General features: G+C 67.7%; 54 protein-coding genes and 1 pseudogene (2 of these 55 running past the window's edge). 28 read left to right on the forward strand and 27 right to left on the reverse strand.

Annotated features, from left to right (window positions below; all coding sequences use genetic code 11):
* On the reverse strand, positions 1 to 1,002 hold the 5' portion of the coding sequence (locus BLU54_RS13785) for a flavin-containing monooxygenase (RefSeq protein WP_091909397.1). The gene continues 249 nt to the left of window position 1, outside the view; only the first 1,002 of its 1,251 coding nucleotides appear in the window; the start codon lies at positions 1,000 to 1,002; the stop codon falls past the left edge of the window.
* A gap of 439 nt (positions 1,003 to 1,441) precedes the next feature.
* Between BLU54_RS13785 and BLU54_RS13790 the strand changes: the two genes are divergently transcribed.
* The 5 genes from BLU54_RS13790 to BLU54_RS13810 are packed head-to-tail and all read left to right on the forward strand — an operon-like array spanning position 1,442 to position 5,775.
* On the forward strand, positions 1,442 to 2,620 hold the full coding sequence (locus BLU54_RS13790) for an ABC transporter ATP-binding protein (protein ID WP_091909897.1): 1,179 nt from the start codon (positions 1,442 to 1,444) through the stop codon (positions 2,618 to 2,620).
* Between the two features lie 38 nt (positions 2,621 to 2,658).
* Positions 2,659 to 3,654: an NAD(P)H-quinone oxidoreductase gene (locus BLU54_RS13795; protein WP_235837958.1), complete on the forward strand. Its 996-nt coding sequence runs from the start codon at positions 2,659 to 2,661 to the stop codon at positions 3,652 to 3,654.
* Between the two features lie 29 nt (positions 3,655 to 3,683).
* Positions 3,684 to 4,301, forward strand: a complete 618-nt coding sequence (locus BLU54_RS13800) for a glutathione S-transferase family protein (RefSeq protein ID WP_091909900.1) — start codon at positions 3,684 to 3,686, stop codon at positions 4,299 to 4,301.
* 9 nt (positions 4,302 to 4,310) lie between these two features.
* A complete protein-coding gene (locus tag BLU54_RS13805) occupies positions 4,311 to 4,778 on the forward strand; it encodes a type II 3-dehydroquinate dehydratase (protein WP_091909403.1) in 468 nt (155 codons plus the stop codon).
* A 37-nt stretch (positions 4,779 to 4,815) separates the two neighbouring features.
* A complete protein-coding gene (locus tag BLU54_RS13810) occupies positions 4,816 to 5,775 on the forward strand; it encodes a 2-hydroxyacid dehydrogenase (protein ID WP_091909406.1) in 960 nt (319 codons plus the stop codon).
* On the opposite strand, the gene BLU54_RS13815 is transcribed toward BLU54_RS13810, so the two are convergent.
* The 4 genes from BLU54_RS13815 to BLU54_RS13830 all read right to left on the reverse strand — a co-directional run bounded on the left by BLU54_RS13815 (position 5,769) and on the right by BLU54_RS13830 (position 9,908).
* The gene (locus BLU54_RS13815; RefSeq protein WP_091909903.1) at positions 5,769 to 6,974 is read right to left on the reverse strand and encodes an alpha-hydroxy acid oxidase; all 1,206 of its coding nucleotides are present in this window, start codon (positions 6,972 to 6,974) and stop codon (positions 5,769 to 5,771) included. The genes BLU54_RS13810 and BLU54_RS13815 overlap by 7 nt on opposite strands.
* Before the next feature lie 124 nt (positions 6,975 to 7,098).
* On the reverse strand, positions 7,099 to 7,920 hold the full coding sequence (locus BLU54_RS13820) for an ABC transporter permease (RefSeq protein WP_091909409.1): 822 nt from the start codon (positions 7,918 to 7,920) through the stop codon (positions 7,099 to 7,101).
* A gap of 1 nt (position 7,921) precedes the next feature.
* Positions 7,922 to 8,776 carry an ABC transporter permease gene (locus BLU54_RS13825; RefSeq protein WP_091909412.1) on the reverse strand — a complete coding sequence of 285 codons (855 nt, stop codon included), beginning with the start codon at positions 8,774 to 8,776 and terminating at the stop codon, positions 7,922 to 7,924.
* A gap of 106 nt (positions 8,777 to 8,882) precedes the next feature.
* The gene (locus tag BLU54_RS13830) at positions 8,883 to 9,908 is read right to left on the reverse strand and encodes an ABC transporter substrate-binding protein (RefSeq protein WP_091909415.1); all 1,026 of its coding nucleotides are present in this window, start codon (positions 9,906 to 9,908) and stop codon (positions 8,883 to 8,885) included.
* Positions 9,909 to 10,624: 716 nt separating this feature from the next.
* Between BLU54_RS13830 and BLU54_RS13840 the strand changes: the two genes are divergently transcribed.
* The 3 genes from BLU54_RS13840 (at position 10,625) to BLU54_RS13850 (ending at position 12,837) form a co-directional block, all read left to right on the forward strand.
* Complete coding sequence (locus BLU54_RS13840; protein WP_091909421.1) at positions 10,625 to 11,038, forward strand: RidA family protein; 414 nt, start codon at positions 10,625 to 10,627, stop codon at positions 11,036 to 11,038.
* A 24-nt stretch (positions 11,039 to 11,062) separates the two neighbouring features.
* Positions 11,063 to 11,734, forward strand: a complete 672-nt coding sequence (locus BLU54_RS13845) for a DUF1028 domain-containing protein (protein WP_091909424.1) — start codon at positions 11,063 to 11,065, stop codon at positions 11,732 to 11,734.
* A gap of 122 nt (positions 11,735 to 11,856) precedes the next feature.
* Complete coding sequence (locus BLU54_RS13850; RefSeq protein ID WP_091909428.1) at positions 11,857 to 12,837, forward strand: LysR substrate-binding domain-containing protein; 981 nt, start codon at positions 11,857 to 11,859, stop codon at positions 12,835 to 12,837.
* 181 nt (positions 12,838 to 13,018) lie between these two features.
* Here BLU54_RS13850 and BLU54_RS13855 read toward each other — a convergent pair whose 3' ends face one another.
* Positions 13,019 to 13,600 carry a superoxide dismutase gene (locus tag BLU54_RS13855; protein WP_091909431.1) on the reverse strand — a complete coding sequence of 194 codons (582 nt, stop codon included), beginning with the start codon at positions 13,598 to 13,600 and terminating at the stop codon, positions 13,019 to 13,021.
* A 74-nt stretch (positions 13,601 to 13,674) separates the two neighbouring features.
* Positions 13,675 to 15,045: an exodeoxyribonuclease VII large subunit gene (gene xseA, locus BLU54_RS13860; protein ID WP_091909434.1), complete on the reverse strand. Its 1,371-nt coding sequence runs from the start codon at positions 15,043 to 15,045 to the stop codon at positions 13,675 to 13,677.
* A gap of 550 nt (positions 15,046 to 15,595) precedes the next feature.
* Here xseA and lpxK point away from each other — a divergent pair.
* The 5 genes from lpxK to BLU54_RS13885 all read left to right on the forward strand — a co-directional run bounded on the left by lpxK (position 15,596) and on the right by BLU54_RS13885 (position 19,809).
* A complete protein-coding gene (gene lpxK / locus BLU54_RS13865) occupies positions 15,596 to 16,630 on the forward strand; it encodes a tetraacyldisaccharide 4'-kinase (protein WP_091909437.1) in 1,035 nt (344 codons plus the stop codon).
* The gene (locus BLU54_RS13870) at positions 16,611 to 16,799 is read left to right on the forward strand and encodes a Trm112 family protein (RefSeq protein ID WP_091909440.1); all 189 of its coding nucleotides are present in this window, start codon (positions 16,611 to 16,613) and stop codon (positions 16,797 to 16,799) included. Before lpxK ends, BLU54_RS13870 begins: the two co-directional genes overlap by 20 nt.
* 265 nt (positions 16,800 to 17,064) lie before the next feature.
* On the forward strand, positions 17,065 to 17,925 hold the full coding sequence (gene kdsB / locus BLU54_RS13875; protein ID WP_091909443.1) for a 3-deoxy-manno-octulosonate cytidylyltransferase: 861 nt from the start codon (positions 17,065 to 17,067) through the stop codon (positions 17,923 to 17,925).
* 267 nt (positions 17,926 to 18,192) lie between these two features.
* Entirely contained in the window at positions 18,193 to 18,858 is a 666-nt protein-coding gene (adk, locus tag BLU54_RS13880; RefSeq protein WP_091909446.1) for an adenylate kinase, read from the forward strand.
* Positions 18,859 to 19,050: 192 nt separating this feature from the next.
* Entirely contained in the window at positions 19,051 to 19,809 is a 759-nt protein-coding gene (locus BLU54_RS13885; RefSeq protein ID WP_091909449.1) for an SDR family NAD(P)-dependent oxidoreductase, read from the forward strand.
* 125 nt (positions 19,810 to 19,934) lie between these two features.
* Here the strand turns inward: BLU54_RS13885 and BLU54_RS13890 are convergent, their stop codons facing one another.
* Positions 19,935 to 20,780 carry a SirB1 family protein gene (locus BLU54_RS13890; protein ID WP_235837965.1) on the reverse strand — a complete coding sequence of 282 codons (846 nt, stop codon included), beginning with the start codon at positions 20,778 to 20,780 and terminating at the stop codon, positions 19,935 to 19,937.
* The gene (gene murJ / locus BLU54_RS13895) at positions 20,774 to 22,324 is read right to left on the reverse strand and encodes a murein biosynthesis integral membrane protein MurJ (protein WP_091909452.1); all 1,551 of its coding nucleotides are present in this window, start codon (positions 22,322 to 22,324) and stop codon (positions 20,774 to 20,776) included. The genes BLU54_RS13890 and murJ overlap by 7 nt, the downstream gene beginning before the upstream one ends.
* Before the next feature lie 498 nt (positions 22,325 to 22,822).
* On the opposite strand from murJ, the gene rpsT reads away from it, so the two are divergent.
* Positions 22,823 to 23,098, forward strand: a complete 276-nt coding sequence (gene rpsT / locus BLU54_RS13905) for a 30S ribosomal protein S20 (protein ID WP_091909458.1) — start codon at positions 22,823 to 22,825, stop codon at positions 23,096 to 23,098.
* A 505-nt stretch (positions 23,099 to 23,603) separates the two neighbouring features.
* Here the strand turns inward: rpsT and BLU54_RS13910 are convergent.
* Positions 23,604 to 23,939, reverse strand: coding sequence for a DUF3579 domain-containing protein (locus BLU54_RS13910; protein WP_091909461.1), 336 nt, complete (start codon positions 23,937 to 23,939; stop codon positions 23,604 to 23,606).
* A 249-nt stretch (positions 23,940 to 24,188) separates the two neighbouring features.
* Between BLU54_RS13910 and argF the strand changes: the two genes are divergently transcribed.
* Positions 24,189 to 25,118: an ornithine carbamoyltransferase gene (gene argF / locus BLU54_RS13915; RefSeq protein WP_091909909.1), complete on the forward strand. Its 930-nt coding sequence runs from the start codon at positions 24,189 to 24,191 to the stop codon at positions 25,116 to 25,118.
* Positions 25,119 to 25,160: 42 nt separating this feature from the next.
* Here argF and murB read toward each other — a convergent pair whose 3' ends face one another.
* Positions 25,161 to 26,177 (reverse strand): UDP-N-acetylmuramate dehydrogenase, encoded by a 1,017-nt coding sequence (gene murB / locus BLU54_RS13920; RefSeq protein WP_091909464.1) that lies wholly within the window; start codon positions 26,175 to 26,177, stop codon positions 25,161 to 25,163.
* A 137-nt stretch (positions 26,178 to 26,314) separates the two neighbouring features.
* Here murB and BLU54_RS13925 point away from each other — a divergent pair, with 137 nt between their 5' ends.
* Positions 26,315 to 26,800 (forward strand): YajQ family cyclic di-GMP-binding protein, encoded by a 486-nt coding sequence (locus BLU54_RS13925; protein WP_091909467.1) that lies wholly within the window; start codon positions 26,315 to 26,317, stop codon positions 26,798 to 26,800.
* Positions 26,801 to 26,861: 61 nt separating this feature from the next.
* Here the strand turns inward: BLU54_RS13925 and plsY are convergent, their stop codons facing one another.
* The 5 genes from plsY to queG all read right to left on the reverse strand — a co-directional run bounded on the left by plsY (position 26,862) and on the right by queG (position 31,284).
* Positions 26,862 to 27,470, reverse strand: coding sequence for a glycerol-3-phosphate 1-O-acyltransferase PlsY (gene plsY / locus BLU54_RS13930; protein ID WP_091909470.1), 609 nt, complete (start codon positions 27,468 to 27,470; stop codon positions 26,862 to 26,864).
* A gap of 100 nt (positions 27,471 to 27,570) precedes the next feature.
* The gene (locus tag BLU54_RS13935; RefSeq protein WP_091909473.1) at positions 27,571 to 28,059 is read right to left on the reverse strand and encodes an aminoacyl-tRNA deacylase; all 489 of its coding nucleotides are present in this window, start codon (positions 28,057 to 28,059) and stop codon (positions 27,571 to 27,573) included.
* A gap of 42 nt (positions 28,060 to 28,101) precedes the next feature.
* Entirely contained in the window at positions 28,102 to 29,232 is a 1,131-nt protein-coding gene (gene xerD / locus BLU54_RS13940; protein WP_091909475.1) for a site-specific tyrosine recombinase XerD, read from the reverse strand.
* Positions 29,233 to 29,299: 67 nt separating this feature from the next.
* Positions 29,300 to 29,767 carry a methylated-DNA--[protein]-cysteine S-methyltransferase gene (locus BLU54_RS13945; protein ID WP_091909912.1) on the reverse strand — a complete coding sequence of 156 codons (468 nt, stop codon included), beginning with the start codon at positions 29,765 to 29,767 and terminating at the stop codon, positions 29,300 to 29,302.
* An 83-nt stretch (positions 29,768 to 29,850) separates the two neighbouring features.
* On the reverse strand, positions 29,851 to 31,284 hold the full coding sequence (gene queG, locus BLU54_RS13950) for a tRNA epoxyqueuosine(34) reductase QueG (RefSeq protein ID WP_091909479.1): 1,434 nt from the start codon (positions 31,282 to 31,284) through the stop codon (positions 29,851 to 29,853).
* Between the two features lie 16 nt (positions 31,285 to 31,300).
* Between queG and tsaE the strand changes: the two genes are divergently transcribed.
* Both tsaE and BLU54_RS13960 read left to right on the forward strand, forming a co-directional pair.
* The gene (gene tsaE, locus BLU54_RS13955) at positions 31,301 to 31,891 is read left to right on the forward strand and encodes a tRNA (adenosine(37)-N6)-threonylcarbamoyltransferase complex ATPase subunit type 1 TsaE (protein ID WP_091909482.1); all 591 of its coding nucleotides are present in this window, start codon (positions 31,301 to 31,303) and stop codon (positions 31,889 to 31,891) included.
* Positions 31,873 to 33,405, forward strand: coding sequence for an N-acetylmuramoyl-L-alanine amidase (locus tag BLU54_RS13960; RefSeq protein ID WP_091909484.1), 1,533 nt, complete (start codon positions 31,873 to 31,875; stop codon positions 33,403 to 33,405). Before tsaE ends, BLU54_RS13960 begins: the two co-directional genes overlap by 19 nt.
* Positions 33,406 to 33,589: 184 nt before the next feature.
* On the opposite strand, the gene BLU54_RS13965 is transcribed toward BLU54_RS13960, so the two are convergent.
* Positions 33,590 to 34,234: a DedA family protein gene (locus BLU54_RS13965; protein ID WP_091909487.1), complete on the reverse strand. Its 645-nt coding sequence runs from the start codon at positions 34,232 to 34,234 to the stop codon at positions 33,590 to 33,592.
* A gap of 300 nt (positions 34,235 to 34,534) precedes the next feature.
* Between BLU54_RS13965 and mutL the strand changes: the two genes are divergently transcribed.
* Positions 34,535 to 36,718 (forward strand): DNA mismatch repair endonuclease MutL, encoded by a 2,184-nt coding sequence (gene mutL / locus BLU54_RS13970; RefSeq protein WP_091909915.1) that lies wholly within the window; start codon positions 34,535 to 34,537, stop codon positions 36,716 to 36,718.
* A gap of 4 nt (positions 36,719 to 36,722) precedes the next feature.
* Positions 36,723 to 37,736, forward strand: a complete 1,014-nt coding sequence (gene miaA / locus BLU54_RS13975; protein ID WP_407919421.1) for a tRNA (adenosine(37)-N6)-dimethylallyltransferase MiaA — start codon at positions 36,723 to 36,725, stop codon at positions 37,734 to 37,736.
* A gap of 177 nt (positions 37,737 to 37,913) precedes the next feature.
* Here the strand turns inward: miaA and purM are convergent, their stop codons facing one another.
* Positions 37,914 to 38,966, reverse strand: a complete 1,053-nt coding sequence (gene purM / locus BLU54_RS13980) for a phosphoribosylformylglycinamidine cyclo-ligase (protein WP_091909490.1) — start codon at positions 38,964 to 38,966, stop codon at positions 37,914 to 37,916.
* A 143-nt stretch (positions 38,967 to 39,109) separates the two neighbouring features.
* On the opposite strand from purM, the gene hda reads away from it, so the two are divergent.
* Together hda and BLU54_RS13990 are read left to right on the forward strand one after the other, a co-directional pair.
* Entirely contained in the window at positions 39,110 to 39,838 is a 729-nt protein-coding gene (gene hda / locus BLU54_RS13985; protein ID WP_091909920.1) for a DnaA regulatory inactivator Hda, read from the forward strand.
* 80 nt (positions 39,839 to 39,918) lie between these two features.
* Positions 39,919 to 40,605: a histidinol-phosphatase gene (locus tag BLU54_RS13990; RefSeq protein ID WP_091909493.1), complete on the forward strand. Its 687-nt coding sequence runs from the start codon at positions 39,919 to 39,921 to the stop codon at positions 40,603 to 40,605.
* On the opposite strand, the gene BLU54_RS13995 is transcribed toward BLU54_RS13990, so the two are convergent.
* Entirely contained in the window at positions 40,592 to 41,176 is a 585-nt protein-coding gene (locus BLU54_RS13995) for a hypothetical protein (RefSeq protein WP_139169695.1), read from the reverse strand. The two genes, BLU54_RS13990 and BLU54_RS13995, sit on opposite strands and share 14 nt — an antisense overlap.
* Between BLU54_RS13995 and pcnB the strand changes: the two are divergent.
* The 4 genes and pseudogenes from pcnB to panB all read left to right on the forward strand — a co-directional run.
* Positions 41,064 to 42,755: pseudogene (gene pcnB / locus BLU54_RS14005) on the forward strand (polynucleotide adenylyltransferase PcnB); the annotation flags it as partial. The gene BLU54_RS13995 and the pseudogene pcnB overlap by 113 nt on opposite strands.
* A 142-nt stretch (positions 42,756 to 42,897) precedes the next feature.
* On the forward strand, positions 42,898 to 43,428 hold the full coding sequence (folK, locus tag BLU54_RS14010) for a 2-amino-4-hydroxy-6-hydroxymethyldihydropteridine diphosphokinase (RefSeq protein ID WP_091909498.1): 531 nt from the start codon (positions 42,898 to 42,900) through the stop codon (positions 43,426 to 43,428).
* 13 nt (positions 43,429 to 43,441) lie between these two features.
* Complete coding sequence (locus BLU54_RS14015; RefSeq protein WP_091909501.1) at positions 43,442 to 44,299, forward strand: deoxynucleoside kinase; 858 nt, start codon at positions 43,442 to 43,444, stop codon at positions 44,297 to 44,299.
* 86 nt (positions 44,300 to 44,385) lie between these two features.
* Entirely contained in the window at positions 44,386 to 45,216 is an 831-nt protein-coding gene (gene panB, locus BLU54_RS14020; RefSeq protein WP_091909504.1) for a 3-methyl-2-oxobutanoate hydroxymethyltransferase, read from the forward strand.
* A 253-nt stretch (positions 45,217 to 45,469) separates the two neighbouring features.
* On the opposite strand, the gene BLU54_RS14025 is transcribed toward panB, so the two are convergent.
* From BLU54_RS14025 to grpE, 5 genes are all read right to left on the reverse strand, one after another.
* Positions 45,470 to 47,533, reverse strand: a complete 2,064-nt coding sequence (locus tag BLU54_RS14025; RefSeq protein WP_091909926.1) for a chorismate-binding protein — start codon at positions 47,531 to 47,533, stop codon at positions 45,470 to 45,472.
* 91 nt (positions 47,534 to 47,624) lie between these two features.
* On the reverse strand, positions 47,625 to 48,752 hold the full coding sequence (dnaJ, locus tag BLU54_RS14030; protein WP_091909507.1) for a molecular chaperone DnaJ: 1,128 nt from the start codon (positions 48,750 to 48,752) through the stop codon (positions 47,625 to 47,627).
* A 148-nt stretch (positions 48,753 to 48,900) separates the two neighbouring features.
* Entirely contained in the window at positions 48,901 to 50,856 is a 1,956-nt protein-coding gene (dnaK, locus tag BLU54_RS14035) for a molecular chaperone DnaK (protein ID WP_091909510.1), read from the reverse strand.
* A 124-nt stretch (positions 50,857 to 50,980) separates the two neighbouring features.
* Entirely contained in the window at positions 50,981 to 51,388 is a 408-nt protein-coding gene (locus BLU54_RS14040; RefSeq protein ID WP_091909514.1) for a thioredoxin family protein, read from the reverse strand.
* Between the two features lie 9 nt (positions 51,389 to 51,397).
* A complete protein-coding gene (gene grpE / locus BLU54_RS14045) occupies positions 51,398 to 51,964 on the reverse strand; it encodes a nucleotide exchange factor GrpE (RefSeq protein WP_091909517.1) in 567 nt (188 codons plus the stop codon).
* A 530-nt stretch (positions 51,965 to 52,494) separates the two neighbouring features.
* Between grpE and BLU54_RS14050 the strand changes: the two genes are divergently transcribed.
* A complete protein-coding gene (locus BLU54_RS14050) occupies positions 52,495 to 52,674 on the forward strand; it encodes a hypothetical protein (protein ID WP_091909520.1) in 180 nt (59 codons plus the stop codon).
* On the opposite strand, the gene BLU54_RS14055 is transcribed toward BLU54_RS14050, so the two are convergent.
* From BLU54_RS14055 to hrcA, 3 genes are read right to left on the reverse strand one after another with little or no spacing between them, the layout of a single operon-like run.
* Positions 52,646 to 53,125 (reverse strand): RNA-binding S4 domain-containing protein, encoded by a 480-nt coding sequence (locus BLU54_RS14055; RefSeq protein ID WP_091909522.1) that lies wholly within the window; start codon positions 53,123 to 53,125, stop codon positions 52,646 to 52,648. The genes BLU54_RS14050 and BLU54_RS14055 overlap by 29 nt on opposite strands.
* On the reverse strand, positions 53,116 to 54,219 hold the full coding sequence (gene hemH / locus BLU54_RS14060; RefSeq protein ID WP_091909525.1) for a ferrochelatase: 1,104 nt from the start codon (positions 54,217 to 54,219) through the stop codon (positions 53,116 to 53,118). Before hemH ends, BLU54_RS14055 begins: the two co-directional genes overlap by 10 nt.
* Before the next feature lie 36 nt (positions 54,220 to 54,255).
* Positions 54,256 to 55,272: a heat-inducible transcriptional repressor HrcA gene (hrcA, locus tag BLU54_RS14065; RefSeq protein WP_091909528.1), complete on the reverse strand. Its 1,017-nt coding sequence runs from the start codon at positions 55,270 to 55,272 to the stop codon at positions 54,256 to 54,258.
* A gap of 212 nt (positions 55,273 to 55,484) precedes the next feature.
* Between hrcA and BLU54_RS14070 the strand changes: the two genes are divergently transcribed.
* Positions 55,485 to 55,797, forward strand: partial view of an NAD kinase gene (locus BLU54_RS14070; RefSeq protein WP_091909929.1) — the beginning only. It continues 581 nt past the right edge of the window; only the first 313 of its 894 coding nucleotides appear in the window; its start codon is at positions 55,485 to 55,487; its stop codon lies off the right edge, out of view.

The following is a 55,797-nucleotide window of genomic DNA, read 5'->3' on the forward strand; positions in this document are numbered from 1 at the left end:
GCCCGCTTCGGCCAGATCGAGTCGCAGGATCGGCTCGGTCAGGCACGCCGGATCGTCGAGCAGTTGCCAGGCATCCGGCTCTGCCGGCAAGTCCAGCCCGTTGCGTTCGACATAGGCATCGGCTTCGCGCAGGACGTCGAAGTAGGCTTCGTCACCCGCGGCAACGTTCGCGGTCAGGTCGTTCTCGAAATGAAGCACGCCGCGCTCATAGCCCTTGGTCAGGCCGAGCACGGTAATGCCCTGATGTGCGAGGCGGCGAAAATCGATGGTCTTGCCGCCATCGTAGCCGCTCACCGCGAACGCCACGTGCTTCTTCTTGAGCTTGTTCTTGATTTCGTCCCACTTGCCCAGCACGCCCAGCCACCAGACGTAATCCCGGTTCCGGTACGAGCGTGGCGGCCGATAGTGCTCGCCTACCGACAGATAAACCGTCTTGCCGCTCGCACGAAGCTCTTCGGCAATCTGCGAGCCGGACGCGCCACCGCCGACGACCAGCACGGCGCCATCGTCGAGCTGGCCCGGATGCTTGTACGCGGACGAGTGCAGTTGCCGCACCCCGGCATCGGCCGGGATGATCGCCGGGAATTGCGGCACCTGGAATGGACCAGTCGCGGCGACGACCCGTTTCGCCTCGATCACGCCGTCGGACGTCGTCACGATGAAACCGGGTCGGTTGTCGCAACGCTTCACGTTCGTCACCTCGACGCCCGTGCGGATCGGCGCGTCGATCATCCTTGCATAGTCTTCGAAATACTTTGCCACCCGCTCCTTCGGCGGGAACGCGTCCGGCTGCACGTCGTCGAATTCGAGATTCGGAAAACGGTCGTGCCAGGCCGGACCGTTGGCCACCAGCGAATCCCAACGCTCCGAGCGCCAGCGCTCGGCGACGCGCTTGCGTTCGAGCACGAGATGCGGAACCTTCATGTCCCGGAGATGTTCGCTCATGGCGATGCCGGACTGTCCCGCGCCGATGACGAGCGTATCGATTTGTTCGACTGGCATTTCTGATCCTGAAGAAGGAATGGGGAACGTGTGGCCTCCGATCCGGCACGCGCGGGCGCCGAGCGAACGATGCCAAGCCCTGCTCTGCTGAACGGGCGGTTCATGGGGAGAGCAGTTTGCGCAAGGCGCGCGCGCTTGATAACCAGCATTTTCGTAGGCGGTGCTTCGGAAAAACCAAAGGGGTGGTGGGACGGCATCGCCGGACGATGAAGGCGCGAGGGCATCCGTTTTTCCGATGACGGGCCTCAGGATTCGCAAACCGCGCCCGCCTTTCGTTCTCGTATCCTTCGGTGGTGCTGCCCGCCCGACCAGCCGCGCATGCCTGGTCGGCCGCTGCTTGCCTCGCTGCCGCTGGTCGCCGCTGCTTGCCGTCCATCGCCGCCTGTTGCCCTTCACCGCCTCACTCGCAGTGCGCCCGCGCTGCGCGAAATGGATCGTCATGAAACCTGTGGAATCTTTGAACGGCAGCAACCGCGACGCCAGCGACAGCAGCGGCGGCGGGAGCCGCGCGACGGCGGGCGCCCCGGTTGCCGTCAGCATGGAAGGCGTGGTTGCCAAATATCGCGATCTGACGATCCTGCACGACCTCTCGCTGAAGATTGCACAGGGCGAATTTCTGACCCTGCTCGGCCCGTCCGGTTGCGGCAAGACGACCCTGCTGAACCTGATCGCCGGCTTCACGCAAGCGGATACGGGGGAAATCTTCATCGACGGCAAGCTGGTGACCGACCTGCCAGCGCACCAGCGCGAGATCGGCATCGTGTTCCAGAGCTATGCGCTGTTTCCGCACATGGATGTGGCGCGCAACATCGGCTATGGGCTACGCATGCGCGGTGTCGGCGCGCGCGAGATCGCGCAACGGGTCGACGCGGCGATGGCGCTGGTCAAGCTTGGCGGACTCGGCCATCGCAAGCCGCGCGAACTGTCCGGCGGGCAGCAGCAGCGCGTCGCACTGGCCCGCGCGCTGGTGATCCGACCCAAGGTGCTGCTGCTCGACGAGCCGTTCTCGGCACTCGACAAAGGCCTGCGCGGTGCGATGCAGGTCGAGATCCGCGAGATCCAGCGCGAGCTTGGCGTCACCACCGTGTTCGTGACGCACGACCAAGGCGAAGCGCTCAGCATGTCGGACCGCATCGCGGTCATGTCGCAAGGCCGCATTTGCCAGATCGCCACGCCCGACGAAATCTACCGGCGCCCGACCGATCCGTTCGTCGCCTCCTTCCTCGGCGACGTGAACATCCTGCCCAGCCATTTCCATGGCGAGGACGCGACGCACTACCAGCTCCGCCTGGGCGGCGGTCTGGTCAGCGTCGAGCGTGAGCGTCTGGTCGGCGGCGAGCACGGTGGCGGACGCATGGATATCTACGTGCGCCCCGAACATATCGGCTTCGAGCCGCTCGGCGCGGACTCAGTCCTGACCGGCACCGTGGTCAATCACGTGTTCCAGGGCGATCACGTCGACAGCTACGTGGACGTGAACGTCGCGACGCACGGTTCGCAACGGGTCATGGTGCGCACGGCCGGACTGGATGCCATCGAACGCTTCCCGATCGGCACCGTGACCGCGCTGGCGCTGCCACCCCGCTATCTGACTGTCTTCCCCGAAGCGGTGGCGTGAGCGCCGCATCGTGTCCTGTGCGTGAGTTGAAACGAACGATGAGCATTCCCTCCTCCATGCAGGCCATCGTCGCGCACCAAGCGGGCGGTCCCGACGTGCTGCGCTTCGCGCAAAGACCGGTGCCGGCGCCGGGCCCCGGCCAGGTGCTGCTGCGCGTACTGGCCGCGGGCGTGAACCGCCCGGACATCATGCAACGCGAGGGCCTGGCGAAACCGGCCGCTGGCGTCACCGACGTGCTCGGCCTCGAAGCCTGCGGCGAGGTCGCCGCCTGCGGTCCGAGCGTTGCGCGTCTGGTGCCCGGCGCGCGCGTGATGGCCCTGCTGCCCGGCGGCGGTTATGCTCCCTGGTGCGTGGCGACGGCCGATCACTGCCTGCCCGTGCCGACCGGGCTCGGCGACGAGGAAGCCGGTGCATTGCCCGAAGGACTCTTCACGGTCTGGCACAACCTGTTCGAACTGGCGTCCCTCAAGCTCGGCGAGACCGTGTTGGTCCACGGCGCGGCGGGCGGCATCGGCACGCTGGCGATCCGCATGGCTCACGCGGCAGGCGCGACGGTGATCGCAACCGCCGGCCGCGCGGACCGTCTCGACGCACTGCGCGAGATGGGCGCGGCGGCGGCTGTCTGCTATCGCGATACCGACTTCGTTGCAGCCTGCCGCGAAGCCAGCGCAGGGCGCGGCGTGGACGTCGTGATCGACATGGTCGGTGGCGACTATGTGCGCCGCAATCTCGACGCGCTGGCATTCGGCGGACGACACGTCAGCCTGTCGTTTCTGCATGGCTCCCGGATCGACATCGAATTGCTCACGCTGATGCAGAAGCAGCTCAGCCTGCACTCGTCGACCCTGCGCCCGCAGTCGGATGACGAGAAAGCGCGCATGGCTCGCCTGCTTGAACGACGCGTGCTGCCGTTGATCGCCGATGGCCGGATCCGGCCGCGCGTACAGCAAAGCCTGCCATTGGCCAAGGCGGCGGACGCGCATCGTCTGCTCGAAAGCGGCGCGGTATTTGGCAAGCTGGTGCTGGTCCCATGACGCCGGTCGCCTCGCAGGATGCCGGTCCGATGCAACTGTTGCACGCGCCCACCTCGCCGTATGTCCGCAAGGTGAGGGTCAGCGCCCACCTGCTCGGACTGAGCGAGCGCATTGCTCTGCTGCCCAGCGCCGCCAATCCGGTGGTCCGCGACGGCAGGATCGCGGTCCACAATCCGCTCGCCAAGGTGCCGACGCTCGTGCTGGGCGACGGCCGCACGCTGTATGACAGCCGCGTCATTTGCGAATATCTGGACAGCCTGCGGCCCGACTACGGCCTGTTCCCAGCGTCCGGACACGCCCGCTGGCAGGCCCTCGGCCGCCAGTCGCTGGGCGACGGGCTGCTCGACGCCGCGTTGCTGGCCCGCTACGAGTACACCGCCCGGCCGTCCGACAAACAATGGGACGGATGGCGCAACGCGCAACTGGTGAAGGTGCAGTCCTGTCTCGCGATCATCGAACGGGACGCCGACGCCCTTGCCTGCGAGCGCTTGACGATCGGTGAGGTCACCCTAGGCTGCGCATTGGGCTACCTGGATTTTCGTTTCCCCGACCTGGCATGGCGCGATGCGCATCCGAACGCCGCACGCTGGCATGCCCGGCTGCAGACGCTGCCGGCCATGCAGGCCACCTTCCCCTCCGAGCGCTGAGCACACGCCATGGCCGATACCGCGACGTCTCCCACCCAGCCGGACACCGTCTGGTTCCTGAATGGTCCGAATGCCAATCTCTACGGCCTCGATGCCAACCGGGTCTACGGCAGCGACAGCTATCCCACCTTGCAGGCCCGCTGCGAGGCGAAGGCCGCGTCGCTCGGTCTGACGCTGAAGTTCGTGCAGTCGAACTGGGAAGGGCAATTGGTCGACTGGATTCAGGAGGCACGCGGCACCGCCGGCGGCATCATCATCAACGCCGCCGGTCTCACCTACTCGTCGGTACCGATTCTCGATGCGCTGCTGTCCTTTCCGGGCAGGATCATCGAAGTCCACATGAGCAACATCTGGCGCCGGGAAAGCTTCCGTCACCACTCCTATATCTCGAAAGCGGCCGATGGCGTCATCGCAGGACTCGGTGGGGATGGCTACGAACTGGCGATCGAAGCGATGTCGCGTCTGCTTCGCCGATGATGACAACCGCCTTGATCCGCCTCGACAGTCTCGCGTCATGAACCGCCCCGCCCCTTCCGCCGAACTCGGTACGCTCGTCTTCCATAGCGACTTCGACGACTTCGACACCTGGAAGCGCGCGCTTCAGGCCCACCTGCCGGCGTTGCGGATCGTGCGCGCGCACGAGGTCACCGATTCGACCGAGGTCCACTTCGCGCTGGTCTGGAAACCGCCCAGCGGCTTTTTCCGCCAAATGACGCAGCTCAGGCTGATCGTCAACCTGGGCGCCGGCGTGGATTCGCTGACGTCGCGCGACGACCTGCCGGCGCACGTGCCGGTCACCCGCATCAGTGATCCGAACATGGCACGCATGATGGCGGGTTACGTGCTCTTCGCGACCCTCCGGCACGCGCGCGACATTCCGTTCTTCGAGGCTGCGCAGCGCCGCGGCGAATGGACTTACCGGCACCCGCGCAATCCCGAGGACATCCGCGTGGCTGTGTTGGGCCTGGGCGAGCTTGGCGCGCGCGCCGCGAGCGAGCTGCAACGCCAGGGCTTCACGGTGCTCGGCTGGTCGCGCAGCCCGCGGCAGATCGAAGGGGTGCAGTGTCACGCCGGCCTCGATGCGCTCGACGGCGTGCTGACGCAGGCAGACATTCTGGTGATCATGCTGCCGCTGACCGCCGACACGCGCGGCCTGCTCGATGGCGCCCGGCTGGCGCGGCTGCCGCGCGGCGCCGCCGTCATCAACGTGGCGCGCGGCGCCATCGTCGATCAACGCGCATTGACGGCGCTGTTGGAGAACGGTCATGTCGGCGCCGCCACGCTCGACGCCTTCGATCCGGAACCCTTGCCCGGCGACGATCCACTCTGGTCGATGCCGAACGTGCTGATTACGCCGCACCTCGCTTCCGTCGCCATCCCGGCATCGGCCGCGCGGCAGATCGCGGACAACCTCGTGCGCGTGTCGAACGGTGAGAGGCTGAGCAGCCAGGTCGACGTGCGGCGCGGTTACTGAGACGCCTGCGGTGCCAGGCTGACCTCGCCGACGCCACCAACACCGAGCTGGCCCGCCGGCATGCCGTGCGTCGTCAACAGTTCGGCGCCCAGCTCGGCGATGCACGTGCAACCGAGGAGCCGCATGCAGGTCTGCAACTCCTTGTGCAGCATCGCAAGAACGTCGGCCACGCCGGCCCGCCCCGCCGCCGCCAGGCCATACAGCGGTGCGCGGCCGAGCAACACGCCGTGCGCGCCGAGCGCAACAGCCTTTGCCACATCGCTGCCCCGCTGGATACCGCCATCGATCAACACCTCGGCCGAGCGGGGCGCACTCGCGACGGTCTCGGGCAGAATGTCGAGCGGACTGCGCGCGCCATCGAGTTGACGTCCGCCATGGTTCGACAGCACGACGCCATCGACCCCGTATCCGAACGCGGTGCGTGCGTCGCGCGCGCTCTGGATGCCTTTGAGGAAAATACGGCCTTGCCAGTGTGTGCGCAGCCATGCGATATCGCGCCAGTTCAAGGTCTGGTCCATTCGATGCGTGCGCGTGCCGGTGACGTCGTCGATGCCGGCCGCCAGCCGCGCGCTCCGCGACAGGTTGACGAGTCTTGGCTGACCATGGGCGCCGACCGACGCCAGCCAGCGCGGATGCATCGCAAGATCCCACAGGAGGCCGGGCGTCCAGCGCACCGGCATCGCAAAGCCGGTGCGCGCATAGTCGTCGCGCTGGCCGAGCACCGGCGTATCGACGGTCAGCAGCAACGTCGAAAACCGCGCTTCGCGCGCGCGTGCCATCAGGTTCTCCGCGATCCGGCGATCCTGCTGCACATATAACTGCAACCAGAGATCGCCGTCGCTGACCTCGCGAACGTCTTCCAGCAGACTGGTCGACGCGGTCGACATGACGAACGGCAGTCCCGCCGCATGCGCCGCGCAAGCGAGCGCTTCTTCAGCTGCCTGTCTGAAGATGCCGTTGATCCCTGTCGGTCCGACCACCGCCGGCCACGCGACGCCGCGGCCGGCAAGCATCGCGCGCGTGTCCAGCGCGGACACATCACGCAGCACGCGGGGCTCGAACGCGAGCGCTTCGAACGCGGCACGGTTGCGACGCAACGTGACTTCGTTCTCGGCGCCCCCTTCCAGATAGGCGAATGCGAAACGCGGCAGGAAGCGCCGCGCCGCCGCACGGTAGTCGGCGACGTTGGAGCGAATCATGGCAGGTCTCGTGGACAGCATCGCGCTGACGGCGGAGCGTCGGCGCCGGCGCGCCAGCGGGCGGTCGACGCGCGCGGGCCGGCGGACGCGGCCAACCCGCCATGCAAGCCAAGCACGCACACGTTCAACGGCTCTCTTCGATGTTCAGGATCTTGCCGAGACCGAGGAAATAATTCGCGAACGCCAACAGGCTGGCGGTAACCACGATGTACACCACCGAGAGCGCGGCGAGGGTCGGGTCGGCGAACTGGCGGACGTAGTTGTACATCGTGACCGGCAACGTCTGAGTCGCCTCGGTCGTGATGAAGAGCGACGCCGTGAACTCGTTGAACGACAGGATCGCGGCAAACAGCCAGCCGCCGAACAGCCCTGGCGCGAGCAGCGGCACCACGACGGTCAGCAACACTTTCACCGGCGGCGCGCCGAGACTCGCCGCGGCATTCTCCAGACGTTCGTCGAGATTCTCCATCGACACATAGACGCTGCGCAGCACGAACGGCAAGACCAGAATTACGTGGCACAGAATCAGGATTGCGTAGCCCCGCTCCATGCCGACCTGCGCGACCAGCATCAGAAGGCCAAGCCCGATCGTGAATTGCGGCACGACCATCGGCATCGTCAGGATCGCCTGCAAGGCATCCTTACCTTTGAAGTCCAGCCGCTTGACGATGACGGCGATGCCGGCGCCGATCACCAATGCAATGATCGACGCCCAGAAGGTGACGATCAGGCTGGAGCGAAAGCCGGCCTGGAAATCGGGATAGGTCAGCACGCGCCCGAACCAGTGCCACGACCACTGCTCGGGCGGGAACGACAGGATCGCCCGGTCGTTGAATGCCGCGAGCGTGACAACCAGAACCGGCAGCAGCAGGAAGGCGAGGATCGCGCAGATCAGGATCGGACCGGCAATCCGCAACGGCCACGGCAGGCTGCTCTTGATCTTCATGTCAGTGCGCTCCAATCCGCTGCAGTCGCGCGGTGAACTTGCCGAAGACCAGCAGCGAGACCATCGTCAAGGCCAGACCGATGATGCTGAGGCTCGCGGCCAGCGGGAAGTTCAATGACGACAGGCCGAGTTGATAGACCAGCGTCGAGATGGTCGGCACGCGCCCGCCGCCGATCATCTGCGGCGTCGCGAACGCGCTGAAGGTCCAGGCGAACGCGGTGGTCGCACTGGCCAGAATGCCCGGCATCGACAGCGGCAACGTCACCGTCACGAAGATGCGAACCGGATTGGCGCCGAGGCTTTGCGCCGCGCGTTCATAGTCGCGGTTGATATGCGAGATCGCCGCGCCCAGCATCAGGACGGTCACCGGAATCGTCACATGCACCAGCGCCACCACCACGCCGAAGTGCGTGAACATCAGGTCCAGCGGCCATTCGATCAGGCCGAGCTTGCGCAGCAGCGTATTGACGAAGCCGTTGCTGCCGAGCACCACCGTCCACGAGTAGGTACGCACGATCTCGCCGAGAAACAGCGGCGTGAGGGACAGGATCAGGATGATCGACTTCAGCGTGCGGTTGCGCACGCGAACCAGCGCATAGGCCAGCGGGTAGGCGAGCAGCAGCGAGAACACCATCGTCTCGATACTCAGACGCAGCGTGTTCCACAGTGCGTTCAGGTAGATGCCATTGCCGAGGCCCGAGAAGTTCTCCAGCGTCAGACCGCCGACGTCCAGCGACCCGGGCACGTAGGCGCGCAGGCTGAACTGGAGCACGGTCATCAACGCCGCGCACGTGCTCAGTGCCAGGATCACCGCGGGCGCGATCATCCATCCCTTCAGCCTGCTGTACATGTTCATGCCATCGTTCTTGGTGGGTTTGCCGCCGACGGCGACCCGGTCGCGCGCGGTTCACCGCCGGCGGCGAGACCCGGCAGGGAAGCGGCGGACGGGTGCCGTGGACGTCTCAGTTCATGATGTTTTCGGCGAACCACTTGCGCCACGCCGGCGTCAGTTCGGCGCGCAGCTTCGAGTCGATGACGATGGTCTGCTTCTCCCACTGCGCGCGCGTCGTGAACACGCCAGGCAGCGCCGCATCCGCCGCGCTGACCGAGGCATTGTCGATCACCGGACTGGCCTTCTGCGACGCGACGATCTTGGCCTGGACCGCGGGCGACAGCGCGATATTGATGAACTTGTAGGCCAGGTCAGCCTTCTTCGAACCCTTCATGATCGCCATCGTGTCGACGCCGAGCACCGCGCCTTCTTTCGGAATGACGACCTTGATCGGCACGCCCTGCGCGATCTGGTAGTAGGCGTTCATCGACAGCAGCACCTGCACCGGCGTCTCGCCGGTCTGGATCAGCTGTTGGCCGTTCGCGTCGTCCGTGTAGAACGCCTTGAAGTTCGGCTTCAGCGCCTTGAGCTTGTCGGCACCCTTCTGCCAGTTCTTCGCGTCGCCGCCGGAGAGGATCGCGGCCACCGTGATGATGTGGCTGGGGTCCCAATCAGGTACCGAAAGCTTTCCCTTGAGCGCCGGATTCCACAGGTCGTTCCAGCTGTTGAACTTCATGCTGGCCGGTACGAGATCGGTGCGATAGCCGATCGTATAGACGTAGGCCCAGGTGCCGACGTGGTAAGGACTGATCCTCGCCTGGTCGACGACGTGCGAATAGTTCGACAGCTTGCTCGTGTCGAGCTTCTCGAAGAGGTTGCTGTTCGCGTACAGCCAGCCGACCTGCGAGGTGGTGACGGTGATGTCGCTCTCGGGCGACGACGCGAGCTTGGCCTTGTTGAGCCGGTCGATGGTGCCGCCGGTGACGTACTTCACCGGGACGCCGGTCTGCTTCGTGAATTCGCGGCCGATGGTCTGATCGATCATGTCCCGGAAGTTGCCGCCCCAGGTGCTGACGACCAGCGCGTCGTCGGCGTTCGCGGAGCCCGCGGCCATGGCACCGAAGACGATGCTGGCGGTGAGTATTTTTTTGATCACTCGATACCCCAAAGGTTGAAAAGAGAGTCGCGAAGCCAACGTACGCAGAAGGACGACATCCGTCACCGGCGGCCATGCCGAGCCTCGTCATCCTTCCAGCCCGTGCTGCGCCGGCCGGGCCACTGCCGTCAGTGGCCTTCAGTGGCCTTAAGTGGCCGTGAGCCGCGGTGCATGGTGGCGAGTGGTCGTGCGCGGTCGCAAGCAGTCGGTACGGGTCGAGTGGATAGTGAAAGCGCGCGCCGCGTTCAACAAGTTGCCTTTTCCGCTGGCGTGACTCGCAATTCCTGACGCCACGCTTTTTTGTTCATGCATGCGGTGGCGGGCATGCATGACGGACGGGTGGCCACCGCCTGCCAACCGCCTTCGCCGCACTCCAGCCACAGCGCCAGCCGCCTCGCCGCCTTCCGGCCGGGTCCCGTCGCCACCGGCGCCGGCGCGGCCTGGCTTTCGGAAATTCCGAGACACGGCCCCGGAAAAACCAAATTGGCAGCGCCGCCCGTCTGACCGACCATCTGATGCATCGCGGCCGAGCGCCGGCGCCGCTTCGCAGCCGTTGCCTATGCGCCTGCCGGCCGAGCCGGGCCACGCGCGATGCCACTCCTCATGCCGCTCATGCCGCTCATGCCGCTCATGCCGCTCATGTCGCTCGTGTCGCTCACTTCGCCCGCGCCACGCAAGGCGGCTCGTTCACCTTCCCTCACCTCCATCGTCGCGCCATGAAACACAAACGCATTCGGACGTTCAACACCAAGGCCACCTACCCGGAGCAGAAGCTCGACAACGATCTGTGCCAGGCAGTCGTCGCACGCGGCAGCTTCGTGTTCCTGCGCGGGCAGATCGGCCAGAATCTCGATACGTCGGAAAGCGTCTGCATCGGCGACGCCGCCGGCCAGACCGAGCAGGCGATGTCCAACATCGCCATGCTGCTTGCCGAAGCCGGCGGGGAACTCGCCGACATCTGCAAGATCACCATCTACATCACCGACCCGCGCTACCGCGAAGACGTTTACCGCGTGGTCGGCAAATGGCTGAAGAACGTCTTCCCCGTCTCGACCGGCATCGTCGTCTCGGCGCTGGCCAGGCCCGAATGGCTGGTCGAAGTCGACGCGACCGCCGTCATCCCGGATTGATCCACGCACTGCGAGGCACTGCCCATGACGTTTTCGATCATTGCCCGTTGCCAGCGAAGCGGCCAATTCGGCGCCGCGGTGGCCTCGTCGTCGCCGGCCGTGGCCGCGCGCTGCATCCGCGCGCGGTCTGGCGTCGGTGCGGCCGCCAGCCAGAACATCACCGACCCGGCGCTCGGACCACGGGCTCTCGACCTGATGGCCGGCGGCGACACGCCGGCTGACGCGTTGCAAACGCTGCAGCAGACACCGTTCATCGAATATCGCCAACTGATGGCCATCGATACGCATCGTCCGCCCGCCGTGTTCACCGGCGGCAAGGCGCTCGGTACGCTCGCCAGCGTGGTGGGCCAACACGCCGCCTGCGCCGGCAACATGCTGGCCTCGCGCGAGGTGCCCGCCGCGATGCTCGCCGCTTTCGAACGCACAGACGGGCCGCTGGCCGAGCGGCTGATGCAGGCCTTGCTGGCTGGACAGGCGGCGGGCGGCGAGGAAGGGCCGGTTCACTCCGCCGGCCTGCTGGTCTATGGCGATCTCGACTGGCCCATCGTCGACCTCCGCATGGACTGGGTGGAGGCGGATCCGGTCGCCGCGCTGCACCGCGCCTGGCAGGTGTATGCGCCGCAAATCGACGATTACGTGACGCGTGCCCGCGATCCGCGCAGCGCGCCGAGCTTCGGCGTGCCCGGCGATTTCTGATCGCTTTTTTTGATCGCTTTTTTGATCGCTTATAGGGCGTTGACGCGCCGTGCGAAGATCACCGTTACCTGCACCACCCCGGCGTTCGGTGGCCTGTCGCCCTGCTCCATCTCGTCCCGCTCATGCTGAATCGCATTTCCCTGCGTCAAATGGAGTATTTCCTGGCGGCTGCCAAGTACGGCAGCATCGCCATCGCGTCGAGCCAGATCCATATTTCGGCGCCGTCGATTTCCGCCGCCATCGCTCACATGGAAGGTGAGCTCGGCATCCAGATGTTCATTCGCCATCCGTCCAAGGGCATGACCCTGACACCGGTCGGCGCGCAAGTGATGCAGGAGTGCGAGCGCCTGCTCGAACGCGCGTCGAAGCTTTACGAGATTGCGTCGGATTCGAGCGAAGCGATGCAAGGGGTGCTGCGGGTCGGCTGCTTCCAGTCGCTGACGCCGATGATCGCGCCCGAAGTCATCTTCGGTTTCAAGCGCGCCTTCAGCAAGATCGAGCTGAAGCTGGTCGAAGGCGACCAGCGGGAATTGATCGCCAAGCTTCACAACGGCGAAATCGACGTCGCGATCACGTATGACCTCGATCTCGACGAAGACATGCAGTTCGAGACCCTGTGCCAGTTGCCGCCACACGTTCTAGTCAGCGAACTGCATCCGCTCGCGCAGCAGCGCGCGGTCACGCTCGGGGAACTGGCGCCGCAACCGATGGTGCTGCTCGACCTGCCGATGAGCCGCGACTATTTCCTGTCGCTTTTCTCGCGGGCCGGCGTGGCGCCGCAGATCGTCGCACGGACGCGCTCGGAGGACGTCGTCCGATCGCTCGTCACCAACGGTATCGGCTACGCGCTGTTCAATGTCAGGCCAAAGTCGAATCAGTCGCTCGACGGCAAGCGGTTCACCCGCCTGCGGCTGGCCGGCGAGCACCGCCCGATGCTGCTGGGCCTGGCCACTTACGCGCCCGCCAAGCGACCGCGGCTGGCGCAGGTGTTCATGCAACGCTGCCGCTCCTACATTTCCGATCAATACATTCCAGGCATGAGCGCGGCGAGCTACTTCGACCCGCATCTCAATGCGCTGGCGTCCGACCTCGGCGGACCTTGAGCCGCGACGGCCGAACCGCTCGCCGCCATCGGCGCCGCTGGACGTGGCTGGACGTGGCTGGACGTGGCGGTCCGAGCGGCGTCCTCGGCGACGCAACCACGACTGTCAGAAACGACAAAGCCCTCGCCATCGAGGGCTTTGTCGCATCGGGCGGCGCCGCATGGTCCGGCGCCTCGCGAACTCAGGCGGCGAAGTTTTTCGCGGCGAAGTCCCAGTTGACGATGTTCCAGAATGCTTCGAGGAACTTCGGACGCGCGTTGCGGTAGTCGATGTAGTACGCGTGCTCCCACACGTCGACGGTCAGCAGCGGCTTGGCATCGGTGGTCAGCGGCGTTTGCGCGTTGCTGGTCGAGACGATGTCGAGCGAGCCGTCGCTCTTGCGCACCAGCCACGCCCAGCCCGAACCGAAGGTCGCGATGGCGGCGGCGGCGAAGGCTTCCTTGAACTTGTCGTACGAGCCCCACTTCGCGTCGATGGCCTGGGCCAGTTCACCGGTGGGCGCACCGCCGCCGTTCGGCGACAGGCAATGCCAGAAGAAGGTGTGGTTCCAGACTTGCGCGGCGTTGTTGAACACACCGCCCGACGACTTGCGCACGATTTCCTCGAGCGAGAGATCGGCGAACTCGGTGCCCGCGATCATCTTGTTCAGGTTGGTGACGTACGTCTGATGATGCTTGCCGTAGTGGAACTCGAGCGTTTCCTGCGACATATGCGGCTGCAGCGCATCCTTCGCATAGGGCAACGGCGGCAGTTGATGTTCCATTTTTTTGTCCTGTCTCGTTTGTGGGTGCAGCGATTGTAGGCAGTTGCCGCGCGCGGCGCAAACCGTGCGGCTGCCTACAGGTCGTGGTCGAGACGAGGTTGAACGGCGCCGAGCGTGACATCGAGCGCACCGTCGGCCAGCAGCACGCTGACCCGCTTGCCGCTGGCGAAGTCGCGCGGCGCGCGCAGCGCGGTGCCGTCGTTCGGATCCAGGATGGCGGCGTAGCCACGCCGCAAGGTTTCGCGCGGACTGAGCAGCGCAACGCTCGCGCCGAGCGTGCGCAGTTGTGCCTGGCGGGCCGCATGCGCGCTTGCGAAGGCCTGCGCCGCGCGCGCCGCGAGTGCGTCGATGGCGACGCGCGCGGCCTGCGGCTGCGGACGGCGATGCAACAGGCGCGCCGACAGCAGGTCCAGCCGCGCTCGCGCGGTCATCCGGGTCCGCTCGGTGGCCTGCCCGAGCCGGGCGCCGAGTTGCTGCAGATGGGTGCGCTGCCGTGCCACCCGCTCGGCCGGACTGACCAGCCGGCGCGACAGCCAATCGACCTGCTGCTGGCGGCGCTCGATCTCACGGCCGAACGCGCGTGCAAGCCGGCTGTGACGATGGTCGAGCTCGCCGAGCAACGCCAGCCGATCCGGGCTGACCAGCTCGGCGGCGGCGGTTGGCGTCGGCGCGCGCAGATCGGCGACGAAGTCGGCGATCGTGAAGTCGGTTTCATGCCCGACGCCGGCCACCACCGGCACCGGGCTATCGACCACCGCGCGCGCCAGGACTTCCTCGTTGAAGGCCCACAGATCCTCGATCGCGCCACCGCCCCGGCACAGGATGATCACGTCGACCCGATCGACGTCGCGGCGCGCCGCGACGGCCTGCAGTTGTGCGGCGAGGCGCGGCGCGGCATCGACACCTTGCACCGGCGCCGGGTAGACGACGATCGGAACATGCGGGGCGCGGCGCGCGAGCGTGCTCAGCACATCGCGCAACGCCGCGGCCTGCAGCGAAGTCACCACGCCGATCGCGCGAGGATGGCTGGGCAGCGCGCGCTTGCGCTCGGCGTCGAACAGCCCCTCGGCCTCGAGCCGTTGCTTCATCTGCAGGAACAGTTCGTAGAGGCGCCCCTGGCCCACCCGGCGGATCGCCTCGACGTTGAGTTGCAGCTCGCCACGCGGCGTGTACATCGAAACCAGTGCGCGAACTTCGATGCGGTCGCCCTCGCGCGGCCGGAAATCCGTGTACTGCGCACGGTTGCGGAACATCACGCAGCGCAGTTGCGCCTGTGCATCCTTGATCGAGAAATACCAATGGCCGCTCGCCGCGCGCGTGAAGTTCGAGACCTCGCCAGTCACCCAGCACAGCGGAAAGCTGCGTTCGAGCAACACGCCGATGGCGCGGTTCAGTTCCGAGACGGAGATGACGCGCTGTGCATCGGCTGACTGGGGATCGGACATCGATTTCTATGCGGTGGAAGATGGACGGCGGACAAGCGGCACGTCGGGCGCTCGCGGCGCCGCCGTCGAAGGCAGCGTGGCAGGCGGGCCGGCAACGGTGGAGGACGGTCGGTGGCCGCCGACGAGGGTCCGCGGAGGGCGAGGCCGCGCATCGGCATGGACACCGCCATTGTAGCCGGGCTGCGGCGCGACGCCCTTCGATGCCGCCCGCGCCGCGGTCGGCGGCGCGCTCGCAAGGCGCCAGCAGACATGCGTTTCGGGACGTGGGCCTGCCGGCATGCATTCCGGGGCATGCATTCCGAGACCCGCCTTTGGGGACCTGCGTTTCGGGACCTGCGTTTCGGGACGTGCTGGAGCAGGCATGCCGGCGCAGTCGCGGTCGGCAGTCGAGGCCGGCAGTACCGGCCCGGCCATGCCTTGCGGAGCGCGCCGAAGCTGCGCTAGGCTCTAGCGCTTCGCCGTTCGGTTCCGACTCGATGCTCGACTCGCCGCTTATCGTCCCCGCCGACGCGCTCGACGCCTCCGCCGGCCGCTCGCCAGGCCGGGCCGTATGACGCCACCCGCCGATCGCCGGGCGCCGCGCACCGGCCTGGCCCTGCGCGTACAGCGCGAATGGCAGCGCCGCGGCCTGTTCGCCTATTCGCTGCTGCCCGCCGCCTGGCTGTTCGGCGCGATCGCGGCGGCGCGCCGCTGCGCGTTCCGGCACGGCTGGCTGACCCGCCACCGGCTGCCGGTACCGGTCGTGGTGGTCGGCAACGTCACCGTCGGCGGCACCGGCAAAACCCCTACCGTGGTCGCCTTGAGCAAGGCACTGGCGGCGGCCGGCCATCGGCCGGGCGTGGTGTCGCGTGGCTACGGCGCGCGCATCGACCGGCCGCGGCTGGTGGACGCGACGGCCGACGCGCGCGATGTCGGCGACGAACCGTTGCTGATCGCCCGGCTGAGCGGCGTGCCGCTGGCCGTCTCGCCGGACCGGGTGGCCGCCGCCCGCCTGTTGCTCGATGCCCATCCCGACGTCGACGTACTGATCTGCGACGACGGTCTGCAGCATTACCGGCTGGAACGCGACGTCGAACTGGTCGTGTTCGATCACCGGCTCGGCGGCAACGGCTTGCTGCTTCCGGCGGGGCCGCTGCGCGAGCCGCTCGGCCGGCACCGCGACGCGAGCCTGATCAACGATCCCTTCGGCGCCGCGCTGCCCGACTGGCCGGACACCTTCCGCCTGACGCTGCAGGACGGCGCGGCATGGAACCTGTCCGACCCGTCGCGACGCCGACCGGTGCCGGACTTCATCGGCCAGGACGTGCTGGCGGCGGCCGGCATCGGCGCACCGGAACGCTTCTTCGCGACGCTGCGCACGCGCGGCCTGCAGCCTCGCACGCTGGCGCTGCCGGACCACTACCCGTTCGACGACGATCCGTTCGGCGCCGATCCGGCCGAGGCGATCCTGATCACCGAGAAGGATGCGGTAAAATGCGCCGGCATGCGCGATGCCAGGCTTTGGGCGGTTCCCGTCGAAGCGCGGCTCGATGCCCGTCTGATAGCGCTCGTCGTGGAGAAAATCCGTGGATGCACGGTTGCTTGAAATCCTAGTCTGCCCGATCTGCAAGGGCGCCCTCCGGCACGACCGGCAGGCGCAGGAACTGGTCTGCAACGTCGACCATCTCGCTTTTCCGATCCAGGACGGCATTCCGGTGATGCTGGTCGAGGAAGCACGCCAGACGGTCGAAGGCACGCCGATGCCGCGCGCCTAGCAGGCCCGGCGCAGCGCCCGCCTCGCGCTGGACGCTCCGGCGCGGCGTGTTTGACGTTGCGCCGTCCGACGCGCACTGCTGGTTCGCGCGCCGGGCATGCGCGGCTTGCCTGTCGTGCGCCGCCGTCCCGCTCCTCGCGCCCGCTCCTCGTTCCCGCTTCAAGTCCGCTGAAAGCCCGCTTCAAGCCCGCTTTTACCCGCTTCAAGCCCGCATCAAACCCACGCCCCGCCCGCTCACGCCCCGCGCCGACGTCAGACCGATCGCCATGCCTGCCACCTTTTCGCCGGACGACCCGTCGCGGTCGTCGCCCGCCACCGCTGCCCGCAACGTGCCCGCCGGCCGGCCCGACTTTCTGGCCGTGATTCCCGCCCGACTGGCATCGACGCGTCTGCCGAACAAGCCGCTCGCCGACATCGGCGGGGTGCCGATGGTGGTGCGTGTCGCGCGGCAGGCCGCTGCCTCGGGCGCGCGACAGGTGGTGATCGCGACCGACAGCGGCGCCGTCGTCGAGGCTGCGCGGGAACACCGGATCGAGGCGATGCTGACCCGGATGGATCATCCGACCGGCACCGACCGCCTGTCCGAGGTGGCGACCCGGCTCGCGCTGCCCGACGAGGCGGTGGTGGTCAATGTGCAGGGCGACGAACCGCTGATCGATCCGTCCCTGGTGGCCGATGTCGCCGCGCACCTGATCGCCCACCCCGAATGCGCGATCGCCACCGCCGCTCATCCGATCGCCGCCGCGGACGAGATCTTCAATCCGAACGTCGTGAAGGTGGTGCTCGACGCACGGGACCGGGCGCTCTACTTTTCCCGCGCACCGATCCCCTGGGCGCGCGACCTATTCAGCGCCGGGCAGGCGCCGGCCGGCCAGCTGGCGCGGGCCGGCTGCCTGCGCCACGTCGGGCTGTATGCCTACCGGGCCGGCTTCCTGAAGCGCTTCCCGACGCTCGCGGCGGCACCGATCGAAACCGCCGAGGCCCTCGAACAGTTGCGCGCGCTGTGGCATGGCGAACGCATCGCAGTGCGGCGCGTCGCACAGGCACCGCATGGCGGCGTCGACACCCCCGCCGATCTGGAACGCGTGCGCGCCCACGTCGCGCAGTTCGGCGCGCCAGCGAACTGACTTCGCGCGGACCGGCCGGGCGCCCCGGTCGTGGCGCCGACGGCCGAACCGTGCGCACGAACAAGACGGCAAATCGCACGAATCGCAGCCGATCACATGGCATAATCAGCCGTTGGACATGCCGGGCCCGCAACGCGTGCGTGGCGGCTCCCGGGTACTTCCTCAGAATACAATGCGTCGACTGGCCGCCATCGCCTTCCGGCACGAGCGATGCGGCATGGTGCGCGACGCATCACACAAGATTTTTAATCGTTCGGGAATTTCACCATGCGTTTGATTCTGCTCGGCGCCCCCGGGGCGGGTAAGGGTACCCAGGCCAACTACATCAAGGAACGCTTCGGTATTCCGCAGATTTCCACCGGCGACATGCTGCGCGCCGCGGTCAAGGCTGGCACCCCGCTCGGCGTGCAGGCCAAGCAGTTCATGGACGCGGGCGATCTCGTGCCGGATTCGCTGATCATCGACCTGGTGAAGGAACGCCTGCGTGCGCCGGATTGCGCGAAAGGCTATCTGTTCGACGGCTTCCCGCGCACGATCCCGCAGGCCGATGCGATGAAGCAGGCAGGCGTGGCGATCGACCACGTGATCGAAATCGACGTGCCGTTCGACGAGATCATCGGCCGCATCAGCGGCCGTCGGGTGCATGTCGCGTCGGGCCGCACCTATCACGTCGTGTTCAATCCGCCAAAGACCGCCGGCGTCGACGACGAAACCGGCGAGGCGCTGATCCAGCGCGTCGACGACCAGGAAGACACGGTCAAGAAGCGCCTGGAAGTCTATCAAGCCCAGACGCGTCCGCTGATCGACTACTATTCCGACTGGTCCAAGCGCGGCCCCGAGGCCGGCCTGGCGGCGCCGACCTACACGCGCGTGGCGGGCGTGGGCACGGTCGAGCAGATTCGCGACCGCGTCTTTGCGGCGCTGGGCGCCTGACGCCCACGGGGCGCGCGTGATGATCCGCCGCGCCCTGACCCGCTTCATGCATGCCGACGGCCCGCTGGGCCGTTTTTTTTCGCCTGCCGCCGGCCCCCGCGGCCCCACTCACGGTGGGTGGTCCGGGCGGCATGGGCGGCATCGACGTGTGCGTCACGTTCGGCAAGCCACGCACCCCTGACAGGAGACACCATGGATATCAAGGATCAGGTTTTCATCGTCACTGGCGCCGCTTCGGGCCTCGGCGCGGCCACCGCACGGCGTCTGGCGGCGAAGGGCGGCCGGCTTGTCGCGGCCGACATGAACGAGGACGCGGGCCAGGCACTGGCGGCCGAGATCGGCGCGCGCTTCGTACGGTGCGACGTGACGAGCGAAGCCGACGCGCAGGCCGTCGTCGATGCCGCGACGGCGTTCGGCACGGTGCGCGGCCTGGTGAACTGCGCCGGCATCGCGCCGGCGGACAAGACCATCGGACGCGCCGGACCCGCGTCGCTGGCCGGTTTCTCGAAAGTGATCGGCATCAATCTGATCGGCACCTTCAACATGATCCGCCTGGCGGCCCACGCGATGGCGGCCACCGCGCCGCTTGCCGAGGGCGAACGCGGCGTGATCGTCAATACCGCATCGGTTGCCGCCTTCGACGGGCAGGTCGGACAAGCGGCCTACGCGGCCTCGAAGGCGGGCGTCGCCGGCATGACGCTGCCGATCGCCCGCGACCTGTCGCGCAGCGGCATCCGCGTGATGACCATCGCCCCGGGCCTGTTCGAGACGCCGATGATGCTCGGCATGCCAGCCGACGTGCAGGCTTCGTTGGGCGCGATGATCCCGTTTCCGCCCCGGCTGGGCCGGCCCGACGAATATGCGATGCTGGTCGAGCACATCATCGGCAACACGATGCTGAACGGCGAGGTGATCCGCCTCGACGGCGCGCTCAGGATGCAGCCGAAATAATACGGCGCGGCATCGCGCGGGCTCACTCCGGCCAGGTATCGACGCAGTGTCGGCACACGGTATCGGCGCGGTGTCGGCACGGTAGCCATCGCCCGGCCAGGCGTTGGCCAGGCCCCGGCAACCTGTCAGCTGGCCTGGCGGCGCTGCCGCAATTCGGCCAGTTGGGCCTCGACGACGGTAGCGTCCTCGGCGTTCGGACGCGCTTCGATGTAGCGCTCCAGGTCCTCCTGGGCAAGGCGCAGATAGTCCAGCCGCGCGAACGCAAAGCCGCGATCGCGCCGCTCCTCGATGTTTTCCGGCAACAGGATCACCAGGCGCTGCTGCACCGACAGCAGACGCTGCCAGCGCTCGGTCTGGGCATAGATCATTTTCAGATTGCCGAGCATGCGCGCCAGGATCTCGCGCGCGGTGGCCGGCTTGAGCAAGGCCTCCAGCGCGCTGCTGACCGACTCCCTGCCCTGGGTCATATAGGGTTCGAGCATCTCGATCAGGCGCGACTCCGACAGCGAGATGCCCGTCATCGGGTCGAGCACCACCTCGCCCGACGGCAGCGTCGCGCGCAGCAGGAAGTGACCGGGAAACGACACGCCGCTCACCTTCAGGCCGATCTGCTCGGCCAGCTCGATGAACAGGACCGCCAGCGAGATCGGAATGCCGCGCCGCTTGCGCAGCACCATGTTCAGGTGACTGTTGTCCGGATCGTAGAAATCGTTGCGGTTGGGCGCGAAGCCCAGTTCGCGATAGAAGAACTGTAGCAATGCCGCCAGCTTGCGCGATGCGCCGGCATCGTCGGGCAGGCGTCGCCGCAGGCGCAGCGCGATCGTGTCGATGTCGGCCAGCGTGCCCTGCAGATCCAGGTCCGGGTAGGCGTCCTGTGCCAGCGACATCGCCGCCTCGGTCAGCGGCAGGCTCTCGTCGTCGCCGACCAGCGTCGCGAAGTAATCGAGCACCCGGGTGTTCTCGGTCACGATGTACGTCTCCTGAAATCGGTATGACGGAAGCCCATCGCATACAGCAGCGCGAAATAGATCAGGGCGCTCAGCAGTACGCTGGCACCCAGCAGCGCAATGCGTGCCAGCGGCTGCTGACCGAGGGCGACCCAGTCGAACGTGGTGGCAAACCACGACATCACGCCGGCCAGCACCAGACAGGCGCCGACGAGCTGGGCGAAGAACAGCAGCCAGCCGGACGACGGCCGGTAAACGCCGCGCCGGTAAAGGATCGTGAACAGCATGAGCCCGTTCAGGCAGGCACCGATGCCGATCGACAGCGCCAGGCCGGCGTGCGCCATGCGGGGTACCAGCAGCGCATTGCTCGCCTGCGTGACGATCAGCGCCGTCACCGCGCACTTCACCGGCGTCAGGATGTCCTGCTTCGCGTAGAAGGCCGGCGCCAGGATCTTCACGACGATCAGGCCCAGCAGGCTCACGCCGTAGGCCGTGAGCGCGTGCGAGACCATCACCACGTCGACGTTGTCGAAGCGACCGTAGTTGAACAGCACGGCCGTCAGCGGCGTTGCGAACACGAACAGCGCCACCGCGCTCGGCGCGGCGAGCAGAAAGGTCAGCCGCAGTCCCCAGTCCAGCAGCGCCGAATATTCTTCGGGGTCCGCGTCCGCGTGGGCCTTCGACAGGCTCGGCAGCAGGATCGTGCCGAGCGCGGCGCCGAGCAAGGCGGTCGGGAACTCCATCAGGCGGTCCGCGTACGACAGCCACGAAACGCTGCCGGCCGCCAGGCGGGACGCGATATTGGTGTTGATGATCAGGCTGATCTGGGCCACCGACACGCCGAAGGTGGCCGGCACCATCTTGAGCAGGATGCGCTTGACCCCGACGTGGGCGAGCGCGGCCCGGACATTCAGACCGACACGCGGCACCATGCCGATGCGGCGCAGCGCGGGCAGCTGCACCGCCAGTTGCAGCACGCCGCCGACCACCACCGCTCCCGCGAGCGCAAGGATCGGCTGCTGCAGGTGCGGCGCGACGAACAGCGCCGCGACGATGAAGCTCACATTGAGCAGCACCGGCGCGAACGCGGGCGTCGAGAAATTCCGGTAGGTGTTGAGCACGCCAGCGGCCAGCGAGGTCAACGAAATAAGCGCGATGTACGGAAACATGATCCGCGTCATCGTCACGGCGAGATCGAAGGCGCCTGCCTCCTTCCTCAGGCCGGTGGCGACCACGGTGACCACGCCGGTGGCGGCGACGATGCCGAGCAGCGACAGCAGCACCAGCGCCCACGTCAGCACGGTGGCGGTCGCGTCGACCAGCGAGCGGGTCGCGTCGTCGCCCTGCTTGTTCTTGAATTCGGCCAGGATCGGCACGAAGGCCTGCGAGAATGCGCCCTCGGCGGACAGGCGACGCAGCAGATTGGGAATGCGGAACGCGACGTTGAAGGCGTCGGTAAACTGGCTGGCGCCGAACGCGCGTGCAATCAGCGTTTCACGGACCAGCCCGGTGATGCGCGAGAGCAGCGTGAAGCCGCTGACCGTCAGAAGTGCACGGAATAGGTTCATGCGTCGCATTATACGGATCGGGCCGGAGCCGGGGCCGCGCTCGGCGGGAAACCAGCGACACAAGCCGCGCCGCGCGCCGCGCACGCACGGTCGTCGGGCAAACTCGCCATGCGGCACGGTTCGGCGCGACCGGGCTCGACCGGGCGCGACGCGGCGCGGCTTGGTTGGACCGTCGGGCGCGCGGCGGCACCGCAGGGACGGTGGTGGCGCGGCGGTCATGCGGCGGCGGCTGATTTGGCGTTCGCCACGCCCCCGCACGAACAGGGCGCGTTGGTGCTTGCCCCGTTCACCCATAGCGCGCTATAATCCAGGGTTTCAGAAACGTCGACTGCCCGCTAAGCCGCCGCGCTCCTTTCGCGAGTCCCTGCAAAGCGCCGGCAGGCAAGTGCTCGAGCAGCCGCCCACAGGCCGGTCGCGCATCTGGCATACGTAACTGGGGCGGTTCGGACGCAAAGCCGAACGCACATCCGAACGCTTAAACCGAACAGAGATTGATTCATGGCCAATTCCGCCCAAGCTATCAAGCGCGACCGTCAGAGCAAGAAGCGCAACGCGCTGCGCTCGGCACAACGCTCGCAGACCCGCACCGCCGTCAAGGACACCCGCAAGGCACTCGTCGCCGGCGCCGCCAACGCGACTGACGTGTTCAAGCGCGCGGTCAAGACGCTCGATCGCATGGCCGACAAGTCGGTGATCCACAAGAACAAGGCTGCTCGTCTGAAGAGCCGTCTGGCGCGCCAGCTGAAGGCTGCCGCGACCGCTGCTCAGGCCTGAGCAGCGGTCGAGCCGGGCTGAGTTCAGGTCTGACACAGGCCTGAACGCCGAAGGCAGCGTGCCGCCCCGCCAGTCGGGGCATGCATGAAAAAGCCCGCATTGCGGGCTTTTTGCATTGCTGCGGAGCCGAATCGTGTTCCGCACGGCCCCGCGGGCCGAGGTGGGCGGTGGTGCACTCCTCGTCGGTGCGACCCGGTTCCGACATGGCTGCATTGCCTTGCGAACGGCGCGTGCCGGAAAGGCGACGTTGCGACCTACGGCAACGACGCAGCAACGACGTAGCAACGAAGCAGGAGTCAGGCGCGCGGGCGGCTGGCGCGGCATGGTGGCGCAGGCCTTGAATGAAGGAGTCGGTCTGCGGCGGCGGGCGTTGCGCTACCGTGCGAGTCGACGCATCACGGCCGCGCCGGCCCGCATCCGGCAAGGGGCGAGCCGTAGCGTAACACCCAGCCCGGCCAGCCAGTCGCCGACGCGAGCATCGTGCCCTCGACAGCCACGCGCTGGTTCAGCGCTGCAGCGGATGCGGCCGGTGCGCCTCGTCGGGCAATGAGCAGGCTTCGCTCACCTGCAGGTCGTTGTCGCGCGCGAAATTCATTACGAAATCGAAGGCCATCGGCTCGATGTCGCGCAGTCGTTCGTCGACCACCACGCACTTCACGTCGCCGATGATCACCGGGCGAACGTACAGCGAATACTTCAAGCGGGCATTGGGGCCCGTCGCGCCGGGTCCGAACGACGACATCACGCCGCACAGCCGCTCCGACCAGTCGCTCGGACGGAACGTCCGCCCTTTGGAGGTCAGGCCCTGGACGAAGTATTCGCGCGGTGGATTGTCGGACATAGAGCTTCAGCGAGGAGGCGTGGAAGGCCGCCATCGGCCGCCGAGCAAACGGCCGACTGCACGCCTACGAGTGTGCCACAAGCCCGCAATTATATCGTGAAGGGCACCGAAAAGCCCCGCCACCGCGCCGGCGCCTGCCCGCTTCGGCTCGTCAAAGGCGGGCTAATCCTTTATGCTCTAAGCAGTTACCATCTACAGCAAGCACCCTGCGCCGGCCCTTTCAGGCCGGCGCAACGTTTTGCGCATAACATCATGACGAAGCAAATTCGCCACTATCTGCGGTTCGGGGACCTGTCACGCGACGAGTACGACTATCTGTTCGAGCGTGCCAGGCTGGTCAAGGCCAAGTTCAAGCGCTACGAGACCTATCATCCGCTGCACGATCGCACCCTCGCGATGATCTTCGAGAAAAGCTCGACGCGCACGCGCCTCTCGTTCGAAGCCGGCATTCACCAGTTGGGCGGTCACGCGGTCTTCCTGAACACGCGCGACACGCAGCTCGGCCGGGGCGAGCCGATCGAGGACGCCGCACAGGTCATCTCGCGGATGGTCGACGTCATCATGATCCGCACCTTCGGCCAGGACATCATCACCCGCTTCGCAGACCACTCGCGCGTGCCGGTGATCAACGGCCTGACCAACGAATACCATCCGTGCCAGGTGCTTGCCGACATCTTCACCTACCACGAGCATCGCGGGCCGATCGCCGGCCGCACCGTCGCGTGGGTCGGCGACGCGAACAACATGTCGTACACCTGGATCGAGGCGGCGGCCATCCTCGGCTTCAGGCTGCACCTGTCGACGCCGCCCGGCTATCCGCTCGATCCGGCGCTGGTGCCGGCCAGCGCGGCCGACGCCTATCGCGTGTTCGACGATCCGAACGACGCGTGCCGCGGCGCCGATCTGATCACCACCGACGTGTGGACCAGCATGGGCTTCGAAGCGGAAAACGAGGCGCGCAAAAAAGCGTTCGCCGACTGGTGCGTCGACGCGGAAATGATGGCGCTGGCCCAGCCCGATGCACTGTTCATGCACTGCCTGCCCGCGCATCGCGGCGAGGAAGTCAGTGCGGACGTCATCGACGGTCCGCAAAGCGTGGTGTGGGACGAGGCGGAGAACCGCCTGCACGTTCAGAAGGCGCTGATGGAGTTCCTGGTCGTCGGCCGCCTGGACGACTGAGGCGCGGGCGCGCGAGCGCCCTTCACACGCTTTTGCATCCTTTCACACCACCAGCGGCTCGATTTCCAATGTGACGCCAAAGCGCGTCATCACCGCTTCGACGATCTCGCGCGCAAGCGCGACGACCTCGCTGCCGCTCGCACCGCCCCGGTTCACCAGCACCAACGCCTGGGCATCGTGCACACCGGCGTGTCCGCGCGTCACCCCCTTGAAGCCGCACCGCTCGATCAGCCAGCCGGCGGCCAACTTCGCACCGCCATCCGGCTGCGGATAGGCGACCAGACCGGGTTCGCTGGCCACGAGCGCGGCGTGGCGTGCCGCATCGACAAGCGGATTCTTGAAAAAGCTGCCGGCGTTGCCGGTTTCGCGCCAGTCGGGCAGCTTCGCGCGCCGGATCGCGCACACCGCGTCGAACACGTCGCGCGCCCGTGGCGCACGCCCGAGCGCGGCCAGACGGGCGGCGATGTCGCCGTACCCGGTGCGCGCCTGCCAGCGCTTCGGCAGGCGGAACACCACCGACGTGATGATCCAGCGATCGCGGCCGCCGCGCTTAAACACGCTGTCGCGATAACCGAACGCGCAGTCGTCGCGGCCCAGGGTCCGCCAACTGCCGTCCAGCACGTCGAACACACGCACGCTGTGCAGGCAGTTGGCCACCTCCACGCCGTAAGCGCCGATGTTCTGCACCGGCGCGGCGCCGACCGTGCCGGGGATGAGCGCAAGGTTTTCGAGACCCGGCATGTCCTCGTCCAGCGTGTAGGCGACAAACTCGTGCCAGTTCTCACCGGCCGCGGCCTCGACGAACCAGGCATCGGCGTCCTCACCTACCCGCCTGCGGCCCTGCAGCCCATTGAGCAGCACGACGCCCGGAAAGTCACGGGTCAGCACGAGATTGCTGCCGCCTCCGATCAGCAGGCGCGGCAGCCCCGCGAGCCGCGCGTCGTCCCGCATCGCGGGCAGCGCCGCTTCGTCGGTGAGCCACGCGGCGCACTGCGCGTGGACTGCGAAACCGAAGGTGTTGTGGGCAAGCAGCGGGTAGTCGCGGAGCAGGTCGAGCATGCGTCGTCGGCAAATCAGGGAACCGAGGGGGCGCGAACGCTGCGTTACGCGACGCGACGGTAAAATGCGGGTTTCGGCGCGGATTATAGCGTCGGGCGATCGCCCGCCTCCGCCGCCCTCAACGTCAAGGAATCAAGATGCCATCATTCGACGTGGTCTGCGAAGCCAATCTGATCGAAGTGAAGAACGCGGTCGAACAGGCCAACAAGGAAATCTCGACGCGCTTCGACTTCAAGGGATCCGACGCCCGCATCGAGCACAAGGAACACGAATTGACACTGTTCGCCGACGACGACTTCAAGCTCGGCCAGGTCAAGGACGTGCTGATCTCGAAAATGGCCAAGCGCAATGTCGACGTGCGTTTCCTCGACTACGGCAAGATCGACAAGATCGGCGGCGACAAGGTCAAGCAGGTCGTGACGATCAAGAAAGGCGTCGCCGGCGATCTGGCCAAGAAGATCGTGCGCCTGATCAAGGACAGCAAGATCAAGGTGCAGGGCAGCATCCAGGGCGATGCGGTGCGCGTGTCGGGCACCAAGCGCGACGATCTGCAATCGGTCATCGCGATGCTGCGCAAGGATGTGACCGACACGCCGCTGGACTTCAACAACTTCCGCGACTGAGACCTCCCTCCCCGGCGAACGCCGCCGGCAACGCGGGCGGCCGCCGTCGCGGCACACGGCGTCAGCCGCGCTTGCTGGCGCCGATGCGGCTTTCGCGGCCGGCAAACAGATTGGCGATATTCTTCCGGTGCCGTGCGATCAGCAGCACGCTCATCGCGGTGATCGCCAGCGCGATCACATCCGGCCCGAACATGAATACGTAGAACAGCGGCGCGAAGATCGCGGCCACCAGCGCGGCCAGCGAGGAATAGCGGAACACGAACGCGACGACCAGCCAGCTGAGCAGCGTTGCCAGCCCCAGCAGCGGATCGATCGCCAGCAGGATGCCTGCCGCGGTGGCCACGCCCTTGCCGCCGCGGAAACGGAAGAACACCGGCCACAGGTGCCCGACGAAGGCGGCCAGCGCGCTCAACGCCACGGCGCGCGCATCGAGGCCCCAGGCGGCGCCGTAGTGCACGACGATCCAGACCGGCAGCCAGCCCTTGAATGCATCGCCGAGCAACGTCAGGATCGCCGCGCGCTTGTTGCCGCTGCGCAGCACGTTGGTCGCGCCCGGATTGCCTGAACCGTAGCTGCGCGGATCGGACAGGCCCATCGCACGGCTGACGATGACGGCGAACGAAATCGAACCGATCAGATAGGCGATCAGGACGACGAGCAGATTATTCATCAATGGGTCTCACTGCACGAATGCGGCGCACCACTGGGCGCGCCCCTCGGGGATCGGCGGCATTGTACCGGAGCCGGCTCGCGGCACAGCGGCCCCGCCCTCAGTCCACGCTGGCACAGTCGACGGGCACGGCGGCCAGCACCTCGGACAGCACCCGCGGCGCGATCTCGATCAAGTAGCCGCGCCGTCCACCATTCAGATGGATGCGCGGCAGCGCCAGGATGCTGCGTTCGACATAGACCGGCATCGTCTTGCGCGTGCCGAACGGCGACGTGCCGCCGACGAAGTAGCCGGAGTGGCGCTGCGCCACCTCTGGCTTGCACGGCTCGATCCGCTTCACACCGATCTGCCGGGCAAGATTCTTCGTCGACACCGTGCGATCGCCGTGCATCAGCACGATCAGCGGCCGCGCGCGCTCGTCCTCCATGACCAGCGTCTTCACCACTTCGTGCTCCTCGACGCCGAGCTGTCGGGCCGACTCGGCGGTGCCGCCGTGCTCGACATACTGATACGCGTGTTCGACGAACGGCACCTGCAGGCAACGCAGCAGCTGCGTCGCGGGCGTCTCCGATACGTGAGGCTTCTTCATGTTCGATGCATTGCGCGACAGTGCCGCGCGGCGCGCGCCGGCCTAGCCGCGCGGGTGGTGACGGGCATGCAGGGTCTTCAGCCGTTCGCGTGCGACGTGCGTGTAGATCTGCGTGGTCGAAATGTCGGCGTGGCCCAGCAGCATCTGCACCGCGCGCAGATCCGCGCCGTGATCCAGCAGGTGCGTGGCGAACGCATGCCGCAACGTGTGCGGCGAGAGCGGCGCATTGACACCGGCCTTGGCCGCGTAGCGCTTGATCAGGTACCAGAAGGCCTGGCGCGTCATGCCCTCGCCGCGCGCGGTGACGAACAGCGCATCGGCACTGCGCGCCCCAAGCAGTGCGCCACGGGCCTCGCCCAGATAGCGCTCGATCCAGTCACGGGCTTCCTCGCCGAACGGCACCAGCCGCTCGGTCGCGCCCTTGCCGAACACGCGCAGCACGCCGTCGTTCAGGCTGACTTCCACCGTTTTCAGGTTGACCAGTTCCGAGACGCGCAGCCCGCTCGCGTACATCAGTTCCAGCATCGTCCGGTCGCGCACGCCCAACGCCTCGTTGAGATCGGGCGCCGCCAACAATGCCTCGACCTGCCGCTCGCTGAGCGTCGACGGGAAACGCGGCGGCCGCTTGGCGGCCCGGATGCGCAGCGTGGGATCGCGCGCGATGCGCTTCTCGCGCAGCGCCCAGCCGAAGAACCGGCGAAACGCCGCGAGACGCCGGTTGGCCGACGAGGCGCGTGAATCCGCGCGCACCGCGATGTAGGCGGTCACGTCGACTTCGCTGGCCGCGTCGAGCGGCGCCGCTCTGGACTGAAACAGCCAACGGGAGAACAGCCTGAGGTCGCGCCGATAAGCGTCGAGTGAATTCTGCGCCAGGCCATGCTCGAGCCAGAGCGCGTCGCAGAACATGTCGATCAGGAGCACGCTCTGCCGGTAAACCGGCGACGCATCGGTGCGCGCTTCCGCGTCATCCTCCGCGCCGTCTTCAGCGCGCGCCGCCGCAGCGCCCACATTGCGGGCTGTGCTCGACCGTGCCGCGCCGCCCTGCGCCTGCTTCGTCGGCTGCCGTGCCGCCGCGCTGCTGCCCGCGCCAACCGGATGACCGAGGGCGCCGGGCGTCGGTACGTCGATCGCATCGGCGGACGCATTCGCCGCGTTCGTGTCTTCTTCTTTCATTGCGATCGGCCGACCCGCGCGCGTCGGCCGGGTCGGTGCTCCGGCGCGCAACCATGCGTGCGCGCATTCACAGTCTGACGCCCTCGTGCCGCAGCAGCCAGCGCTTCACGGAACGCAGGAAACCTTCCCCGGGATCGTGCGCGAAGCCGCCGATGCCGTTTGCCGCGACGATCCGGTGACAGGGCACGAGCAAGGGCAGCGGGTTGGCGCCACATGCCTGGCCGACCGCGCGCGCCACGCTGCCCACTTCCCGCGCCAGCGCGCCGTAGGTCAGCACCTGGCCGCGTGGCACGCGCGCGATCGCCGCCCAGACCTGCTGCTGGTGACGGGTGCCCTGCGGCCTTCGTGGCAGGTCGAATGCTGCGTCGGGATCGACGAAGAAGCGTTCGGCCTGTCGTGCGGCAAGCTCGGCAAGCGCGTTGTCCGGCGCGTGCAGCGGTGTGTCCGGTGGCAGGTAGACGACTTCGCTCAGTGCCTGCGCGTCGGTGCGTATGCCGAGCCGGCCGAACGGAGCGGAGATGACGGCGTTGAACATGGCGGCGAGCTTCAGTACGGCGTGCAATGCCGCCGATTGTATGCCAGTCCGCCGGCACGCGGCAGACGGGCTTGCCGCGTGCTTCAGGTTTCGCTTCCGAGGTCCTGCGCCAACGCCCAATCGATGTGCTCGCGCAGCAAGGGCGTTGCGCCAGCGCAGGCGTCGCGCAGTGCGTCCACCAGGGCGCCGCGCTGCACCGGATCGAGCGACGGCATGGCCAACGCATTGCCGATCGCCACCGCCAGGTTGCGCTGCCATTGTTCGTGGCCAATGCGGCGGATCGCGCTGCCCGCCATCCGCGTCTCGAAGTCCTGTGCGCTCCAGGCGAACAGTTGCAGCAACGAGCTGCCGTCGAGACCATGCCGGACATCGAAATCCGGCACGTCGGTCACGCGCGCGAACTTGTTCCACGGGCATACCAGCTGGCAGTCGTCGCAGCCGTACACGCGGTTGCCGATCGCGCGTCGGAACGCGACCGGGATGCTGCCGCGATGTTCGATGGTCAGATAAGAGATGCAGCGACGCGCATCGAGCTGGTAGGGCGCGATGATCGCGCCGGTCGGACAGGCATCGAGACAGCGCCGGCACTGGCCGCAGTGCTGGCCGTCCGCGGGACGCGGCGGCGCGTCGGCAACCGTGGCAACGGCGGCAACAGGAACAACAGTGGCCACGGCGGCGCTAGGACTGGCGGCGGGAGGCGCAAGCTCGGCCGACGCTGCGGGCGGGTCCGCCGTCGGTGCCACGGTATCGACCGGCAACGGCAGGTCGATGAACAGTTCGCCCAGGAAGAAGAAGGAACCGGCGTCGCGGTGCAGCAACAAGGTGTGCTTGCCACGCCAGCCGAGTCCGCCGCGCCGCGCCAACTCCACTTCGAGCACCGGCGCGGAGTCGACGAAAACGCGATGGCCGAACGGGCCGATCGCCTGTTCGATGCGATCGGCCAGGCGCTGCAGACGCTGCCGGAGCACCTTGTGATAGTCGCGGCCGCGTGCATAGACCGACACCACCGCTTCGCCAGGCGCACCGATGCGCTGCCACTCGCCGGCGCGCCAGTCGTGCCGGCCACGGCCGCGCGCCGCCCGCGCTGCTTCCTCGTCCGCCAGCGGAGTCGCGCTGGCCGGGGGCGCGCGGGTGGGCGACACGGCGGGCGACACGGCGGGCGACACGGTGGACGCCTGGGTCGGCATCACGACGCTCGCCGGCAGATACGCAAGCCGCACGCTGATCACGCGCACCGTTCCTTCGACGAGTTCGGCCGGCCGGGCGCGCTTCAGGCCATGTTTGGCCATATAATCCATCTGGCCGTGATGGCCCGCGTCCAGCCACGCCTGCAGTCCGGCTTCGGCGTCGGTGAGATCGACATCGCTGATGCCGACCGCATCGAAACCCAATTCGCGTGCCCAGTCCTTGATCCGTTCGCCCAGGCGTACGAGCCCTGCGGCATCCTGGCGCAGGTCGCCCGCCGCCGGGCGAACATCGCCGGCGACCGGCTGCGGGGCGGACGGTTTCGCATTCATCGCGCCATTCTACGCAATGCCTGATCCAGCCCAACGCCGCTTCGCCGACGTGCCCGACCCGCAGCTTGCGGATGCGCCGTGCAACGGCGCGCCAGCGCAATTGCAGCGCACATTCGCGCTGGCCGACGAGGCGGCGACGCAGGCGTTCGGGGCAGTCCTCGCCAGGGCCTGCGCGGAACCGGCCACGCTCGCCCAGGGCGGGTGCACGATCTGGCTGCTCGGCGACCTGGGCGCCGGCAAGACGACGCTCGGTCGTGCGCTGCTGCACGCCCTCGGCCATCGCGGCCGGGTCCGCAGTCCAACCTATACGCTCGTCGAGCCGTACACGATTGCATCGCTCGCGCTACCCGGCTGGCCGCTCGAACGTGCGCTCGACGTCTATCATTTCGATCTTTATCGTTTCGCCAGCCCCGACGAGTGGTTCGACTCGGGGTTCGACGAATATCTCGTTGCCGACGCGCTGCGCCTGATCGAATGGCCGCAGCGCGCCCAAGGCTGCCTCCCCTGCCCGGACCTCGCGCTGCAACTCGCGTTGGCCGGCGATGGCCGCAGCCTGCATGCGGCCGCCTGTTCGGAAAAAGGAAAGCGTTGTCTCGAAAGATGCTGATCAAGCCCTTCCGCTCCCTCGAAGCCACCGCCAGCGCGCCGCCGAGCTGGCATCGCCGCAAACTGATACAGGCAGGTGCATCCACGCTGATCCTGGCCCTCGTGCCGGCGACCGCGCGCGCCGCCTCGGTCCTCGCCGTACGCGTGTGGCCGGCCGAGGATTACACCCGCGTCACGATCGAGACGGACCGATCGCTCGAAGCGGAGCAACGCGTCCTGCAGAATCCCGATCGCGTTGTCGTCGATCTGAAAGGCGTCGATCTCGATCAGCCGCTGAAGGACCTGGTCGCGAAAATTGCGCCGAACGACCCGCAGATCTCGCAGGTTCGCGTTGGCCAGTTCCAGCCGCATGTGGTCCGGCTGGTGTTCGATTTGAAGGGCGCAGTCAAACCGCAAACCTTCTCGCTGCCGCCGGTGGGTAGTTACCGCAACCGGCTGGTGGTCGATCTCTATCCGGAAGTGGCGCCCGATCCGCTGCTGGCGCTGCTGCAGAAGAGTCAGGGCAAGGAGCAGGCGCTCGCGATGAACGCGCCGCCACCGTCGGCCCTGAACGGACCGCAGCAGGTGCCCGGCGACGACAGCGACGCGTTCTTCCAGCGCTACGCGCAGGGCGGCACCAGCGCGCCCGCGCAGCCGGCGGCGCCGAAGCCGCCCGTCCTCGCGGCGCGCCCGCCCGTCTCCAGCCCTCCCAGCACCCCGAGCGCGCCCACGCCGCCGAAGCCGGCGGCAAAGCCGCCGACCCAGACGCTCGCCAATCAGGACGACTTCGGCTTCAAGACCCCACCGCACAGCCGCGGCAAGACGTTGCGCCTGATCACCGTCGCGATCGATCCGGGCCACGGCGGCGAGGACCCGGGCGCGAGCGGACCTTCGGGCCTGCACGAAAAGGATGTGGTGCTCGACATCGGCCGGCGCCTGCGCGCCAAGATCGACGGCGAGCCGAACATGCGCGCGATGATGACGCGGGACGACGATTTCTTCGTGCCGTTGGGCGTCCGCGTGCAGAAGGCGCGCCGCGTCGACGCCGACATTTTCGTGTCGATTCATGCCGATGCGTTCACCTCGCCATCGGCGAACGGCTCATCGGTGTTCGCGCTGTCCGAGCACGGCGCATCGAGCGCCGCCGCGCGCTGGATGGCCAACAAGGAAAATTCCTCCGACGAGATCGGCGGCGTCAGCATCAAGACCCAGGACGTGGCACTGTCGCGCGCGCTGCTGGACATGTCGACCACCGCGCAGATCCGCGACAGCATGAAGTACGGCCACTATGTGCTGCAGGAAATCGGCAAGCTGAACCGCCTGCACAAGGGGTCGGTCGAACAGGCGGGCTTTGCGGTGTTGAAGTCGCCGGACATTCCGTCGGTACTCGTCGAGACGGCCTTCATCAGCAATCCGGGCGAGGAACAGCGCCTCCAGGACGCCGCCTATCGAGACAAGATGGCGAGCGCGATCCTGACCGGCATCAAGAAGTATTTCGCTTCGAACCCGCCGTTGCCAAAGAACCCGATGGCCTGAATCAGCGGGTCCGCATCTGCGGGGCTGAAGCGGCGGGGCTGAAGCGGACTGCTGCAGGCGGCACCCGCTGCCGGGCCGGGGCCGGCGCGCACGCCGGACATCGCACGCGCCGCGGGCAGCGCGGTGTCTACGCGAGCACGGCGGGCAGTGTCTGCGCGCCGCCGTGCCGCCTCGCACGCAGTGGTTATTTCGCGGCCGGACGCTTGCGGAACAGCTTCCACAACGCGCCGAGCACGATCGGCACGATCGCGGCGCAAAGGCCGACCAGCACGATCACGTTCAGGTATTCCTTCACGAACGACAGGTTGCCGAAGAAATAGCCGCACAGGGTCAGGCCAACCGCCCACAGCAGCGCGCCGACGATGTTGAACAGCTGGAAGCGCCACATGCTCATGCCGGACACGCCCGCGATGAACGGCGCGAAGGTGCGCACCACCGGCACGAAGCGCGCGAGCACGATGGTCTTGCCGCCGTGCCGTTCGTAGAACTGGTGCGTGCGCCGCAGCGCGTCGCGGTCCAGGAAGCGCCAGTTTTTCTCGAATACCTTCGGTCCGATGTAGGAACCGATCAGGTAGTTGACGGTATTGCCCAACACCGCCGCGAGAAACAGCAGCACGATCAGCGTCGGCAACGACATCGCGCCAGCGCCGGCGAATGCGCCCGCGATGAAGAGCAGCGAGTCGCCCGGCAGGAACGGAAAAACCACCAGCCCGGTTTCGCAGAAGACGATCAGGAACAGGATCGCGTAGATCCAGTTGCCGTACAACGCGATGAACGCGGCCAGGTGTTTATCGATATGCAGCGTCATATCGATGAGTTGCAGCAGCATGTCAGGACTTTTCCTGTCGAAGGGCGATTAAGGGCAATTAAGGGCGAATGCGGGTGAACGCGGCTGAATGACGGCGCACGACCTCGATTCGCGCGCGGTTCCGGCCGGCACGGCTGCGCATGCGGCTTGGCGTCCGCACGATCCGAAACGATCGTCAATCATACCGGAACGCCCCCTTCACCGACCTATATTTGCACCACCGATCGCAAGTTGCGACAGGTCGGATTCGGCTGTGCGCATTGCTCGCCGCCGCGGTCCGCCGGCCGCGGCGCGTCACCGTCCAAACGCTATAATCGCGCCATGTCCGAAGCCACCCACACGCCCGATGCCCGGTCCGCGCGCCCGATCCAGGCGCTGCCCGACCGCCTGATCAGCCAGATCGCGGCCGGCGAAGTCGTCGAGCGGCCGGCGTCGGTCGTCAAGGAGCTGTTGGAGAATGCGCTGGACGCCGGCGCGGCATCGTTGCGCCTGGTGCTCGACGCCGGCGGCGTGAAACGCATCGCGATCAGCGACGACGGCCGCGGCATCCCCGCCGAAGAGTTGCCGCTGGCACTGCAGCGCCATGCGACCAGCAAGATCGCGTCGCTGGCCGAACTCGAATCGGTCGCGTCACTCGGCTTTCGCGGCGAAGCGCTTGCCTCGATCGCATCGGTGGCCGCGGTGACGTTGACGAGCCGCGTGGCCGGCGCGCCGCACGCCAGCCAGATCGACGCCAGCACCGGCGAAATCTCGCCGGCCGCCGGCGGCGTCGGCACCCTGGTCGACGTGCGCGACCTGTATTTCAATACGCCGGCTCGTCGCAAATTCCTGAAGACCGAGCAGACCGAGTTCGGTCACTGCATGGAGATGGCGCGGCGCATCGCGCTGGCGCGCCCGAACATCGGCCTGTCCGTCATCCACAACGGCCGCGCGGTCGAACACTGGGCCGCCGCGCCGCCCGCCGTGCGAGTCGCCAAGGTGCTCGGCGAGAGCTTTGCGCGCGCCAGCCTGCCGGTCGACGAAACGACCGAGGTGCTCGCCTGCTATGGTTTCGTCGGCTTGCCGACCGCGAGCCGCGGGCGTGCGGACCAGCAGTACTGCTTCGTGAACGGACGCTTCGTGCGCGACCGGCTGCTGAGCCACGCGATCCGCGCGGCCTACGAGGACGTGCTGCACGGCGAGCGCTATCCGTCCTATGTGCTGTTCGTCGACCTGCCGCCCGAGCTGGTCGATGTCAATGTGCACCCGTCGAAGATCGAGGTGCGTTTCCGCGACTCGCGCGCGGTCCATCAATTCGTGTTCCACGCGGTGTCGCGCGCCCTGGCGCGGCACGCGGGCGAGAACGGCAGCGGGGTGAGCGCGGCGCCGGCCGCGCTGGCCACCTCGGCCAACGGCGCCGTCGCGGCGGCGCCGATCCCGCCTGGCACGCAGCCGCTCACCCAGACCTATGGGCAAGCGGGCGGAACGGGAGGCAACCGGGGTGGTGGCGGTAGCGGTAGCGGCATGGCGTGGCGGCCAGGGCAGCAGACGTCGCTGCCGATCGGCCAGGGACTCGACCACTACGAACTGTTGTTCGGCCGCCGCGAGGACCGGGCCAGCGCCTCGGACAGCGCGATTGCGCGCGCGCCTTCGTTGCGCGATGCGAACCACGTCGCCACGCCGGTCGCCGACTATGGCGCGCGCGGCCCGGCCAGCAGCGAAGCGGACGATGGCACCGACGCGGATGACGGCAGCCGTAGCGTCGCGCTCGACGCGACCGGCGGTGGCGCGAGACCCGGCTCGCCGCAAAGCGACAGCGACAGCGACAGCGACAGCGACAGCGGCAGGGATAGCGACGGGGATAGCGATAGTGGCAGCGACAGTGCCGCCAACGTGGCGTCGACAGCCAGCCTGAGCGCGCCGGCCAATCCGGCTCGCGACGACTGCCCGCTCGGCTTCGCGCTCGGACAGCTGCATGGCGTGTATATCCTTGCGCAGAACGCATACGGCCTGGTGCTGGTCGACATGCACGCGGCGCACGAGCGGATCCTGTACGAGCGCTTCAAGCAGGCGCTCGACACACGTGCCGTCGCCGTGCAGCCGCTGCTGCTGCCGCTGGCGATGCCGGCTGACGATGTCGAGATCGGTACCGCGGCGGAAAATCGGCAGACGTTGGCGGCGCTTGGCTTCGAATTCGCGCAACTGTCGCCGAACTCGCTCGCGATCCGGGCCGTGCCCGCGCTGCTGAAGGACGCCGACCTGCCGGCGTTGGCGCGGGCGGTCCTCGCCGATCTCGCCGCCTATGGTGGCTCGCGCGTGCTGACCGAGCATCAGCATGCGCTGCTCGGCACGCTGGCCTGCCATCATGCCGTGCGGGCCAACCGTCAGTTGACGCTGCCCGAGATGAACGCGCTGCTGCGCCAGATGGAAGCCACCGAACGCGCCGACCAATGCAACCACGGTCGCCCGACGTGGTTCCAGATGGCGATGGCCGATCTCGACCGGCTGTTCATGCGGGGGCAGTAGGACCGTGTCGACCGCTTCGCCACCGGCTCGTCTCGACCAAGAGGACGCCCGCCTGCCGGTCCTGGCCCTGCTCGGCCCAAGCGCCTCGGGCAAGACCGCGACCGCGCTGGCGCTGGCGCGCGCGTTCCCGATCGAGATCGTCAGCGTCGACTCCGCGCTGGTGTACCGTGGCATGGACATCGGCACGGCGAAGCCCGACGCGGACGAACTGGCGGCGGTGCCGCATCATCTGATCGACATCGTCGATCCCGAAACGCCGTATTCCGCTGCCCGCTTCGCGCGCGACGCGAGCGATGCCATCGATGCGATCGCCGCGCGCGGTCGCCTGCCGCTGCTGGTCGGCGGGACCATGCTGTATTACCGTGCGCTCATCGAGCCGCTCGCGCCGCTGCCAGGGGCCGACGCCACGGTCCGCGCCCGGCTCGATGCCGACGCCGCGGCGCTCGGCTGGCCCGCGCTGCACGCGCGCCTGGCCCGCATCGATCCGGCCACCGCCGCTCGTCTGGCGCCCGCCGATGCGCAACGGATCCAGCGTGCGCTGGAAGTCTTCGAACTGACCGGGCAACCGCTGTCGGCGCTGCATGCGGCGCCGGCGCTGGCCGTGCCGCAGCCTTACCGTTTTGCGGCGCTGGCGCTGGAGCCGTCGGAGCGCGCATGGTTGCACGCGCGGGTCGCCCGGCGCTTCGACGCGATGCTCGACCACGGCTTCCTGCACGAAGTGGCGGCGCTGCGGGCACGCGGCACGCTGCATCGCGACCTGCCGTCGATGCGCTCGGTCGGCTATCGCCAGGCCTGGACCTACCTGGACGGCGAGTGCGACTTCGCAAGCTTCCGCGACCAGGCGATCGCGGCAACGCGCCAGCTTTGCAAGCGGCAACTGACCTGGCTGCGGGCAATGCCGAGCCGCACCGTGCTCGACTGCCAGTCACCGGACCTGCTGGAGCAGGCGTGCGACGTGGCCGCGAGGTTCTGGTCCGGCCCGGCACGCGCCGCAAGCCCGCACGGCGCCGCCTCGTAAGCGCCTGCCACAGCGGCGGGATATCCGTCCGGCGGCGGCAAAAACCGCAAGCGCCGCACCGGCGCGAGGGACAGAACCGAGCGGCAGCGGCCGGGTGTGCGTAAAACGAAAAAGGCGGTGGCCGGTCGTGCCGGCCACCGCCTTTCGCCTTGCCACCTACACGGTACGCCTGCGCGTTCAGCGGACGATGGTTTGCGCCTCGCCGTCATTGCGGCGGCGGATCGTGCCGAGGTTCCAGACGATCTCGCCCGCCGCGGACAGCAGGCCGCTGGCCAGCGCGGCATCGTCGGACGACACCACGATCACCATGCCGACGCCGCAGTTGAACACGCGGTGCATTTCGTCGTCGGCCACGCCGCCCTCGCGCTTCAGCCAGTCGAACAGCGGCGGCAGCGGCCAGTTGCGATGATCCAGCTCGGCCGTCAACCGCTCGCCGAGAATGCGCGGCACGTTGTCGAGCAAGCCGCCGCCGGTGATGTGGGCGATGCCCTTGACCGACACCTTGGTGAGCAGATCGAGCACCGGCTTCACGTAGATGCGGGTCGGCGCCATCAACGCGTCGGCCAGGCTGCGCCCGTCGAAATCGGCCTGCAGATCCGGCTGCGCGCGCTCGATGATCTTGCGCACCAGCGAATAGCCGTTCGAATGGATGCCGCTCGACGCCAGGCCGAGCACCACGTCGCCCGGCTCGATGTTGCGGCCGTCGATGATGCGGCTCTTCTCGACCACACCGACCGCGAAACCGGCCAGGTCATATTCGCCGTCCGGATACATGCCGGGCATCTCGGCAGTCTCGCCGCCAAGCAGCGCGCAGCCGGCCAGCTCGCAGCCGGTGGCGACACCGCCGACCACCGCGGTGGCCGTGCCGACGTCGAGGCGTCCGCACGCGAAGTAATCCAGGAAGAACAGCGGCTCGGCACCCTGTACCAGGATGTCGTTGACGCTCATCGCAACCAGGTCCTGCCCGACCGAGTCGTGCCGGTTCAGCTCGAAGGCGAGCTTGAGCTTGGTACCGACGCCGTCGGTGCCCGAGACGAGCACCGGTTCCTTGTACCGCTTCGGAATCTCGAAAAGTCCGCCGAAGCCGCCGATGCCGCCCAACACGCCTTCGCGCATGGTCCGCTTCGCCAGCGGCTTGATCGCGTCGACCAGACGGTCGCCGGCATCGATGTCGACGCCAGCGTCGCGGTACGACAATCCCTGACCGGCAGGGGCTTTCGAATCGTTCATGAAAGGGAAAACGGTAAGGTTCGGTAGAATGCGGATTTTAACCCATCGCCGTCGCGCCACCCGATGAATTCGCCCCCGGCCCCGTCGCGCCAGCCTGCCGCCCGGCCGACGGCATGCCGCCGCCGCTCGCCGGGGACACGATGATGGCCGCCGCGTTCCGCCAGTTGCCGCTCGACCTCGGCGCGCCGCCGCTGCCGACGTTCGACAATTTCGTGGTCGGCGACAACCAGGAAGTGCTCACGCAGTTGCGGCGGGTGGCGGCCGACCTCGAGCGCGATCCCATGCAGGCCGACACCCTGCAGGCGCGCGCCTCGCGCGCCGATGGCGCCTGCTATCTGTGGGGCGAACCCGGCAGCGGCCGCTCGCACCTGCTGCAGGCGCTGTGCTTCCGCATCGGCGCGCCGCGCGCGCGGCTGCTGCGCCCGGAAAGCCCGCTGTCGAGCTTCGCCCACGATCCCGCCGTCGCGCTCTATGCGATCGACGATTGCGAACGCCTGCCGCCGGCGCGGCAGATCGCCGTGTTCAACCTGTTCAACGAGATCCGGGCCGAGGGACGCGCGGCGCTGGTGGCGGCCGGCGATGCGCCCCCCGCGCAACTGGCGCTGCGCGACGACTTGCGCACCCGGCTGGGCTGGGGCCTGGTCTATCGACTCGCACCGCTGAGCGACGCCGGCAAGATCGCGGCGCTGTCGGTGGCTGCGCGCGAACGCGGCCTGTCGCTTGCCGCCGACGTGCCGGCCTATCTGCTGCACCATTTCCAGCGCGACATGACCAGCCTGATGGCGCTGCTCGACCGGCTCGATCGCTTCTCGCTGGAAACGCAGCGCGCCGTGACTGTTCCCCTGCTGCGCGCGATGCTGGCGCGCGCCTGATCCGCAAGCGCTACGCCGGTGGCCGCGCCGCGCGGGCGGGCGCCGCTCCCGACGAGCCCGCTTGCAGTAGAATTCGTGCAATGAAACGACTAGCCCTGTTCGACCTCGATCACACCCTGATTCCCACCGACAGCGACCACGCCTGGGGCCGCTTCATGGTGGAGGAAGGCATGGTCGAGCGCGCGCGCTTCGAGCGCGAAAACCTGCAGTTCTACGAGGATTACAAGGCAGGCTGCCTCGACATCGACGCTTATCTGCGCGTTGCGCTGGAGCCGTTGAGCCGCTACAGCCGGGCCGAGCTGGACCGTTTCCATGCTCGCTTCATGGCCGAGGTGATCGCACCGCAGATCCTGCCGGTGGCACGGCAACTGGTCGACGAACATCGCAAGGCAGGCGACCTCTGCTGCGTGGTCACCGCGACCAATGCCTTCGTGACGCGACCGATCGCACAGGCCTTCGGCATCGAGCACCTGATCGCGGTCGATCCCGCCACCGAGGGCGACCTGCCCGAGGCCCGCTATACCGGCCTGGTGAAGGGCATGCCGAGCTTCCAGGCTGGCAAGATCGTCCGCACCGAGGGCTGGTTGGCGGCAATGGGACTGGGCTGGGGCGATTTCGAGAAAAGCTTCTTCTACAGCGATTCGCGCAACGACATTCCGCTCCTCGAAAAGGTCAGCGATCCGGTCGCGACCAACCCGGACGACACGCTGCGGGCGCACGCCGAGCGCCTCGGCTGGCCGATCCTCGAACTGTTCAAAGCGACGTGATAAGAAAAATCATCCGCAAGCTGTTCGGTGCCGCCGAGCAGCCGAGCGCCGCCGGCGCCAACGACGCCGGTACCGAGCAGACACCGACGTCGGACACGACACCGGCTGCCACCGCCCCGGACGAGGCCACGCCACGCGTGCGCCGCCCGCGCGGCGCAACCAGGCACGACACGCCCGTGCCGGACGCCGCCAGGCAGCGCGCTGCGGCGGCCGATGCGGACAAGCGTGCCGGAAGTGCCGGAAGTGTCGGCAGTACGGCGAGCGGTAGAAAGCGACCGGCACGTGCGGCTGCCGACGCGTCGGCAACCGCTGCCGCAAGCGACAGCGCAACCGACACGCCAGCCGACACGCCAGCCAACACACCAAGCAGCACCGCCAGCGATGCCGGCAGCGGGCGGCGCGGCAGTCGCGGCCGCGCTAACGCTTCCGCTTCCGCTTCCGCATCGTCCGCATCCCACGCCGCGTCGTCCACGGCGGCGTCCACGGCGGCGTCCACGGCGGCGTCATCACGCAGCGGCGCCGCGCCGCGCACCGATGCCCCGGTCAGCGTGCCGCAGGAAAGCCACGGCATCGACGCACGCTTGATCTCGCGTAACGCCGTGCGCGTCACCGACACGCTGCAACAGGCCGGCTACCGCGCCTTCATCGTCGGCGGCGCGGTGCGCGACCTGCTGCTCGGCGTCGCGCCCAAGGATTTCGACGTCGCCACCGACGCAACCCCGGAACAAGTCGTCAAGCTGTTCCGGCGCGCGCGGCTGATCGGTCGCCGCTTCCAGATCGTGCACGTGCAATTCGGTCCGGAGCTGATCGAGGTCTCGACGTTCCGGGGCCTTTCGAACGGCCTGCCGAGCGCCGAACTGCCGGCGCCCGAATCCGTCGATGCGATCGACGCGGCGGCGGCGCGCGTGGCGCCCGCCGAGATCGAGGCGCTGGCCGCCGCCAGGGATGCCGAGGCCGACCCGGCCGATTCGGACGACGACGCCCAGGAGCCGGCCGGCACCTCGACCGACACCATCACCGACACCATCACCGACACCGAGCGCGACGGCGGCGACGGCGGTGAAGGCCGCGGGCGCCGCCGTCGGCGGCGGCGCGACGACACGATCGGGCCGCACGCCGTCGATGCGAGCGGGCGCGTGTTGCGCGACAACGTCTGGGGCGAGCAGCACGAGGATGCGCGCCGCCGCGACCTGACGATCAACGCGATGTACTACGATCCGGCCACCCAGACGGTGCTGGATTACCACGATGGCCTGGCCGACGCGAAACGCGGCGTGCTGCGCATGATCGGCGAGCCGCTCACCCGCTATCGCGAGGATCCGGTGCGGATGCTGCGCGTGGTCCGCTTCGGTGCCAAGCTCGACTTCGATGTCGACCCGGCCACGCGCGCCCCGATCGCGGAGCTGCGCGGCCTGCTCTCCGACGTGCCGGCCGCCCGGCTGTTCGACGAAAGCCTGAAGCTGCTGCTGTCCGGCCACGCCCGCGCCAGCATCGACCGCCTGCGCACCGAGGGCCTGGACGCGGCGCTGCTGCCGACACTGGCCGAAACGCTGGCGGACCCGGTCGGCGAACGCTTCCTCACACTGGTCTTGACGCGCACCGACGAACGGATCGCCTCGGGGCGCACGGTGTCGCCAAGCTTCCTGTTCGCGGCGCTGTTGTGGCTGCCCGTGCTGCGCGCCTGGCATGGCTACGTGGCCGCCGGCGAATTGCCGGTGCCCGCGCTGCACCGGGCGATGGATCAGGTGCTCGACGAGCAGTTGCGCAAGCTGGCCATCCATCGCCGTTTCACTGGCGACATGAAGGAAATCTGGGGCCTCCAGCAACGGCTGGAGAAGCGGCCGGGACGTTCGGCGTTGAAGCTGCTGGAACACCAAAAATTCAGAGCGGCGTATGATTTCCTCTTGTTGCGCGCGGAAGCCGGCGAGATCGACGCCGCCGTCGCGCAATGGTGGACGGATTTCATCGAAGGCGATCTGGGCGCGCGCGAGGCGCTGCTGGCCAATACCGGCGGTGCGCGGGAAAAATCGCGGCGGCGCCGGCGTGGCGGCGCACGGCGCCGTCCGGCGGGCGAAGGCGGCCCGAATGCCGACGGCGGCGGCGCCGAGCATCGCTCGAACGACGGCCCATCGTCGTCCGGCGGAGAGTGAGTACGCTGGCGTCTTGCTTCGCGACGCCGGCAGCACATCCGCCCGTTTTCAGGAACCCGCTGGATCGCGGCGACGGCAACTGCGTCCGCCCGGCCCGGCCACGCGCGACGGGAATCGCTTTGCATCTGTCGCAGGAACGCTTATGACGGTAGCTTATCTCGGCCTCGGCGCAAACCTCGGTGACGCGCGCCAGACCTTGAAAGACGTGGTCGTTTGCCTCGCACAGCAGCCGGGAATCACCGTGCTGGCCAAGTCGAGCCTGTATGTGAGCAGCCCGGTGGATGCGGCCGGCGATGACTATCACAACTGCGTCGTGGTGGTCGGCACGACGCTGGACGCGCGCGCGCTGCTCGAACTGTGTCTCGATATCGAGACGCAGTTCGGTCGTGAGCGGTCCTATCGCAACGCGCCGCGCACGCTCGACATCGACCTCCTGCTGTTCGGCGACGAACAAATCGACGAACCGGACCTCGTCGTCCCGCATCCGCGCGTGACGCAGCGCGCCTTCACGCTGTTGCCGCTGGTCGAACTGGATGCCGACGTGGTGGTGCCGGGCAGCGGTCGCGCCCGCGATCATCTGCCGTCGGTCGCCGGCCAGCGCATCGAGAAGGTCATGGTTTGCCAATGCCCACTGCTCGGCTCGCGCGCGCCCCAGCGCGCGAGCGTGCGCTGACCCCGTATCGCCGATGGCCACTTCCATCCTGCCCGGCCTCGCGAATCAGGCCAGCCTGACCGGACTGCCGCCGCGCGACGAGCACGGCCAGCCGCGCTACCGCTATGTGGTGGTCGAAGGGCCGACCGGCGTCGGCAAGACGGTCGTCGCCGAAGCCCTGGCGCGGCGCTGGGGCGTAGGCTTCTTCGCCGAACACGCGGTCGCGCTGCCTGGCGACCCGATGCCCGGCGGCGTCCCCGCCGGACCTGCGTTGAGCGCGGCGCCGGCCGGGCTCAGCGGCGCATTCGGTACGTTAAGCACGTTAGGCGGACTGGGCACGCTCGGCAGCGGCGCGGGCTTCGCCGGCAGCCCGGCCCTGCCGCTGGCGCTCCAGCACGATCCGACCCGGCACGCGCTGGCCGCGCAACTGAGTTTCATGCTGCAGCGTGACGAACGCGCCCGCGCGCTGGGCGAGGAAAACGCCCAGCCGCTGACCACGCCGATCGTCTCGGACTTCCTGCCGGAGAAGGACCGGCTGTTCGCGCGGCTGACGCTCGACGACAACGAATTCGTGCTTTACCAGCGCCTGGCCGAACGCATCGTCGCGCCGGTGCGCGCACCGGATCTGGTGATCTATCTGCAAGCCAGCGTCGAAACCTTGTTCGACCGGATTCAGCGCCGCGCCCATCCCGCCGAATGGCAGGCCACGGACAGCTATCTGCGCGCATTGAACGAAAGCTACGATGCTTTCTTCTATCATTACGATCGCGCGCCGGTGCTGTCGGTCAACACCGACACGCTCGATCTTCCGGCCGATGCCGGCGACTTCGATCTGCTGCTGGGCCAGATCGAGGCGATGAAAGGACGCCGCGCGTCGTTCGCGAAGGGCTGAGCGCCGGCAGGCGCGGCGGGCCGGCAATGGCCGACGCCCGGCCCGTCTGTTGTATCCTGCCGCCTTCCGCACAGGGAGGAGACCCGATGACTTATCTCAAAGAGACGGAAGCGGCGCAACGTCCGATCACCGTGCCCCGGCTCGTGCAGATGCGCGCCGATGGCGAGCGGATCGCGATGCTGACCTGCTACGACGCGAGCTTCGCGACGCTGCTGGACCGTGCCGGCGTCGATGCGCTGCTGATCGGCGATTCGCTCGGCAATGTGCTGCAAGGCCATCAGACGACGCTGCCGGTCACGCTCGACGACGTTGCGTATCACACCGCATGCGTTGCACGCGGCACGCGCCGTCCGCTGATCATCTCGGACCTGCCGTTCGGCGAAGTGGCCTCGCGCGAGAGCGCTTATCTCGCCGCGACCCGACTGCTGCGCGCCGGCGCCGCGATGGTGAAGATCGAGGGCGGCGCCTGGCTTGCCGATACCGTACGCTTTCTCGTCGAACGGTCGATTCCCGTCTGCGCGCATATAGGCCTGACACCCCAATCGGTGCATGCATTCGGCGGCTTCAAGGTGCAGGGCCGCGGCGACGAGGCGGCCGCGCGCGTGGTCGAGGATGCACGCGCGCTCGAAGCGGCGGGCGCGCAACTGCTGGTCATCGAGGCGGTGCCCTCGCCGCTCGGCGCCCGCATCACCGAGGCGATCTCGATACCGACCATCGGGATCGGCGCCGGCGTGGACTGCTCGGGGCAGGTGCTGGTACTGCACGACATGCTTGGCATCTATGCGGGACGCCGGCCGCGTTTCGTGAAGGATTTCGTGTCCGGCGCGGCATCGATCGAAGCAGGCGTGACCGCCTATGTGAAAGCCGTGAAGGATCGAAGCTTCCCTGGACCCGAGCACACCTTCGAGCCTGCCTGAGACCGGCCGCATCGCGCCAAACGATGCGTGGGTGGCGAGCACGTCCGGCACGCCTCGGCGCAACGCCCCCTCAACGCGAAGCGGGGGCCCCTCAACGCGGAGCTGGGGCCCCTTAACGCGAAGCGGGGGCCCCTTAACGCGAAGCGGGGGCCCCTTAACGCGAAGCTGGCCCCCCTTAACGCGGAGCTGAAGCCCCTCACCGGGGAGCCGACGCCGGCGCGATGGCGGCGCAGCGGCCCGGCGCCGCGAACCGCTAAGGGGCCAGCGACGAGCCGCCGCCAACGCCCGGCCAGGGCCGCAGGCGCGCGGGCACGGCGCCCCGCAGTGCATTGCAGACCAGCAACGCCTCCGCATTCGCCAGATCGTCCGGCGACAGGCTGCGTTCGCTCGCCTGCCACGCCGGATCGGCCAGCAGCACCGCCCGCATCACGCCGGGCAGCAGACCGTCGGCGACCGGCGGCGTGAACCACCGCCCGCCGATGCGCGCGAACAGATTGCTCCGCCCGCCTTCGGTCACGTCGCCGCGCGCGTTGCGGAACAGCATGTCGAAGCCGCCCTGCGTTTCGGCGGCCTGCCAGGCGCGGTCGTAGCGCGCCCGCCGCGTTGTCTTGAAACGCAGCAGCGGATCGTCGCCCGGCACCGTGCCGAACGCATCGGGTGCCAGGAATACGTCGACCGGATGCCCAGGGAGCGGCGCCAGCGCACCGCTCCGCACAGTCAGGCCGCCATCGTGCGCCAACTCGACGCGCAGGCGATGGACGGTACCCCGCGCCACGCTGGCGCATGCCGCGTCGATCTGCGCGTTCACCGCCGCCAGGTCGCAAACGAAGCCCAGCCGCCGCGCCGCCTCGCCAAGACGCGCCAGGTGCCGTTCGCGGTGGCGAATCGTGCCATCGATCAGGGCCAGGGTCTCGAACAACGCGAAACCGGGCGCGACGCCACTCAGGAAGCGCCCTTTGAGCAGGCATTCGCGCCACTCGTCGCCCGCCTCGCTATCGAGCACGATGCCGGCGCCCACGCCCATTCGGCCGGGCCGGGCCCGCGCGTCGGCGAGCGGCGCGTTCACGATGGCGCCGGGCGCTTCGAGCGCCAGCGTGCGGATCGCCACCGACAGGCAAAAATCGCCGCAGCGGCGCCCGTCGGCCGGCGCCTCGAGCCAGCCGATCGCGCCGGTGTACAGGCCGCGCGGCGACGCTTCGAGCGTGTCGATCAACGCCATCGCACGTCGCTTCGGTGCACCGGTGATCGAGCCGCACGGAAACAGCGCCGTCATCACCTCCGCGAAGCCGCGCGCCGGCGGCAACGCGGCTTCCACCGTCGAGGTCATCTGCCAGACGGTCGGCAAGGCCTGGGTTTCGAACAAGGCCGGCACGCGCACCGAGCCGGTCCGCGCGACACGGCCGAGGTCGTTGCGCAGCAGGTCGACGATCATCACGTTCTCGGCTCGGTTCTTCGCGCATCGGGCCAGCCCGTCCGACGCCGCGCGATCCGCGTCCGGCGTTGCGCCACGCGCCGCCGTGCCCTTCATCGGCTGCGCCAGCAGGATACCCGACACATGCCGGACGAACAGTTCCGGAGAGAACGACATCAGCCAGCGCGCCGGCCGGCCGCTGCTGCCGCCGACCGCTGCTTCGTCGCCCGTGCCGGGCAAAGTGCCAATCAATGCACCGTAAGCGGCGGGCTGACGCGCGCGCAGCCGCAGGTACAGCCCGAACGGCGAGCCGAAAGTCGCAAAATGCAGGCGAAACGTATAGTTGATCTGATAACACTCGCCGGCTTCGAGCGCTTCGCGTATCGCCGACATCGCATGCTCGAACGCCTCGTACGAAACGTCGGCGCGGCAATCGAGCAGGCCGGCAACCGACGGCGCCGAGCCTTGCGAAGCGCTATCGGCGTCGGGCAGATCGTCGGGCGCGCTGACGCGGCGGTCGCAGTCGCGAAGCCAGCCAGACACCGCGTCGGCATCGAGGTGCTCGCAGGTCTCGAACAGCCAGACGCGCAGGTCGCCACCGCCGTGCGCCGGCGCTTGCCCACCCGGCAACGCACGCTGCACGCCCCATTCGTAGTCCGCCAGAACGACCGCGTGCTGGCCAGCCCGTAGCGCGGCGTCGACTGCGTTGTCGAAATCGTCCATCGAACCGTGCTGCGGCGCGCAAAGCTCGCAGCGGAAGCCGCGATAGAGACGGCTGCGCGGCACGCCAGCGTCCGCCCCGGCGTCGTCCAGCAGAACGAAACGCCCGGCCGCGTGAGCGGTCCGGGCGTCGAGTGAGGATGCGGATGCAGGGTACGGCACGTGCAGAGCGTCGCGGGTCGTCATGACCAGCATGGTACACGCGCAGGCGGTGCCGGGAAGATGCCGAGGCGGGGCGGCCGCCTGCGCGGCGGACCGGTCGCCCCGGCTCGTCGCTTCAGGCGAAGAAGCTCTTCATCTTGTCGAACCAGCCCTGGCTCTGCGGACTGTGCCGATCGCCGCCTTCGGCCAAGGTGTCCTCGAACGAGCGGAGCAGTTCGCGCTGGCGGTCGGTGAGCTTGACCGGCGTTTCGACCTGCACATGCACGTAGAGATCGCCCGGCACGCTCGAACGCAGGCCCTTGATGCCCTTGCCGCGCAGCCGGAAAGTCTTGCCCGACTGCGTGCCTTCGGGCACGGTGAAGCTGGCCTTGCCGGCCAACGTCGGCACCTCGATCTCGCCGCCCAGCGCCGCGCGCGTGAACGAGATCGGCATCTCGCAATGCAGGTCGTCGCCGTCGCGCTCGAAGACCGGGTGGCGCTTGATGTGGATTTCCACATACAGATCGCCGGACGGGCCGTTGTTCAGGCCCGGCTCGCCGTTGCCCGCCGAGCGGATCCGCATGCCGTCGTCGATGCCGGCGGGGATCTTCACTTCCAGCGTCTTGGTCGTCTTGAGCTTGCCCGCGCCGTGGCAGTGCGTGCACGGTTCCGGGATCACGGTTCCGGTGCCGTGGCACTTCGGGCAGGTTTGCTGGATGCTGAAGAAACCCTGCGACATACGCACCTGGCCGACACCGCCGCAGGTGCCGCAGGTCTGCGGCGACGTGCCCGGCTTGGCGCCCGAACCGTGGCAGACGTCGCAGTTGTTCCAGCCGGGCACGCGGATCGTCGTGTCGTAGCCATGCGCCGCCTGCTCCAGCGTGATCTCCATGCTGTAGCGCAAGTCGGAACCGCGATACACCTGCGGGCCGCTGCGGCCGCCGCGCGCGCCGGCCTGCGCGCCGAAGATGTCGCCGAAGATGTCGCCAAAGGCCTCGGCGAAACCGCCGAAGCCCTGCTGGCCGGCGCCCATGTTGGGATCGACGCCGGCGTGACCGTACTGATCGTATGCGGCCCGCTTCTGCGGATCGCTCAGCATCTCGTACGCTTCCTTTACTTCCTTGAAGCGTTCCTCGGCCGACTTGTCATCCGGATTGCGGTCCGGATGGTATTTCATCGCCAGCTTGCGATAGGACTTCTTCAGTTCGTCGTCGCTCGCATTCTTCGCGACGCCGAGCACTTCGTAAAAATCTCTTTTGGCCATTCTCGTGCCTTGTCTGGTTGTGCGCCCACACAGCACGCGCACCTTGCGGACATGCGCGCGTGGCGCACAAAAGCATATGGCGGACGGTGCCTAGGCCCCGTCCGCCACCCGCCCGGCGCACCGCGCGCCGGGCGCAACGGGCTCGAACTCAGTCCTTCTTGACTTCCTTGAAGTCGGCGTCGACCACGTCGTCGGCGGCCGCGTTCGGCTGCGCCTCGGCACCCGCTGCCGACGCACCACCCGCCGCGCCGGCGGCACCGGCGGCACCGGCCGCGCCAGCCTGCATGTCGGCGTACATCTTCTCGCCAAGCTTCTGCGAAGCCTGCGCCAGCGCCTCGGTCTTCTGCTCGATGGCGGTCTTGTCGCTGCCCTTGACCGCTTCCTCGAGCTCGGTGATCGCGGCTTCGATCTTCGACTTTTCGTCGGCATCGAGCTTGTCGCCGTACTCACCCAGTGCCTTCTTCGTGCTGTGCACCAGCGCTTCGCCCGAGTTGCGCGCGTCGATCATCTCGCGCAGCTTCTTGTCTTCGGCCGCGTTGAGCTCGGCGTCCTTCACCATCTTCTCGATCTCGCCTTCCGACAGTCCGGAGTTCGCCTTGATGGTGATCTTGTTTTCCTTGCCGCTCGCCTTGTCCTTGGCCGAGACGTGCAGGATGCCGTTCGCATCGATGTCGAAGCCGACTTCGATCTGCGGCACGCCACGCGGCGACGGCGGGATGCCTTCGAGATTGAACTCGCCCAGCAGCTTGTTGCCGGAAGCCAGCTCGCGCTCGCCCTGGAACACCTTGATCGTCACCGCCGGCTGATTGTCGTCGGCCGTCGAGAAGACCTGAGCGTGCTTGGTCGGGATCGTGGTGTTCTTCGGAATCATCTTCGTCATCACGCCACCGAGCGTCTCGATACCCAGCGACAGCGGCGTCACGTCGAGCAGCAGCACGTCCTTGCGATCACCCGACAGCACCTGGCCCTGGATCGCGGCACCCACGGCGACTGCCTCGTCCGGGTTCACGTCACGGCGCGGTTCCTTGCCGAAGAACTCCTTCACCTTCTCCTGCACCTTCGGCATACGGCTCATGCCGCCGACCAGGATCACGTCGTCGATCTCGCTGGCCTTCACGCCCGCGTCCTTGATCGCGACGCGGCAAGGTTCGATCGTGCGTTCGATCAGTTCCTCGACCAGCGCTTCGAGCTTGGCGCGCGTGATCTTCAGGTTCAAGTGCTTCGGACCGCTGGCATCCGCCGTGATGTACGGCAGGTTGATTTCGGTCTGCTGCGAGCTCGACAACTCGATCTTCGCCTTCTCGGCCGCTTCCTTCAGGCGCTGCAGCGCCAGCACGTCCTTCGACAGGTCGACGCCCTGTTCCTTCTTGAACTCGCCGATGATGTAGTCGATGATCCGCTGGTCGAAGTCTTCGCCGCCCAGGAAGGTGTCGCCGTTCGTCGACAGCACTTCGAACTGCTTCTCGCCGTCGACGTCCGCGATCTCGATGATCGACACGTCGAAGGTACCCCCACCCAGGTCATACACGGCGATCTTGCGGTCACCCTTCTCGGCCTTGTCCAGGCCGAACGCCAACGCCGCCGCGGTCGGCTCGTTGATGATCCGCTTCACGTCCAGACCGGCGATGCGGCCCGCATCCTTGGTGGCCTGGCGCTGGCTGTCGTTGAAGTACGCCGGCACGGTGATCACCGCCTCGGTGACCGGCTCGCCAAGGTAGTCCTCGGCGGTCTTCTTCATCTTGCGCAGCACTTCTGCGGAGATCTGCGGCGGCGCATACTTCTGACCGCGCACCTCGACCCACGCATCGCCGTTGTCGGCCTTGACGATGCTGTACGGCATCAGGCCGATGTCCTTCTGGACTTCCTTTTCCTCGAAGCGACGACCGATCAGACGCTTGACCGCGAACAGCGTGTTGCGCGGATTGGTCACGGACTGGCGCTTGGCCGGCGCGCCGACCAGAATCTCGCCGTCTTCCATGTACGCGATGATCGACGGCGTGGTCCGCGCGCCTTCGGCGTTCTCGATCACCTTGACCTGCTTGCCTTCCATCAGCGCGACGCACGAGTTGGTCGTGCCCAAGTCAATCCCAATGATCTTGCCCATTTTTTCCTTTTCTCCTGGCGCTGCCCTCGGGCGGCGCCGACCTTAATCAGAATGCTTCGAAAGTAGAGGTGCCGTTCGGCATTTCAAGACCCTGCCCCGCGCAGGGCCGTCATTTTTTCCGCTCTCAGGCAGTGCCACCGCCCTCGCGTCCGGCCGACGCCGCGATCTTCTCGCGCGCCGCGTCCACCGCGGTGCGGAACTGCGCGATGCCGTGCCATCCGGTGGCGCGCCCGAGACGCTTGCCACGATGGAAGAAGAACCATGTCGGCACGCCGTGCAACGCGAAGCGGCGCCCCAGCGCCGGCTGCGCGTAGACATTGGCGTGATACCAGCGCAGGTCGAGCGCGCGGATCGCCTCCGGCTGCGCAAGCATCGCCTTCTTCGCGATCTCGCAATTGAAGCAGTCGAGTCCCCAGAAGAACACGACCGCCAGTTCATCGCCCGCTTCGGCCAGACCCGCGTCGAAGTTCTCGGCGTCGAGTTCTCGCATCGCGAACGTCTCGAACGCCGCATGATCGACCGGCACGGTCATCGCCTGCTCCTACTTGGGTGCGGAAACGGTGACCAGAGCCGGACGCAGCACCCGCTCGAAGATCGTGTAGCCCTTCTGCAGGACGGTGACCACCGTATTGGCCTCCTGCTCGGTCGGCACGCTCGCGATCGCCTGATGGCGGTGCGGATCGAACTTTTCGCCGACCGCCGGACTGACCGCCAGGATCTGGCCGCGCTCGAGCGCCTGCGTCAGCTGCCGGGCAGTCAGTTCGACGCCTTCGCGCAACTTGGCGATGTCGCCCGACTGATCGGCGCGCGCGGCCTCCAGACTGTCGACGACCGGGACCAACTGCTCGGCAAGGCTTTCGATCGCGAACTTGCGCGCCTTGGCGACCTCGTCCTGCGCGCGACGCCGCACGTTCTCGACCTCGGCCTTGGCGCGCAGCAGTTCTTCCTTCCATTGCGCCGCCTCTGCCTGTGCTTCGGCGAGACGCGCGTCGAGATCATCCGCGGCGGCAGGCGCTTCGCCTGCGCTTGCCTCGGTCGGCACCGCTTCGGCGGCGAGGCCCTCGGTGTCTTCGGGGCTGTTGGACTGGCTGGATTGCTTGTCTTCCATGCTTTTTCCGTCAGTTTCTGAAATCTCGTCCACAGCGAAGGCCTGTGAAATGCCTATCGCCGACCACCACTTGGGGACAACGCCCGGTAATTCAAGCCACGACCGGTCGAATTTAGCGATTCGCGTCACGCGGTGAGCGCGCTGCTCCGATGGTCGTGGCCTGCGACGGTCGGCTCCCTCGCACAGCATGACCGTCGGATGGCGCACGGCACGACCGGCGGGACAGGCAGGACGGGCAGGACGGGCCGTGGCAGACCAACGCAGACCTGCGCGTCTTGCGGCCGTCCGTCGCAGTCCACGCGCAATACCAGCTTTTATCTGCCGGTGACCGCAGTCGCCTAAGCAAACAGGCTAGGTCCGTGGTGATGAGCGGCCGCGGCAACGCAGACCCGCACGATCGTTCGTGGGTGCAGCGCAACACGCGTTGGCACAGCCCTTGCTAAAATTTCCTTGTCGCGATCGCGGGCGTTGGACGGCCCAGAGTCGAGCCGGGCGCAGGCTGAATGCGCCGTCCATGTAAGAGAACCCCGATGAAGCTCACCCTCGCCGTCTTTTTCGTCGCGCTGCTGCTGGCGGCCGGCACCTTCACGCTCTGTGCCTCGCCGGTGCTGAGCGAGCGCAACCTCGAATACGGCGGCGTCCAGGCGCTGTTCTCGTCGTCGGGGTCGAGCGCACCGACCGTCACGCATCCCTGTCGAGCGTGTCGCTGAAGGCGTCGCCCGCACCGCTGACCGCTCCATCGCGCAAGTCGTCGCGCAGGTCGTCGCGCAGGTCGTCGATCACGCGCCGTTCGCGCTTCGTCGGGCGGCCCGTCAGCTTGGCGGCCGGCTCGCGGAACAAGCGACGGCGCTCCGCTTCGGCGCGTCGCCTGGCCTGACTTTCGTCCGTCTCGCGATACATCGTCTGGGCAAGCGGCGCTGGCCCCCGCGACTCGCAGATTCCCTCGACCACCACTTCACGCAGCACCCCATCCTGCTCGATTCCGACGGTGTCGCCTATCCGCACGTCGCGCGATGGCTTGACCGCATTGCCGTCGATCGTGATCCGGCGCTTGTCGATCGCCGTGCTGGCCAGCGAGCGCGTCTTGAAGAAGCGCGCGGCCCACAGCCATTTGTCGACGCGCATCCGCGCGGCGGGATCGGTGGATACGGTCAGTCCCATGTGCTGCCCCTCATGACCGGCGCGCCCGCGCCTGTGTCGGTGTCGGTCGACACGCCGCCGGCTGGCCAGCCCTGCACATGACGCAGGATCAACGCGCCCAGCGCGTCGATCCATTCGGGCGCATCGTTCAGGCACGGAATGCGATGATACTCGCGCCCCCCGGCGTGCAGGAACTCGTCACGAACCTCCATGCCGATTTCCTCAATCGTCTCTAGGCAGTCCGCGGTGAATCCGGGGCAGAACACGTCGACGCGCTTCACGCCCGCCGTGCCATGGGCCGCAAGCGTCGGCGCCGTATAGGGCTGCAGCCACTCCGCGCGTCCGAAGCGCGATTGGAAGGTCACTTCGCAAGCCCCTGCCGGCAACGCCAGCGCCTCGTTCAGGAGGCGTCCGGTGGCGACACACTGTTCGTAGTAAGGGTCGCCCAGCGCGATCGTGCGCTTCGGCACGCCGTGAAAGCTCAGTACGAGCCGGTCGCCGGCGGCGAAATCCGGCCTGCCGTGCTGCGCCCAATAATGCGCGATCCGGGCCGCCAGCGCCGCGATATAGCCTGGGTCGTCCGGATAGTCCTTCACCGTGCGCACTTCCAACTGGTTGCGCATCCGCGCCATCAGCGCGAACGCTGCGTCGAACGCGGTCGCGGTGGTCGACGCCGAGTATTGCGGGTACAGCGGCAACAGCAGCACGCGCCCGATGCCACGTGCCTTCAACTGCCGTAGCACCGTCGGGATGTTCGGCGTACCGTAACGCATCGCATACTCGACCGTCACGCGGTGCCCGCGCGCGTCGAGCCACTGCTGGACCAGCCCTGCCTGCCGCTCGGTGAACACCTTCAGCGGCGAGCCGGCTTCGGTCCACACCGTCTCGTACTTGCGTGCGGACGCGCGCGAGCGCAACGGCAGAATGGCCAGGTTCAGGATGAGTTGCCAGACCAACGGCGGAATTTCCACCACGCGCGGATCGGACAGGAATTCGCGCAGGTAGCGGCCGACTTCAGGCGGCCGCGGCGCGTCGGGTGTGCCGAGGTTGATCAGCAAGACGGCGACGGAGTGCGCGCCCTCGGCGGGCCGAGGAACTTCGGGATCGAAACGCATGGGATGTCGGTGACTTCGGCCCGACCATTATAGCCATCAGGCCTGGCTGAGCGCGTTGGAGACCAGCTTGGCCGTGATGTCGACGATCGAGATCACGCGGTCGTATGCCATTCGCGTCGGACCGATCACGCCGAGCGTGCCGACGATCGTGCCATCCACCGTGTAGGGCGCCGTGACCACGCTCATCTCTTCGATCGGGATCAGGTTGGAATCCCCGCCGATGAAGATCTGCACGCCCTGCGCCTGGCTGGACACGTCGAGCAGGCGCAGCAGGCTGGTGCGCTGGTCGAACAGCTCGAACATGCGGCGCAGGCGTTCCATGTTCGATGACAGGTCGGCGACTTCGAGCAGATTGCGCTCGCCCGAAATCAGCAGGTTGTCGTCTTCCCCGTCCTCGCTGCCCGCCTCGACCGCTTCCTGCATCAGCTGACTCATGTCGCCGCGCAGCGCGTCGATCTCGTCGCGCAGCCGGCGCTTGACCTCGTCGAAGCTCAGGCCGGCATAGTTCGCATTGATGAAGTTCGACGCCTCGACGAGTTGTGCCGGCGAGTAATCGCGCTGGCTGGCGATGATGCGGTTCTGCACGTCGCCTTCCGGCGTCACGATGATCAGCAGCAGTCGGCGCTCCGAGAGCCGGATGAATTCGATCTGCCGGAACGTATGGCTGCGGCGCGGCGTGAGCACCACGCCCGCGAATTGGGACAGGTTCGACAGCACGCCGGCCGCCGCCGCGACGACTTTCTGCGGCTGGTCGGGGCGCAGCCGATGCGCGACCGACAGGCGAAACGCCGCATCGTCGAATTGCGGCTGCGCGGTCAGCATCGTGTCCACGAACAGCCGGTAGGCGCGCGGGGTTGGAATGCGCCCCGCCGATGTGTGGGGGCTGGCCACCAGGCCGAGTTCCTCGAGGTCCGACATGACGTTGCGGACCGTCGCCGGACTCAGTTCGAGGCCCGAATACCGGGAAAGCGTGCGCGAGCCCACTGGCTGACCGTCGGCGATATACCTTTCGATCAGCGTCTTGAGCAGGGTCTGAGCACGTCTGTCGAGCATGACGACTATTCTACGGCGATTGGTTGGAAACGGAGGGCGGCCCCTGCGTGGCTGGCGGGCAGTCGCCGCAGGCGCCGCCAAGCCGTCATTTTATCCCGCCAGGCCGCCGCGCGGCGCGCGACGACGCGACGCCGTGGCGCGGCCGCCCGTGGCCGGCGCAGCCGGCATGGCGGCGATTCTGTTTCCCTCCTGCCTGTGGTGTAATGCCATGCATGGAAACAGGACCACATTTCAGGACGGTTGCGCTGGTTGGCCGGCCGAACACGCCGGGCATCGAGGTGCCGCTGCTCGCGCTGGCGGATCAGCTCTCGACCTGTTGCGCCCAAGTGGTCTTCGAGAACGACACCGCCCGCGACATCGGCGAGCACCGCTATCCGTCGGTCAGCGCCGATGAGATCGGCCGGCATGCGGACGTCGCGGTGGTGCTGGGCGGCGACGGTACGCTGCTCGGCATCGGCCGGCAGCTCGCGCCGTACGGCACGCCGCTGATCGGCATCAATCACGGCCGCCTCGGCTTCATCACCG

Source organism: Chitinasiproducens palmae, assembly GCF_900095735.1.
In the GTDB taxonomy this organism is placed as follows: Bacteria; Pseudomonadota; Gammaproteobacteria; order Burkholderiales; family Burkholderiaceae; genus Chitinasiproducens; species Chitinasiproducens palmae.

Bases quoted from the DNA above. Each gene is read 5' to 3' on its own strand.
- BLU54_RS13850 (WP_091909428.1), top strand. From the start codon at position 11,857: ATGCTGAATCGCATTTCCCTGCGTCAAATGGAGTATTTCCTGGCGGCT.
- grpE (WP_091909517.1), bottom strand. From the start codon at position 51,964: ATGGAAGACAAGCAATCCAGCCAGTCCAACAGCCCCGAAGACACCGAG.
- BLU54_RS14050 (WP_091909520.1), top strand. From the start codon at position 52,495: ATGAAGCTCACCCTCGCCGTCTTTTTCGTCGCGCTGCTGCTGGCGGCC.
- purM (WP_091909490.1), bottom strand. From the start codon at position 38,966: ATGAACGATTCGAAAGCCCCTGCCGGTCAGGGATTGTCGTACCGCGAC.
- adk (WP_091909446.1), top strand. From the start codon at position 18,193: ATGCGTTTGATTCTGCTCGGCGCCCCCGGGGCGGGTAAGGGTACCCAG.
- BLU54_RS14055 (WP_091909522.1), bottom strand. From the start codon at position 53,125: ATGGGACTGACCGTATCCACCGATCCCGCCGCGCGGATGCGCGTCGAC.
- murB (WP_091909464.1), bottom strand. From the start codon at position 26,177: ATGCTCGACCTGCTCCGCGACTACCCGCTGCTTGCCCACAACACCTTC.
- folK (WP_091909498.1), top strand. From the start codon at position 42,898: ATGACGGTAGCTTATCTCGGCCTCGGCGCAAACCTCGGTGACGCGCGC.
- kdsB (WP_091909443.1), top strand. From the start codon at position 17,065: ATGCCTGCCACCTTTTCGCCGGACGACCCGTCGCGGTCGTCGCCCGCC.
- BLU54_RS13855 (WP_091909431.1), bottom strand. From the start codon at position 13,600: ATGGAACATCAACTGCCGCCGTTGCCCTATGCGAAGGATGCGCTGCAG.
- hemH (WP_091909525.1), bottom strand. From the start codon at position 54,219: ATGCGTTTCGATCCCGAAGTTCCTCGGCCCGCCGAGGGCGCGCACTCC.
- BLU54_RS13825 (WP_091909412.1), bottom strand. From the start codon at position 8,776: ATGAACATGTACAGCAGGCTGAAGGGATGGATGATCGCGCCCGCGGTG.
- BLU54_RS13800 (WP_091909900.1), top strand. From the start codon at position 3,684: ATGCAACTGTTGCACGCGCCCACCTCGCCGTATGTCCGCAAGGTGAGG.
- BLU54_RS14040 (WP_091909514.1), bottom strand. From the start codon at position 51,388: ATGACCGTGCCGGTCGATCATGCGGCGTTCGAGACGTTCGCGATGCGA.
- dnaJ (WP_091909507.1), bottom strand. From the start codon at position 48,752: ATGGCCAAAAGAGATTTTTACGAAGTGCTCGGCGTCGCGAAGAATGCG.
- BLU54_RS13820 (WP_091909409.1), bottom strand. From the start codon at position 7,920: ATGAAGATCAAGAGCAGCCTGCCGTGGCCGTTGCGGATTGCCGGTCCG.
- hrcA (WP_091909528.1), bottom strand. From the start codon at position 55,272: ATGCTCGACAGACGTGCTCAGACCCTGCTCAAGACGCTGATCGAAAGG.
- xseA (WP_091909434.1), bottom strand. From the start codon at position 15,045: ATGTCCGATCCCCAGTCAGCCGATGCACAGCGCGTCATCTCCGTCTCG.
- xerD (WP_091909475.1), bottom strand. From the start codon at position 29,232: ATGAAAGAAGAAGACACGAACGCGGCGAATGCGTCCGCCGATGCGATC.
- dnaK (WP_091909510.1), bottom strand. From the start codon at position 50,856: ATGGGCAAGATCATTGGGATTGACTTGGGCACGACCAACTCGTGCGTC.
- BLU54_RS14025 (WP_091909926.1), bottom strand. From the start codon at position 47,533: ATGACGACCCGCGACGCTCTGCACGTGCCGTACCCTGCATCCGCATCC.
- BLU54_RS13965 (WP_091909487.1), bottom strand. From the start codon at position 34,234: ATGCTGCTGCAACTCATCGATATGACGCTGCATATCGATAAACACCTG.
- murJ (WP_091909452.1), bottom strand. From the start codon at position 22,324: ATGAACCTATTCCGTGCACTTCTGACGGTCAGCGGCTTCACGCTGCTC.
- tsaE (WP_091909482.1), top strand. From the start codon at position 31,301: ATGCCTGATCCAGCCCAACGCCGCTTCGCCGACGTGCCCGACCCGCAG.
- lpxK (WP_091909437.1), top strand. From the start codon at position 15,596: ATGACGCCACCCGCCGATCGCCGGGCGCCGCGCACCGGCCTGGCCCTG.
- panB (WP_091909504.1), top strand. From the start codon at position 44,386: ATGACTTATCTCAAAGAGACGGAAGCGGCGCAACGTCCGATCACCGTG.
- BLU54_RS13840 (WP_091909421.1), top strand. From the start codon at position 10,625: ATGAAACACAAACGCATTCGGACGTTCAACACCAAGGCCACCTACCCG.
- BLU54_RS14015 (WP_091909501.1), top strand. From the start codon at position 43,442: ATGGCCACTTCCATCCTGCCCGGCCTCGCGAATCAGGCCAGCCTGACC.
- BLU54_RS13935 (WP_091909473.1), bottom strand. From the start codon at position 28,059: ATGAAGAAGCCTCACGTATCGGAGACGCCCGCGACGCAGCTGCTGCGT.
- BLU54_RS13845 (WP_091909424.1), top strand. From the start codon at position 11,063: ATGACGTTTTCGATCATTGCCCGTTGCCAGCGAAGCGGCCAATTCGGC.
- BLU54_RS13805 (WP_091909403.1), top strand. From the start codon at position 4,311: ATGGCCGATACCGCGACGTCTCCCACCCAGCCGGACACCGTCTGGTTC.
- BLU54_RS13910 (WP_091909461.1), bottom strand. From the start codon at position 23,939: ATGTCCGACAATCCACCGCGCGAATACTTCGTCCAGGGCCTGACCTCC.
- BLU54_RS13815 (WP_091909903.1), bottom strand. From the start codon at position 6,974: ATGATTCGCTCCAACGTCGCCGACTACCGTGCGGCGGCGCGGCGCTTC.
- mutL (WP_091909915.1), top strand. From the start codon at position 34,535: ATGTCCGAAGCCACCCACACGCCCGATGCCCGGTCCGCGCGCCCGATC.
- BLU54_RS13885 (WP_091909449.1), top strand. From the start codon at position 19,051: ATGGATATCAAGGATCAGGTTTTCATCGTCACTGGCGCCGCTTCGGGC.
- BLU54_RS13995 (WP_139169695.1), bottom strand. From the start codon at position 41,176: ATGCCGTGGCTTTCCTGCGGCACGCTGACCGGGGCATCGGTGCGCGGC.
- queG (WP_091909479.1), bottom strand. From the start codon at position 31,284: ATGAATGCGAAACCGTCCGCCCCGCAGCCGGTCGCCGGCGATGTTCGC.
- BLU54_RS13945 (WP_091909912.1), bottom strand. From the start codon at position 29,767: ATGTTCAACGCCGTCATCTCCGCTCCGTTCGGCCGGCTCGGCATACGC.
- hda (WP_091909920.1), top strand. From the start codon at position 39,110: ATGGCCGCCGCGTTCCGCCAGTTGCCGCTCGACCTCGGCGCGCCGCCG.
- BLU54_RS13925 (WP_091909467.1), top strand. From the start codon at position 26,315: ATGCCATCATTCGACGTGGTCTGCGAAGCCAATCTGATCGAAGTGAAG.
- plsY (WP_091909470.1), bottom strand. From the start codon at position 27,470: ATGAATAATCTGCTCGTCGTCCTGATCGCCTATCTGATCGGTTCGATT.
- BLU54_RS13810 (WP_091909406.1), top strand. From the start codon at position 4,816: ATGAACCGCCCCGCCCCTTCCGCCGAACTCGGTACGCTCGTCTTCCAT.
- rpsT (WP_091909458.1), top strand. From the start codon at position 22,823: ATGGCCAATTCCGCCCAAGCTATCAAGCGCGACCGTCAGAGCAAGAAG.
- BLU54_RS13990 (WP_091909493.1), top strand. From the start codon at position 39,919: ATGAAACGACTAGCCCTGTTCGACCTCGATCACACCCTGATTCCCACC.
- BLU54_RS13795 (WP_235837958.1), top strand. From the start codon at position 2,659: ATGAGCATTCCCTCCTCCATGCAGGCCATCGTCGCGCACCAAGCGGGC.
- BLU54_RS13790 (WP_091909897.1), top strand. From the start codon at position 1,442: ATGAAACCTGTGGAATCTTTGAACGGCAGCAACCGCGACGCCAGCGAC.